Here is a 55,173-nt window from a genome sequence, read left to right as displayed (position 1 = left end):
GCCAGCGCCGCAACGCGCACGGGCGTGCCCTGGTAGTCGGCATAGAAAAACCGCGGTTCCCCCGAAACCAGCGGCTCGGCAGGCATCGGCAGGCCAGGACTGCCGATTTCGGCCAGTCCGTCCTCCGTGGCAACCCGGTAGAACACGCTGCCATTGGCCGTCAGCTCGAAAAATTCCAGCATCAGGTATGGCTGCTCCATGGCTAATCCACCGCTGGCTGTGGATATGTTGTGGTCGATCGCGCGCAGCGCTCCAGAGAGCGAACGGTCGTAGGCAATGTCGACCTGGTTGCGCAGCTGGTGGTTCGACAGCCACAAGGCGCCCATCATCACGAAGACCAGGGTGGGGATCAGCCACCAGAGGAGCTGGCTTTTCAGGGTGCGATTACGTTTTTTTGCAGCGAAAAACCCCTTTTTTTCCGCGCTTCTAGTTGTCAACAAGGTTCTCCAGGCAGTAGCCCATGCCTCGCATCGTCACGATCTGCACACCGGTATCCGCCAATTTTTTGCGCAAACGGTGCACCAGGACCTCGATGGCTTCCAGGTTGATGTCTGCATCGTCCGTCAGGATGCGATCCAGGATCTGCTGCTTGTTGATGGGTTCGCCGCTTTTTTGAATCAGTACCCGCAGAACCGAATGTTCACGTGGGGATAACTGCAAGGGCTGCCCGTTGACCGTGAATTTTTGAGCGGAAGTTTCGAAGGCCAGGTTTCCCAGCGTGAGCCGCGGGTGCTCTCTCCCGCGGCTGCGACGGATGAGCGCGATCAGCCGCGCTTCCAACTCTTCCACAACAAACGGTTTCGGCAGGAAATCGTCCGCTCCCTGGTGGAGCGTCCCGATTTTTTCGGCCAGCGAATCGCGCGCGGTCAAGACCAGCACCGGCGTACGGTCGTCCCGCGCGCGAATCTTCGCGAGCAAAGCATGGCCATCCATGCCCGGCAGTCCCAGATCGAGGATGACGGCATCGAATTCTTCCATCGCCAGCCTTCTTTCGGCTACCAGCCCGTCATCAGCCCATTCAACGACGAAACCAGCGTGCCTGGCCAGGCTTCTTGAAAGCCAGCGTGCAAGTTCGGCTTCGTCTTCTATCAGAAGGATGCGCATGGACGGAGTCCGGGGGGGGATGGCTGGGCGGAATGGGAGAGCATGTTTGGCTTTTCCTTTATTTCTCTTTATATAAAGACTAATGATTAATAAGGCCTGTGGATAACTACCTTAACCTTGAAAATCTCTTTTTTTTCATCAGCTTGCGACCGTTTTTGGCTGTGCAAGAACTCTGTGTGGGAAAAAAGCTGAAGTTGGACAAGATTTTGGACCCTGTCCGAAACCCCTGCTTGTTCAACTTGCCTCCACAAAATGTGCACAAGGCGTCTACTTAGGAGTTATCCACAGGGCGTTTCTGCCGGACGGGTTCCAAAAACGGCCCTTTTACCCCGAAAAACGTCCGGTTGCCACCCTGCTTTTTTGCCCTCCCAGGGGCGTTTAGAGGCCCTCCATGGCGTTCGCGGAAAGGGGCATTCGAGGGGAGGCGCGCAGCCATTCTTGACTGGGAACTGAACAAAAAGTGAGCAGGTTCCGCCGTAGAATTCCGCCATGGCGACAGAAATCAGAATCAAGAAATCAGGTTGGGCAATCTGGCTGAGAAGCCGTTTGTTGGCGGACAATTTGCCGGCCACGCTTTGCGCGGCGGCGCTGATGGGCCTCTTGGGGGCGCTGGCCACCGTGGTCTTTCGCGAAATGCTGGCCTGGACACAAATCCTGCTGGGCGGCGAGGACACTCCCCACGGCATGGTGTCTTTGGCGCGCGGGCTGAGTCCCTGGCAACGCTTCCTGATGCCGGCCATAGGCGGCGCCATCGCGGGCGCGGTCCTGCAAATGGCGGCCAGGTGGTTGCCCAAGCGCGGCGCGGCGGACTACATGGAGGCGATTTCCATCGGCCGCGGGGTTATCGGCTTTCGCCAGACCGTCGCGCGCAGCCTGTCGTCGATTTTCTCCATCGGCTCCGGCGCCTCGATTGGCCGGGAAGGTCCCATGGTGCAGTTGGCAGCGATGTTGTCATCCCTGACCGGCCGCTATCTGGTGCTGCCTCCCAGGCATCTGCGTCTGCTGGTCGCCTGTGGCGCCACGGCGGGGATTACTTCCGCCTACAACGCGCCCATCGCCGGAGCCCTGTTCATTTCCGAGATCGTTTATGGCGCGATAGCTTCAGCCACGCTGGTGCCGCTGGTCGTATCGTCGGTCGTGGCGAACATTGTGACGCGCCAGATACTGCATTACGACGCGGTTTTTCATATGCCGCCCTTCACTTTCGTGTCCGGGTGGGAAGTCATCAACTATCTGGGATTGGGAGTGATCGCCGGCCTGGCGGCGCCGCAGTTCCTGCGCTTCCTGGACACTGCACGCGCCGCGTTCGGCCGCGTACCCGCGCCGTTGTGGGTGCGCATGGCCTTGGGCGGCCTGATTGTCGGCGCCTTGTCAGTCGTGAATCCAGAGGTCTGGGGCAATGGCTACAGCGTGGTCAACAGCATGTTGCATACGCAGTGGGCCTGGCAGGCGGTGGCCGCCATTCTGCTGTTGAAAACGCTGGCCACCGCCGCCAGCGTGGGATCGGGCGCGGTAGGCGGCGTTTTCACGCCGACGTTATTCGTGGGGGCGGCGCTGGGCGCCTTGTACGGGACCGGCCTGCAAGCTCTGTTCCCCGCTGGGGATCTGTCGGCGGTATCGAGCTATGCGGTGGTGGGCATGGGGGCGTTGCTGGCCGCCACCACCTATGCGCCATTGATGTCCATCCTGATGATTTTCGAGATGACACTCAGCTACGAAGTCATGCTGCCGCTCATGCTGGCCTGCATCACAGGCTACGTGATTGCGCATCGGATAAGGCCGGATTCGGTCTATGCGAAATCGTTGGCCAGCAATCGGCGCGCGCAGCGCGTCGTTGTCAAGGAACGTGAGGAATGACGGTATTTCACTAATACGAGTTAATACTCGCATTAGTGAAATAGGGAAAATAACCCTTAAATAAGGGGCTTTTTCATGAAAACTCGCTTCAGACCGATTTCCTCGGCGCGATGGGTTTCCACATAACCGTATCGCGTGTAGATCGCGATGTTCTCGGTCATTTTCTCCTGCGTGTACAACCGGATGCTGGCATAGCCGGCCTGGCGCGCCGCGGTTTCCGCGAACTGCATCAGGTCGCGGCCATAGCCCTTTCCTTGCGCTTTCGGATCCACCGCGATGTTGTCCAGCAGCAGGCAATCGGCTTCCGGAATCAGGACCAGCACAGCTTGCACGGTATCGCGCACCCGCAGCACATGGACCACGCCCTGCGTGACGCGGGCACGGTAATCATCAAGCATCGGTCCGGGCGTCGCGCCGATGCGCGCAACATAGTGGCCATAGGCTTGCGCGACGATTCGTTCGATGTCAGGCAGATCGTCGAGGCTGGCGAGGCGTATGTCAGGGTGCATGCGAGGTCCGGATGAAGCGCTGCCCGGCGTGGGCGGATTTCCCGGAAATATAGGACGTCCGGACCGTCGCAGGATTATTTTTATAATTAGTTATAAAATTTATAACTAATAGTTCGCTTGTATACCCCGAAGATGATGTGCGATCACCGCAGAAAGTCGCAGAGTGATTCCGCAAAGGAGTGTCGATGGCACCTAATACGTCTTTCCCGGGGAACAGCGTGTCCGACAACCTGTGGAACGACTATGCAAAGTTCTTCGAGGCTTGTTCAGGCGTGCTGGACCGGGTCGAGCAGCACAGGGATAGCGGCATCGCCTTGTCGGAGAGTGAGTTGTCGGAGTTGAGAACCATGGCGCTCAACCTCAATACATTCGGCCGGGTGCTGCATGGAAAAAGAGCGCGGGAAATGCGCTTGCTGGCTGAGCGTGCCGAACGGGCATTGGGCAAGGCCGAAGCAGCCTCGGCGCTTGCGCCGATACAGGAAGACAGCGAGTCCGAAGATGACCCGGCCGCAGTGACGGGCTAAGCCCGAGGCAGGTTCCTTCAGGCAGTCAGGCAGCGCGCCGGCGCAGGACCGCGCGTCCCAAGGCGCTGATTACCTTGAGCGCATACAACACGAACAAGGATCCCGTAATGTCTCCGGTCAGCATCGCGATGAAGCCGTCGGCGAGCGCGGCTCTCTCTCCCTGGAGAAAGAACCAGAGATGGTGAATGGTCGTATTCACTACCGCATAGACTACGGCGCAGATCAGCAGACGCCAGGCCGTAAGGTTGGCCAGGTCGGGCTGCAATCGCAGTGCCGAACGGGCCCAGCGATAGGCCAGGTAGGGAGCGGCAGCGGCCATGATGCCCCCCGCCACGGAGCGGAGCATGTCGTCAGGAAAGTAGTAGCAGAAGCAGGCGATCCACGATCCGGCCAGCAGCCCGAGCGCCGCAGGCAGGCCAAACAGCAAGGTGCATATCAGGCGCACGCCCGCCGGCAGATAGATCCAATTGATGCCCCGCACAAACTCAAGATTGGTGAACACCCATTCATTGACCGCCAGACTGCCCAGGAACAGCGCCATCGTCACCAGAGCCCACTTACCCTGATCTAGAATGTTCCCCATACCTCGAATTCCGCCGCTTGTCAGTCGCCGCGTCCATTATCCATGAAAGAAAAAAAGAGACCCGCCGACATCTACATGCGTTTTCTGCGCCTGACCGATGCGCTGCGCGGCCTGCCCGCGCTGCCGTCGCTCGATCCCCTGGAAGAACGCATACTCACGCTGATCGCGCGCGCGTCGCAGGAACAACGCCGCTTATCGGTGCGCGATGTGATGGCGGTGGATAGCATAGGGTCACCCGCGACCTTGCACGCGCGCTTGAAATCGATGCGCGAGAAAGGCTGGGTGCTGCTCGTCGATACCGAGGACGCGCGCCGCAAGCAGGTCGAACTCAGCCAGGCGGCGTTGTCGCATTTCGACCGCTTGTCGGAATGCCTGGTGGAAGCGGCGCGCAAGCCCTGAGCTGCAGCGCTGCAACATGCCGCCGCGCAGGCTTATTTCCCGATACAAAAGCTCGAGAAGATCTCGCCCAGCAGATCGTCGCTGGTGAACTTGCCTGTGATGCTGGACAGGCTGTCATGTGCCAGCCGCAGTTCTTCCGCAAACAAGTCCAGTACGCGGTCGTCCTGTTCCGCATGCGCGCCGGCCAACTCCAGATGTTCCGCCGCATCTTGCAAGGCATGCAGGTGGCGCTCCCGCGCGAGCCACGGGGATTCGCCGCCGGGATTCCAGCCTGCGATGCGCAGCAACTCTGCACGCAGTTCGTCCAGGCCCGCACCGCGCTTGGCCGAGATTCCAAGTTCCTGAGGACCGGCGGCAAAAGGCGTGGACAACAGATCCACCTTGTTGAAGACCTTCAGCACAGGCGTGCGCGGCGGCAGGCGCGCGGTGATCTGGGCGTCCAGCTCGTCGCCGGGCTGGGTGGCATCCTGCAGATGCAGGATGACGTCGGCGCGCTCGATTTCCTGCCAGGTGCGCGCAATGCCTATGCTTTCCACCGTGTCCTCGGTTTCCCTGAGGCCGGCGGTGTCGACGATATGCAGCGGCACGCCGTCGATGTGGATCTCCTGCACTACCTTGTCGCGGGTGGTGCCCGCGATCGGGGTGACGATGGCGATGTCGTCGCCGGCCAGCGCATTGAGCAGGCTGGACTTGCCGACGTTGGGCTGGCCGGCCAGCACCACGTGCAGGCCTTCGCGCAGAATCACGCCCTGGCGCGCTTGCGCGATCAGTTTGGCGAGGTCCGCGGTCAGCGCTTCCAGGGTCGGGCGGGCTTGATACTTCTCGAGGAAGTCGATTTCCTCTTCGGGGAAATCCAGCGTCGCTTCGACCAGCATGCGCAAATGGATGATGCGGTCCGACAGGTCGTTCACGCGCGCGGAAAAATCGCCCGAGAGCGACGCCATGGCGCCGCGCGCGGCCGCTACCGACGAGGCCTCGATCAAATCGGCTACGGCTTCGGCCTGAGCCAGGTCCATGCGGTCGTTGAGGAAGGCGCGGCGCGTGAATTCGCCCGGCTCGGCCAGCCGGATGCCAAGATCGCGGCCGGCGGCCAGACAGCTTTCCAGCACGCGGCGCAGCACGGCGGGGCCGCCATGCCCTTGCAGTTCCAGCACGTCTTCGCCGGTATAGGAATGCGGCGCGCGGAAATAGATGGCGATGCCTTCGTCCAGCAATTCGCCCGTGCCGGATTTGAACGGCAGGTAGTGCGCATGTCGCGGCGTGAGTTCGCGCTGGAACAGGCGCCGCACGAGTTCGGACAGGTCCGTGCCGGAGATGCGGACGACGCCGATACCGCCTCTTCCGGGGGCGGTTGCGATGGCGGCGATGGGGGCGTAGGCGGACATATTTCGGGCAAGGCAAGGCGAGAACAATAAGGGAATATAACTGTTGCGCCGTCCCTTGTTTGCTGGTTAATGTGGCCCGGAGGTTCAAAACCCGAAACAATCCAGGGAGATCACAATGGCATCTCGGTTTTCGCGTGTCTTGGCCTGCGGCTCAGCCGCGGTGATATTGGCCTTCGGCACCTTCAGTTCGGCTATGGCCCGCGATCTGGTGATCGCCTTGAAGACCGAACCTTCGTCGATGGATCCGCAGTATCACGCGCTCACGCCCAATACGCAGATCTCCCAGACCATATTCGATACCCTGGTTGCCACCGACGCGCAGCTCAAGCCGCAGCCCGCGCTGGCCGAGTCCTGGACCGTGGACGGCAAGGTGTGGACTTTCAAGCTGCGCCCTAACGTGAAGTTCTCCGACGGCACGCCGTTCACCGCGGAAGACGTGGTCTTTACGTATGCGCGCGTCCCCAAGGTGCCCAACAGTCCCTCGCCGTTCACGCTGTATCTGGGTTCGGTCGAGAAGACCGAAGCGGTCGATCCCAGCACCGTGCGCATCACCACCAAGGACGTGGCGCCGAACCTGCTGGTCAACCTGGCGCAGTTGCCCATCATGTCCAAGAAAGCGGCGTCGGGCCCCGCGGCCGAGGGCAAGACGACGACGGAACTCAATAGCGGCGACGGCCTGATAGGCACCGGTCCCTACAAGTTCGTGTCCTGGAAGCGCGGCGCCGAATTCGTGCTGGCGCGCAACGACAAGTATTGGGGCAAGAAGCCCGAATGGGATCGCGTGGTCTACCGTCCCATCAGCAACGCGGCCGCGCGCGTGGCCGCGCTGCTTGCCGGCGACGTCGACATGATCGAGGATCCCCCAACCGATGACCTGCCCAAGCTCAAGGGCGACAAGAAACTCTATGTAGAGGAAACGCCGTCGGTGCGTGTCGTCTACGTGGCGCTGGACCAGTTCGCCGAGCCCTCGCCGGGCGTGCAAGGCACCGAAAAGAACCCCATGAAGGACAAGCGCGTGCGCGAAGCGCTGTCGCTCGCCATCAACCGCGATGCGCTGGTCGAGCGCGTGATGGGCGGGGTGGCGTTGCCCGCGGGAAATCTGTTGCCCTACCCCATGTTCGGTTCCAGCAAGGAGCATTCGAAGGCTCCCAAGGCCGACGTGGAAAAGGCCAAGGCCTTGTTGAAGGAAGCTGGTTATCCCAACGGCTTTTCCATCACGCTGGGCTCGCCGTCGGGCCGCTATGTCAACGATTCGAAGGTGGCGCAGGCGATCGCGTCGATGTGGACCCGCATCGGCGTGAAGACCAGCGTGGATGCGATGGCGCCCCCGGTGTTCTTCAAGAACCGCGACAGCTATGCGTTCTCGGCCTATTTGGCGGGCTGGTCCGTGACCAGCGGCGAAATGTCCAACGCGCTGACCTCGCTGCTGGTGACGCGCAATCCCGAAGCAGGTTTGGGCACCACCAACCGCAGCCGCTACTCCAATCCCAAGATGGACGCGCTGGTGAAGGAAGCCTCGTCGACCATGGACGATGCCAAGCGTGCGGACCTCTTGTCCAAGGCCAGCAACATCGCCATGGATGACTACGCCATGCTCCCTGTGCATTTCGAGTTGTCGGTATGGGCAATGAAGAGCGACATCCGCTATCAAGGCCGCCCAGACCAAGTCACGCTCGCACAGTTTGCAACGCTGAAGAAGTAAGGCGCTAGTGCTTGCAACGATCGTAAGAAGGCTGCTGCAGACCGTCGTCGTCATGCTCGTCATGTCGGCGCTGGTCTTTGCCGGCATCTACATGGTGGGCGACCCGGTCTCGATGCTGGCCAGCCCGGAAGCGACCGAAGCGCAACGCGCGGCGGTGCGCGCATCGCTGGGCCTGGATCTGCCGCTGTGGCGGCAGTACCTGATCTTCATGGGCCAGGCGGTGCGCGGTGATTTCGGCAACAGCTTCCTGACGGGCGAACCGGCCATGAGGCTGATCCTGGAGCGCATGCCGGCCACGGTGGAACTGGCCTGTGTGGCCATGCTGCTGTCGGTGCTGATCGGCGTGCCGTTGGGCATCCTGGCCGGCCTCAAGCCCAAGGCAGTGGGCTCGCGCGCGATCATGACGGGCTCGGTGCTCGGTTTCTCGCTGCCTAACTTCTGGGTTGGCCTGATGCTCATCATGGTGTTCGCCGTGATACTCGGCTGGGTGCCGGCGGGTGGGCGCGGCCAGACCGTCAGCATCGGATCGCTGCAGTTGAGCGTGCTGACTTTCGACGGCTGGCTGAGCCTGGCGCTGCCTGCGGCCACGATCGCCTTCGCCAAATGCGCAATGATCATCCGCGTGACGCGTGCCGCCACGCGCGAAGCCCTGCCCATGGACTACATCAAGTTCGCGCGCGCCAAGGGCCTGTCTGAAAAGCGCGTACTGGGCGTGCATCTGCTCAAGAACATCCTGATTCCCGTGGTGACGGTGGCGGGCCTGGAGTTCGGCCAGGTGATGGCCTTCGCCGTCGTGACGGAAACCGTGTTTTCCTGGCCGGGCATGGGCAAGCTGCTGATCGATTCCATCATCAACCTGGACCGTCCGGTGGTGGTGGCGTATCTGCTCTTGATCGTGTTCTTCCTGGTCATGCTGAATCTGGTGGTGGACATCATCTACACGGTGCTGGACCCCCGCGTACGCTTGGATAGCCGCCGATGAACACACCCGCCACCGCCGCCGCGCCCCCGGTTCAGGCCAAGGAGCAGACGCCCTGGCGCCGATTCCTGTCGGACTTCTTCGCCAGCAAGCTGGCCACGCTGGGTTTGATCATGCTGGTCGTGATCGTGGGCGCCGCGCTGCTTGCGCCCTGGATCGCGCCGCAGAATCCCTATGATCTGGCGACGCTGGACATCATGGATTCCAAGCTCAAGCCGGGCAGCGAAAGCGGCGACGGCAGCATGCGTTATTGGTTGGGCACAGACGGCCTGGCGCGCGACCTGTTCTCGGCCATCCTTTACGGCATGCGCACCAGCCTGTTGGTGGCCAGCGTTTCGGTACTGGCGGCCTTCGGCATCGGCGCCACGGTGGGCCTGATCGCAGCCTATTTCGGCGGCCGCATCGACGCCTTGCTGATGCGGGTTGTGGATATCCAGTTGTCGTTCCCCGCCATCCTGGTTGCGCTGATGTTGCTGGCGATTCTGGGCAAGGGTGTGGATAAGGTGATCATCGCGCTGATCGTGGTGCAGTGGGCGTATTTCGCGCGCGCCGCGCGCGGCGCGGCGCTGGTCGAGCGCGGCAAGGAATACGTGGAAGCGGCGCGCTGCATGTCGCTGTCGTGGGGGCGCGTGCTGTTTCGTCACGTGCTGCCCAACTGTATGCCGCCGCTGATCGTGATCGCCACCATCGACCTGGCGCATGCGATTGCGCTGGAGGCCACGCTGTCGTTTCTGGGCGTGGGCGTGCCGGTGACGGAGCCGTCGCTGGGCATGCTGATCTACAACGGCTTCGAATATCTGCTGTCCGGTCAGTACTGGATTTCGTTCTTCCCCGGCATTGCGCTGGCGCTGGCCATCATCGCCATCAATCTGGTGGGCGACCACCTGCGCGATGTGCTCAACCCGCGCCACGCGAATTGAGGGTGGGCGCCATGCAGACACCTGTGGAAAAGTCCCCGGCGACGCCCATACTCGAGGTGCATGGCCTGAAGACGCACTTCTACACGCGCAATGGCGTGGTGAAGGCGGTGGATGGTGTGGACCTGACGCTGGCCGAAGGCGAGATCCTGGGACTGGTGGGCGAATCGGGGTCGGGCAAGAGCATCACCGGCTTTTCGCTGATGGGACTGCTGGATGAGCCGGGCCGCATCGTCGACGGCACCTTGCGCTTGAACGGCGAGGACTTGCGCAACGCGACACCCGCGCGCTGGCGCGAGCTCAGGGGCCAGGAGATCGCCATGATCTTCCAGGATCCCATGATGACCCTGAACCCGGTACTGCGCGTCGATACGCAGATGATCGAGGCGGTGCAGGCGCACAGCAAGGTATCGCGCGAGCAAGCCCGCCAGCGCGCCTTGCAGACACTCGCCATGGTGGGCATCCCTTCGCCCGAGGAGCGCCTGCGCACCTATCCGCACCAATTATCAGGCGGCATGCGGCAGCGCGTGGCGATCGCGACTGCGCTCTTGAATTCGCCGCGCCTGATCATCGCCGACGAGCCCACCACGGCGCTGGATGTGACCATACAAGGACAGATCCTGTTCGAAGTGCAGAAGCTGTGCCGCGAAACCGGCACCGCGCTGATCTGGATCACGCACGACCTTGCCGTGGTCGCGGGCCTGGCGGACCGCGTGTCGGTCATGTATGCGGGGCGCGTAGTCGAAACCGGCACCACGCAGGCGGTCATCAGCCATCCCATGCATCCCTACACGCATGGCCTGATCGCTTCCATACCCACGCCCGAATCCCGTGGCAGGCCGCTGGTTCCGATTCCCGGCATGACGCCGTCGCTGCTCAACCTGCCGCAAGGCTGTGCGTTCCGTGGGCGCTGCCCGCGCGCCACCGACGCCTGTCTGGTCGAACCGCAGCCCGTGGAGGTGCGCCCGGCGCAATGGGTGCGTTGCTGGCATGCCGGAGGGCCAGATACCAAATGAACGCCGCAGAACGAGATCCCGCGGTCCCTATCCTGTCGTTGCGCGAGGTCGAGCTGCGCTTCGTGCAGCCCGTGGACCTGGCCGGCCGAATCGCCAACCTGCTGGGCGCCGGTTTGAAGACGCAGGTCGTGCATGCAGTGGCGGGTGTGGACCTGGATGTGCGGCCGGGCGAAGTGATAGGCATCGTGGGCGAATCCGGCTGTGGAAAATCCACGCTGGGCCGTATCGTGTCAGGCATCCTGCCGCCGACGGCGGGCGAAGTCAGCTACAAGGGCCGCGCCGTGAAGGCCATGGCGGGCCCGGAACGGCGTGCCTATGAGCTGGGCGTGCAGATGATCTTCCAGGATCCCTATGCCTCGCTGAACCCGCGTATGCGCGTGCGCGAGATCATCGGCGAGGCGCCCGTGGCGCACGGCCTGGTCCGCGCGCGCGACAAAGCCGAGTACGTCGCCGGGCTGATGCGCCAGGTGGGGCTGGATCCGGCTTTTGCACAGCGTTATCCCCATCAATTCTCTGGCGGCCAGAGGCAGCGCGTAGGAATTGCGCGGGCGCTCGCGCTCAAGCCTTCGGTCATAGTTTGCGACGAGGCGGTCGCCGCGCTGGACGTGTCGATCCAGGCCCAGGTGCTTAATCTGTTCGAACGGTTGCGTGCGGACTTGGACCTGACCTATCTTTTCATCAGCCACAACCTCAGCGTAGTCAGCCACATCTCGGACCGCGTGGCCATCATGTATCTGGGCCGCGTGGTGGAGCTGGCGCCTACCGACACGGTCTTTCAGCGGGCCAACCATCCGTACACGCAGGCCTTGCTGAAGGAACTGCCGACGCTGCAGCCGGGGCGGCGCACCTACCAGCCCATCAAGGGCGAACTGCCGTCGCCGCTGGACCCGCCGACGGGCTGCGCCTTCCACCCGCGTTGCCCGCATGCGATGCCGCGCTGCAAGGCAGAACGGCCGTTGCTGCGTGAAGTCGCCCCGGGTCAGTTCAGCGCCTGCCATCTGAACGATACGTGAATTCAACTCTTACGCCTTATCCACAGCCATGAAAACCATAGACGAAATCGAACGCGCCCACGGCGACCTCACCGCGCTGCGGCGGGATATCCACGCCCATCCGGAACTTGCTTTCCAGGAAACGCGCACGTCCGCGCTGGTCGCGGAGCGTTTGCGCGGCTGGGGCCTGGAAGTCCACACGGGGCTGGGGAAAACCGGCGTGGTGGGTATTTTGCGCGGCGGCAACGGCAAGAAAACCATAGGTTTGCGCGCCGACATGGACGCGCTGCCCATGCCCGAGCACAACCGCTTTGCGCACAAGTCCACCATCAGCGGACGCATGCACGGCTGCGGCCACGACGGACACACGACCATGCTGCTGGGGGCGGCGCAATACTTGTCCACACACCGCGATTTCGATGGCACGGTGGTGTTCATCTTCCAGCCGGCCGAGGAAGGCGGCAACGCCGGCGCGCGCGCCATGATGCAGGACGGCCTGTTCGACAAATTCCCTTGCGACGCGGTGTTCGGCATTCACAACATGCCCGGCATGCCGGTCAACCAGTTCGGTTTTCGGGCGGGCCCGACCATGGCCTCCAGCAACCGCTGGGACATCGTCATCAAGGGCGTGGGCGGCCACGCGGCGCAGCCGCATGCATCGGTGGACCCCATCATTGTCGCGGCCGACATGGTGCATGCCCTGCAGACGGTGATCTCGCGCAGCAAGAATCCGCTGGAGCAGGCCGTGCTTTCGATCACGCAGATCCACGCGGGCGACGCCTACAACGTGATTCCCGGCGAAGCCGTGCTGCGCGGCACCGTGCGTACCTATTCGGTGGAGACCCTGGACAAGATCGAGGCGGACATGCGCCGCATCGCGACCACCTTGCCGCAGGTCTACGGCGGGACGGGCGAACTGGATTTCGTGCGCGCATATCCCCCGCTGGTGAATTGGGAAAAGGAAACCGCCTTTGCCGCCCAAGTCGCCGAAGACGCGTTCGGCGCTGAAAACGTGCAGCGCGAGATGCCGCCCTTCATGGGGGCGGAGGACTTTTCCTTCTTCCTGGAAGCGGTGCCTGGGACCTACCTGTTCCTCGGCAACGGCGACGGCGACCATCGCATGGAGACCTATCACGGCATGGGTCCGTGCCAGTTGCACAACCCGAATTACGACTTCAACGACGCCTTGCTGCCGGTAGGCGCAACATATTGGGTAAAACTGGTTCAGGCTTTTCTGCCGAAGTCCTGATCCACGCAAGTCTTTGATTTAAAAGGCGCGGGCTCCGTACGGACCGCGCCTTTTTTCATGGCCGGGCAAGGTTGTACACAGGCTGTCCACCTGCTATTCACCGCCTATCCACCGGGATATCCCCCGACAATCCACCGCTTTTCCCTGGCTTGCCACCAGGCTTATCCCAAGACTTATCCACAGGCTTGGCAGCGCGATTGGTCAGTGAAATTCGCTCGTTCCCAGGGTAAATGCGTATGCCTGCGAGGCCGGCACGGCCTTGACTGACGCCGGCATGCCAGCCTAGCATTGATATAACTGTGAAATATCACTGTTATTTTTAACCGGCAATTCCAACCCAACTTCGAACAGGAAATCCCATGGTCCAGAAAGTCCGCATTACCAGCCCCCACGTCGCCGAAGCCGAGCCCGGCCTGTGGTCCAACTGCCTGCGCGTGAAAGACTCGGTCTACCTGTCGGGACTGACCGCCCGCGCCAACGACGGGAGCACCATCCAGGGCGCGAATGCCTACGAACAAGCCCAGGTCATCTTTGCGAAGATGAAGCATCTCCTGGAAGCGGCGGGCGGCCAGATCGACGACATGGTCACGCTGACGATCTTCCTGACCAACATGGCCGACAACCAGCAAGTGTGGAAGGCGCGTCGCGAATTCTTCAGCGGCGATTTCCCCGCCTGCGCGCTGGTGCAGGTATCCGCCCTGGCCAAGCCTGAGATCCTGGTGGAAATCCAGGGCCAGGCCCGTCTTGCGGACTGACACCATGAAAATCGTTCGCTATGCCAGCGAATCCGGCCCGGTATTGGGCCGGCTGGACGGCCAAGCTATCACGCCCTTTCAGGGCGTGGCCGACGTACAGACGCTGTTGAGCCAGGTCGCGCACGCCAGCGGCGCGGCTGTGGCACTGGATTCGGTACGCCTGCTCGCACCCATCGTCCCGCAACGCAATGTGTTCTGCGTCGGCTGGAATTACCTGAAACACTACGACGAAAGCAAAGGCAAGCGCGAAGGCCAAGAGGTCGAGCTGCCTGAACGCCCCACTTTCTTCAGCAAGCTGCCGACTACCGTCGCCGGACCGCAAGACAGCGTGCCGTTGCATGAAGCCTATACGTCCAAGCTGGATTGGGAGGTCGAGCTGGCCGTGGTGATCGGCAAGGAAGGACGCGATATCGCTGAGGAGGATGCCCTGGAACATGTGTTCGGCTACACGGTGGCCAATGACCTCAGTGCACGCGATCTGCAGCGTGCGCACGGCGCGCAATGGTTCAAGGGCAAGAGCCTGGACGCGACCTGCCCGATGGGGCCGGTCCTGGTCACCGCCGATGAGATCGACGATCCGCAGAATCTCGCCCTGAGCTGCGGGGTCAATGGTGTGCGCATGCAGGCTGGCCATACCCGCAATCAGATCTTCAGCGTGGCGCGCGTGATCGCGGAGCTGTCGCAGGGACTGACCTTGCTGCCCGGCGACGTCATCCTCACCGGCACGCCTGAAGGGATAGGAGCGGCCCGCCAGCCTCCCTTGTTCCTGCGTGATGGCGACGTCGTGGAGTGTTGGGTGGACGGCATAGGTTCACTGCGCAACGTCGTGCGCGCAGGCCTGCGCTACGCGGAATAAGCCGCCTGCCGTGCGGCACCAATGACAAATCAAGGGGTAAACATTATGAAGAAAACCGTATTGGCCGCCGCGCTGGCGCTGGCGAGCATGAGCGCCGCCGCCGACACGTTCCCGTCGCAGCCCATGACGCTGATCGTGCCGTATACCGCAGGCGGCTCCTCCGACGCGCTGGCGCGGGCGCTGACCAAGGCCATTGCGAAGAACACCGGAGCCAACATCATCGTCGAAAACCGTCCCGGCGGCAGTACCGTGATCGGCGCACAGACCTTGCTGGGCAAGCCGGCTGACGGCAACACGGTCCTGCTGATCGCAGCAAGCTTCGTCATCAATCCCTATCTGTTGAACCAGCTGCCCTATGACAGCGTGAAGGACTTCCAGCCGGTCACGCAGCTGGCGTCCAACCCGCATGTGTTGGTGGTCGGACCCAAGGTGCCGGCCGGCGATCTCAAGGCGTTCCTGGCCTGGGCCAAGGACCAGGGCGACAAGGCGACCTTCTCTTCGTTCGGCAATGGCTCATCAGGCCATCTGGGATTCGAGATGCTGAAAAAACAGGCCGGCGTGGGCATGATGCACGTGCCGTACAAGGGCGCGGCGCCAGCGACCATGGCGGTACTGAGCGGCGAAGTGGATGCGACGCTCGGGGACGTGGGCGTGGTTGCGCCGCATATCCAGGCGGGCAAGCTGCGCGCCCTGGCAGTGGCTGGAAGCGCGCGCACGCCAGCGCTGCCCGATGTGCCGACCTTTGCCGAGGCCGGCCTGCCGGGCTTCGAATCGCAAACCTGGATGGGGCTGCTCACGCGCACGGGCGTGCCCGCCGATCGCGTGCAGCGTCTGAACCAGATGTACTCCGAAGCGCTGCAGGATGCCGACGTGCGCCAGATCCTGGCGCAGCAGGGCATGGTGGCTGCAGCCTCCACGCCAGATGCGTTCGCGGCATACATGAAAGCCGAATCCGCCAAGTACGGACAGGCCATCAAGGACGGCAACGTGCGCATCGACTGAGGAAACGCTGGCCCGCCCGCACCGGTCGCTATAATCGCAGCGGTCTGCGCCGGTTGCGGCGCGTGGTCAGCAACCATCACCGCATGCCCAAAACCCCTACCCCCAAGCGACAGCAGGAAGACACCGCGCCGGCGGCTTCGCTCGGCGAACAGGCGTATCTCGCGATCAAGCGCATGATCCTCACGCAGGAGCTGCGCGCCGGGGACCAGATCAATGTCGCACAACTGAGCGAACAGCTGTCGCTGGGCCGCAGCCCCATCCATCTGGCCATACACCGGCTGGACCGCGAGGGGCTGGTGGACATCCTGCCGCGCAAGGGCATCCTCGTCAAAGCGGAAACCATAGACAGCTTCCTGGAGCTGATCGCCGCGCGCCTGCTGGTCGAACCGCATCTGACAGGCCTGGCGGTGGACAATGCCACCCCGGCGCTGCTGGAACGCCTGCAAGCGTTGGTGGCGGCTGGCTGGGAATGCCATGAACGCCAGGACCGGTTGGGCAGCATGGAGATCGACCGCAGGTTCCACCAGACGCTGTACGAAGCCGCCCGCAATGACATCCTTGCGGAGTTTGCCGGCAGCCTGCTGGACCGTTCCATGCGCCTGTGGTTCCGCCCGCCTGCGGGCAAGGCGGAAAAGCCCAACGTGGCCGAACTGGAAGACCTGTACAAGATGGTCGAGCGTGGCGATAAAAAGGCCGCAGTGCGCAAGATGGAGCAGCACATCGGCTCCGTGCGCGGCAAGTTCCTCTCGCGCGAATAAGCTTATAGCCACAACGCGATGGCGCGCCATATGACGCGCAGGCTTGAACAAAGGCCGAATAATTCGTTTGCGTAGGGGTTGCGCGTTTTCATAATGGACCGTTCCTGAGCCGGCCTGGCCGGCATTCGCGCAAGGAGCGATCCATGTCCCAGAGCAACGCGCTGCGCCGGTCCGAGGTGTATGCCGAACCCGCTGCGCAAGCCTTTTCGATCCGCCCGCTGGCAGCCGTGACCGGCGCCGAAATCATCGGCGTCGACCTGTCGCGCGAGCTGACCCCGGCCGATTTCGCGCAGGTGCATCGCGCCCATCTGGACCATCACCTGCTGGTGTTCCGCGATCAGCGCATCACGCCGCAGCAGCACATCGATTTCAGCCGCCGCTTTGGCCGTCTGATGATCCACGTGCTGCATCAGTTCCATCTGGCCGGGCATCCCGAGATCCTCATCGTTTCCAACATCGTTGAAGACGGCAAGCCGATAGGGCTGGGCGATGCCGGCAAGTATTGGCATTCGGATATCTCGTACAAGGAATTGCCCAGCCTGGGGTCGCTGCTGCACGCGCAGGAGCTGCCCACGCAAGGCGGCGACACGCTATTCGCCGACATGCACGTGGCGTACGACACTCTGCCCGCCGCATTGCGAGACGCCATCGAAGGCAAGCGCGCCGTGCATTCCTACCTGGCCAAATACGGCCAGTTACAGAAGGAAGGCTCGTGGCGTCCCAATCTCAGCGCGCAACAGGTGGCGCAGGTGCAGGAAGTGGTGCATCCGGTCGTGCGCACGCATCCGGAGACGGGCCGCCGCGCGCTGTTCGTGAGCGAAGGCTTCACCACCCGCATCGAGGGCCTGCCCGAAGACGAGAGCCGCCAGATCCTGGACGAACTGTTTGCCCACAGCATCCGGCCCGAACACATCTACCGCCACCAATGGCAGCCGCATGATCTGGTGTTCTGGGACAACCGCTCGTTGATCCATCTGGCCGGCGGTACGCCGGATCACCTGCGCCGCAAGCTGTACCGCACGACGATCGAAGGCGACGTGCCGTTCTGACGTCGCGCGCCCCTTAATTTCGCGCAAAACCATTTATCCACAGGGTCCGCCATGGGTTTTTCCTCCGCTGTACGTGATCGTTTGGTCCAGGCCGCCACCGGCGCGGGCCTGGCGTTGATACTTGCCGTGCTGGCGCTGGCTTCGCCGACGCCGGCCATGGCGGAGGGCCGCATCCGCATCGCCGAGCAGTACGGCATCGTGTATCTGCTGTTGAACGTGGCGCGCGATCAGCAACTGATCGAAAAGCACGGCAAGGCCGATGGTGTGGATATCTCGGTCGAGTGGGCCAAGCTGTCGGGCGGTTCGGCCGTGAACGATGCGCTGTTGTCCGGGGCTGTGGATATCGCGGGGGCAGGCGTGGGGCCGCTGTTGACGATCTGGGACCGCACGCGCGGCAAGCAGAACGTGAAGGGCGTGGCCTCGCTGGGCAATTTTCCCTATTACCTGGTCAGCAACAATCCCAACGTGAAGACGATTGCGGACTTCACCGACAAGGACCGCATCGCGGTGCCGGCGGTGGGCGTGTCGGTGCAGTCTCGCGTGTTGCAGCTGGCGTCGGCCAAACTGTGGGGCGACGCGCAGTTCAACAAGCTGGACAAGATTTCCGTCGCCCTGCCGCATCCGGACGCGGCCGCCGCCATCATCGCGGGCGGCACGGAAATCACGGGGCATTTCGGCAACCCGCCCTTCCAGGAGCAGGAGCTGGCCGAGAATCCCAAGGCGCGCATCGTGCTCAATTCCTATGACGTGCTGGGCGGGCCCAGTTCGTCCACGGTGTTGTTTGCGACCGAGAAATTCCGCAAGGAAAATCCCAAGACCTACAAGGCATTCCAGGCCGCGCTGAAGGAAGCGGCGCAGTTCGCCAGCGCCAACCCGGAAAAGGCCGCGGATACTTATCTGCGCGTTACCGGCGCAAAGCTGGACCGCGATTTCCTGATCAAAGTGATCAAGAACCCCGACGTGCAGTTCAAGCTGGAACCGCAGAATACCTATGCGCTGGCCGAGTTCATGCACAAGGTGGGCGCGATCAAGAATGCGCCGGCCAGTTGGCGAGATTATTTCTTTGACGACCCCGTCACAGCCCAAGGCAGTTGAGATGGGATTGAGCGCTGCCTCCCCTGTGGATAACACCGAAAAGGCCACGCCTTTGCTGGCTGTGGATAAGGTGTCGATCGAATACAAGACGCGCGAAAGGCGCGTGCGCGCCACGCATCAGGTCAGTTTCGACGTGCACGAAGCAGAGCGTTTCATCCTGCTGGGCGCGTCCGGTTGCGGCAAATCCACGCTGCTTAAGGCAATTGCGGGCTTCATAGAACCGACCGAAGGGCGCATTGCCATCGATGGCAATGCCGTGCGCGGCCCGGGGCCAGACCGCATCGTGGTGTTCCAGGAATTCGACCAGCTGCCGCCATGGAAGACGTTGCGGCAGAACGTGGCGTTTCCGCTGGTGGCTTCACGCAAACTCAACCGTCGCGAGGCCGACGAGCGCGCCATGCACTACCTGGACAAGGTGGGGTTGTCCGCGTTCGCCGATGCCTATCCGCATACGTTGTCCGGCGGCATGAAGCAGCGCGTGGCCATTGCGCGCGCCCTGGCGATGCAGCCGCGTGTGCTTTTGATGGACGAGCCCTTCGCGGCGCTGGACGCGTTGACGCGGCGGCGCATGCAGGAAGAATTGCTGGCGCTGTGGGAAGACGTGCGTTTCACGCTGCTGTTCGTCACCCATTCCATCGAAGAGGCATTGGTGCTGGGCAGCCGAGTGCTGTTGCTGTCACCGCATCCGGGGCGCGTGCGCGCGGAACTGAACGCCCATGCCTATGGGCTGCATAGCCAGGGTTCGGCTGCGTTCCAGTCTGCGGCCAGGCGCGTCCATGATCTGCTGTTCGATGTGGCGCCTGCGGAACAGTCCGCTGAACTTGCCGCTGAACGGGCCGCGGCCTGAAGGACTTCCGCATGAACAACGCATACGCAGGCGCCGTGCCCATCCGTCCCGAAGTGGAGTACGAGCTGCCGCCCTTGCCCGCGCAAGCGGGCGAAGCGCCCCTGCCCTGGCATGAACGCCTGTGGCAGCACGCCAGCCTGCGCAAGCTGGCGATCCTGGCGCTATTGGCCGGCATCTGGGAGCTGGCGGCGCGCTACACCGACAATGATCTGCTGCTGCCCAGCGCATCGCAGACGGCGGTCGCCTTCGTGCAGGGCATCGCAGGCGGCGAACTGCTGGCACGCGCCGGGCAATCGTTGCGCGTGCTGGCGCAGGGATATGCGGCGGGCGTGCTGCTGGCCTTTGTGCTGACCACGCTGGCGGTGTCGACGCGTTTCGGTCGCGATCTGCTGTCCACCTTGACGGCCATGTTCAATCCCCTGCCGGCGATTGCGCTGCTGCCGCTGGCGCTGCTGTGGTTCGGCCTGGGCGAAGGCAGCCTGGTGTTCGTTCTGATCCATTCGGTGTTGTGGGCGCTGGCGCTGAACATGTACGCGGGTTTTCTGGGGGTATCGGATACCTTGCGCATGGCGGGCCGCAACTATGGATTGAGCGGTCTGCGCTACGTGTTGCAGATTCTGGTGCCTGCCGCCCTGCCCGCCATCCTGGCCGGGCTGAGGATAGGCTGGGCCTTTGCGTGGCGCACATTGATCGCCGCGGAACTGGTGTTCGGCGCGTCCAGCGGCAAGGGCGGCCTGGGCTGGTACATCTTTCAGAACCGCAACGAGTTATACACAGACCGCGTGTTCGCGGGGTTGGCGGCGGTGGTGATCATCGGCCTGCTTGTGGAAAACCTGGTGTTCGACACCGTGGAGCGTTTCACGGTCAGGCGCTGGGGCATGCAGCGCTGATTGTCTCGGCGCAGAGCCGCGCAGCAGCCAAAAAAAGGCGGCCCCTCGGGGCCGCCTTGCGCATGGGCGCGTCGCGGATTACAGCTTCAGTCCCAGCGCCTTGGCCACGCCGGCGGCGTAGGCGGGATCGGCCTTGCGGAAGTGTTCCAGCTGGCGGCGCTGGATTTCTTCCGGGACGCCGGCCATGTGGCGGCCGATGTTGCCGAACAGCAGCTCCTGCTGCGCTGGCGTCATCAGGCGGAACAAGGCGCCCGGTTGCGAGTAGTAGTCATCGTCCACGCGGTGATTCCAGCGCGCTGCCGCCTGGCCGTCCAGCGCCAGCGGCGGCTCGCCTGCCGACGGGGTTTCCTTCCACTCGCCCGCGCTGTTGGGCTCGTAGTTCAGCGTCGCCCCGACGTTGCCGTCGACACGGCCGGCGCCGTCGCGGTGAAAGCTGTGAAACGGGCAGCGCGGCGCGTTCACCGGGATCTGGTGGTGGTTGATGCCCAGGCGATAGCGGTGCGTGTCGCCGTAGGAGAACAGCCGGCCTTGCAGCATCTTGTCCGGCGAAAATCCGATACCGGGGACCACGTTGGCCGGGGTGAAGGCGGCCTGCTCGACCTCGGCAAAGTAGTTCTCGGGGTTCTTGTTCAGCTCCAGCACGCCGACTTCGATCAGCGGATAGTCGCCGTGCGGCCAGACCTTGGTCAGGTCGAAGGGGTTGATATGGTAAGTCGCGGCTTCGGCCTCGGGCATGATCTGCACCTTCAGCGTCCACTTCGGGAAGTTGCCCTTTTCGATGTTCTCGAACAGGTCGCGCTGCGAGCTTTCGCGGTCATGGGCGACCACTTGCGCCGCTTCCTCGTCGCTCAGACAGGCGATGCCTTGCTGCGACTTGAAGTGGAATTTCACATAGAAGCGCTCGCCGTCCTTGTTGATGAAACTGAACGTGTGCGAACCGAAGCCGTGCTGCTGGCGCAGGTTGGCGGGAATGCCGCGATCGCTCATCAGGGTGGTGACCTGATGCAGCGATTCGGGATTGAGCGACCAGAAGTCCCAGGCGGCGGTGGCGCTGCGCAGGTTGGTCTTGGGGTCGCGCTTCTGGGTGTGGATGAAGTCCGGAAATTTCAGCGGATCACGGATGAAGAAGACCGGCGTGTTGTTGCCGACCAGGTCCCAGTTGCCTTCCTCGGTGTAGAACTTGATGGCGAAACCGCGCACGTCGCGTTCGGCGTCAGCCGCGCCGCGCTCGCCGGCCACGGTCGAGAAACGCAGGAACAGCGGGGTCTGCTTGCCGACCTGGGAAAAGAGGTTGGCGCGGGTGTAGCGCGAGATGTCGTGGGTGACAGTGAGGGTGCCATAGGCGCCCGAACCCTTGGCGTGCACCACGCGTTCGGGGATGCGTTCGCGGTCGAAGTGGGCGAGCTTTTCAATCAGCCAGAAGTCTTCCAACAGCGCCGGGCCGCGCGGGCCGGCAGTCAGCGTGTTGTTGTTGTCGGCCACCGGCGCGCCAGCGGCGGTGGTCAGATGCGTCTTCTTGTCGGTCATAGCACACTCCCTATGAAATGCCTGGAATGCGGGGGCCGCAGAGGGGCCCGCGCCGTGTCTGGGATAGCCCGGCATTGCCGGCCTGGGGCTATCTCCGACACATCATAGGGGTCTTGCCTTACCGTGTGAAGTTGATTGATCTATAAAACTTGATAAAAAATAACTATCAAGAAAATCAGGAATCGGCATCGGTGGCGGCCGCTAGGCGAAAAAAAAACCGGTCCGCATGGGACCGGTTTCTTGCGCGGGAGCAGATATCAGCGGTTGGCTGCGGCTTCCGTCTTGCGCTGCATGGCGCGGGTGATGGACCACTGCTGGGCGATCGACAGGGTGTTGTTGACGCACCAGTAGAGCACCAGGCCAGCCGGGAAGAAGAACATCATCCCGCCGAACACCAGCGGCATGATCATCATGACCTTGGCCTGGACGGGGTCCGGGGGCGTCGGGTTCAGTTTGATCTGCAGGAACATGGTGGCCATCATGATGGCGGGCAGGATGAAGTACGGGTCGCGGATCGACAGGTCGTGCACCCACAGGATCCACGGCGCGCCGCGCATTTCCACGCTGGCCAGCAGCACCCAGTACAGCGAGATGAACACCGGGATCTGCACCAGCATGGGCAGGCAGCCGCCCAGCGGGTTGATCTTCTCGGTGCGGTACATCTCCATCATGGCCGCATTGAGTTTCTGCTTGTCGTCGCCGTACTTTTCCTTCAGGGCCTGCAGGCGCGGAGCCACCTGCTTCATGCGGGCCATGGAGCGGTAGCTGGCGGCGGCCAGGGGGTAGAACACGGCCTTGATCAGCACGGTCAGCGCCACGATCGTCCAGCCCCAGTTGCCCAGGATGGAATGCAGCCAGGTCATCAGCTTGAACAGCGGCTTGGCGATGATGGTCAGCCAGCCATAGTCGACCACCAGTTCCAGGCCGGGGGCCAGGGCGGCCATGGCCTTCTGGTCTTGCGGACCGACCCACAGGTGCGAATCGACGCGCGTGGCGGCGCCAGGGGCGATCTCGCCCACTGCCTCGATGCTGCGGGCGGCGTACAGGTTCTTCTGCACTTCCAGCAGTTCGTTGGTGCGCGGCTTGCCCTGCGGGGGCACCCAGGCGGTGGCGAAGTAGTGCTGGACCACGGCGATCCAGCCGTTGTCCGATTGCTTGATGTAGCTGGCCTTCTTCTTTTCGATGTCGCTGAAGGTGATCTTCTGGAACTTGTCCTGTTCCGAGTAGACGGCGAAACCGGTGAAGGTGTGATAGAAGCTGGACGTGTCGGCGGGGTCGTTGCCGTCGCGTTCGAGCTGCAGGTACAGGGCGGGCGACACGGGGCCGGCGCTGACGTTGGCCAGGTCGTGGCGCACGTCGATGTCATAGCGGCCGCGGTGCAGGGTGAACGTCTTGGTGACCTTCACGCCGCCGGATTCGCCCTCGAAGGCGACCACCAGGTTGTCGCCGGTCAGCTGGCGTTCCGAGGACACGACGCGGAAAGGCGTCTGGTGCGTGGGGAAGCTTTGGCCGTTGGGGGCGCCGACCACGCCGGTCTGCACCACGTAGTTCAGGCCAGCGGCGCGGTCCAGCAGCACCGTGGGCTTGTCGGGCTGGCCGGTGGCCGGGTACTTCAGCAGTTCGGCGCGCACCAGCTGGGCGCCCATGGTGTCGAACGTCAGGCGCAGCACGTCGGTCGTGATGACGACTTCTTCCGAGCGCGCGGCAGCAGGCGCGGCGGCGCCGGGCACGGCGGACGCAGCGGCAGCCGCGGGGGCGGGCGTGCTGGGCACCGAAGGCGTTGCGTTGTTCGTGGCGGCCTGCGGCTCGCTCGTGGTGGCGGCAGGCGTGGGGCCGAACAGCGACGGCTTGCCGTTATGGATCTGCCAGTTGTTCCATAGGAGCAACAGCGAGAAGGAAAAAATCATCCAGAGGACGGTTCGTCGGATATCCATGGTGCCTACTGAGGTGAATACGGGCCAGCAAAGCCCGCCAGTTTAGCGTCAATCATGCTCGGTGCGGTGGCTGTGGGAACAGCACGAGGGGCCATTGGTTCCCTTGGAGGGCGGAACCGGGTCCAATCCGCCCGGCGACCAAGGGTGGCAGCGGCCGATGCGCCGGACTGCCAGCCAGAAGCCGCGCCAGGCGCCGTGGCGCTCGATCGCTTCGATCGCATACGCCGAGCAGGTCGGGGTAAAGCGGCACTGCCTGCCGATCCAGGGGCTCAGGAAAAACCTGTAGAACCGGATCGGGGCAATGAGTAAAGCCTTGATCATCGCGCTATCCGCTCAAAGTGAGCGTCCACTTCGGCTCTTGCCGCGCGTTTCAGCGCGGTAAGCGTGGCGGGCGCAACCTTGCTATGCAGGCGCACGACGTAATCTTTGGCCGGCAGTCCCAGGCGCCGATGGCGGAACGCCTCGCGGATGACCCGCTTGATGGCGTTGCGCGTACTGGCGTGGGCGGCGAACCGCTTGGCGATCACCAGGCCCAGACGCGCACAGGCGTCCTGGCCGGGAGGCAGATCATTGGGAGCCGCGCTCACAATGAAGAACGCCCCTCGGGCAAGACGCCGGCCTTTGAGGGCGGCGGCGAACTCGGAGGGGCGATGCAGCCGCGCCTCCGGCGGAAGCGTGGAGCGCGGCATGGACTGCAAAATCAGGCGTCAGGATTTTCCGGACAAGCCGGAAAAACAGGACTTAGACGGCCAGACGCTTGCGGCCCTTGGCGCGGCGGGCATTCAGGATGGCGCGGCCAGCGCGGGTTTTCATGCGCACGCGGAAACCATGGGTGCGCTTGCGACGGGTAACGGAAGGTTGGTAGGTACGTTTCATGGACGATCCACAAAAAGAACAAAAGTCAGAAGGGACCTGCCCGGAAGGGTTCCTGGTCGCGCATTCAGGAAGCGGGTATCTAATGAGCATTTTTGCAACAGGTGCAAAAAAACAGCTCGTAGACGGGGCTCTGACCGGGAAACCCCGGGCGACCTATTAGAAGCAAAACCAGGCAGTTGCGTGGGCGGTAGGCATCGTTAGACACCATTGCCAACAAAGCGCGGCTAAGCTCTCTGTGGAACCTTCTGACAGACAGAATTCGGAAAAGCCCACCATTTCAGCAAGTTTTCCCTGTCTTGTCAAACAGTTAAGACTGCGCCGCACGGACGCTTATGCCCTACCCTGTGGATAACCCCAGCCCAGGCAAGGTAGAATCGAGGTTTGAATAAGAGCGACATGAAAGAATTCTGGCAGACCTGCGTCAGTCGTCTTGAGCAGGAACTCCCCCCCCAACAAATCAGCGCGTGGATACGACCGCTGGTCCCGCTTGCGTACGACGAAACGCAGGCGGTGCTGCGCGTTGCCGCTCCCAACCGGTTCAAACTGGATTGGGTACGGAAGAACTTTTCCCACCAGATCGAAGCGTTGGCCGCGGAGTGGTTCGAGCGTCCGGTGCAGGTGCTGTTCGAGTTGCCGACGCAAGGCGCCACGCCGCGCATGCCGGTCGCGCCCGTACGCGCCGCACCCGCGGCGCCCGCGTATCCGTCCGCTGCTTCCCCTTCAGGCGGCGCGCCGCCACCGATGGCCCCGGTAACGCCTGCACCCGCAGCCCCGGCGACCACGGCGGCCGCGCAAGCCGCGCAAGCGGTGAACGCGGACGCGGCAAGCATCGTGTACGAGCGCTCGCGCCTGAACACCGATCTGACGTTCGAGAACTTCGTGACGGGTAAGGCGAACCAGCTCGCGCGCGCCGCTGCGTTGCAGGTCGCCGAGAACCCTGGCACGTCCTACAACCCGCTGTTCCTGTACGGCGGCGTGGGCCTGGGCAAGACCCACCTGATCCACGCCATCGGCAATGCGATGGTGGCGGCGGGCACCGGTGTGCGCGTGCGCTATGTGCATGCCGACCAATACGTGTCCGACGTGGTGAAGGCCTACCAGCGCAAGGCGTTCGACGACTTCAAGCGTTATTACCATTCGCTCGACCTGCTGCTGATCGACGATATCCAGTTCTTCTCCGGCAAGAACCGCACGCAGGAAGAATTCTTCTACGCGTTCGAAGCGATGGTGGCTCAGCGCAAGCAGATCATCATCACCAGCGATACCTATCCTAAGGAACTGTCGGGCATCGACAGCCGCCTGATCTCGCGCTTCGACTCCGGCCTGACGGTGGCCATCGAGCCGCCGGAACTGGAAATGCGCGTGGCGATCCTGTTGCGCAAGGCGGAGTCCGAAGGCGTGCCCATGCCCGAGGAAGTGGCGTTCTTCATCGCCAAGCATCTGCGCAGCAACGTGCGCGAACTGGAAGGCGCGCTGCGCAAGGTGCTGGCCTATGCGCGCTTCCACGGCCGCGACGTGCTGACGGTGGATGTCTGCAAGGAAGCCCTGAAGGACCTGCTGTCCGTGTCCAACGGCCAGATCACCGTGGAGAACATCCAGAAGACGGTGGCGGATTTCTACAAGATCAAAGTGGCCGACATGTACTCGAAACGCCGGCCCGCCAATATCGCTTTGCCGCGCCAGGTCGCGATGTACCTGGCGAAGGAGCTGACCCAGAAAAGCCTGCCGGAAATCGGCGATCTGTTCGGTGGCCGTGATCACACCACCGTGCTGCATGCCGTACGCAAGATTTCCGACGCCCGCGCCAAGCAAGCGGAGCTCAACCATACCCTGCACGTGTTGGAACAAACTCTAAAAGGATGAACATGCAACTCGTACAAACCACACGCGATGCATTGCTGAAACCGCTGTCGACTGTGGCGGGCATCGTCGAAAGACGCCATACCCTGCCCATCCTGGCGAACATCCTGATGCGCAAGGAAGGCAACAAGGTTGCCTTCATTGCGACCGACCTGGAAGTACAGATCACCACCCATGCCGACTTCGGCGTGGGTCAAGACAACGAATCCACCACGGTCGCGGCGCGCAAGCTGCTGGATATCCTGAAGGCCCTGCCGGACACCGGCGACGTGCGCCTGGCGCTGGCCAGCAACAAGCTGTCGGTGCAGTCGGCCAAGAGCCGCTTCGCCCTGCAGACGCTGGCCGCCAGCGAATTCCCCACCGTGGCTCAGCCCGAGCAGTGGGACGTGTCGCTGACCATGCCGCAGCGCACGCTGCGCCACCTGTTCAACATGGTGCACTTCGCCATGGCGCAACAGGACATCCGCTACTACCTGAACGGCATGCTGCTGGTGTTTGAACCGGGCCGCGTGCGTGCGGTCGCCACCGATGGCCACCGCCTGGCGCACTGCTCGACGGAAGCCGACGGCATCAGCGAACGCCACGAAGTGATCGTGCCGCGCAAGACCGTGCTGGAAATGCAGCGCCTGCTGGAAGACTCCGACGAGCCGGTTTCGATCGACGTGGCGCCGGGCCAGATCCGCTTCCGCTTCGGCGACGTGGAGCTCGTCTCCAAGCTGGTGGAAGGCAAGTTCCCGGACTTCACGCGCGTGATCCCGACGAACTACACGCGCCATTTCCTGGTCGGCCGCGAAGCCCTCCAGGGCAGCCTGCAGCGCGCCGCCATCCTGACCACCGACAAGTTCAAGGGCGTGCGCCTGCAACTGGCGCAGAACCAGATGAAGATCTCGTCCTCCAACGCCGAGCAGGAAGAGGCGCAGGAAGAAATCGACATCGACTACGGCCATGAAGCCCTCGATGTGGGCTTCAACGTCGGCTACCTGCTCGACGTGCTGTCCAACGTCAAGGTGGACAACATCCAGTGGTCGGTCATGCCCGATGCCAACGCGTCGGCGCTCATCACCCTGCCCGAAGACGACCAGTTCAAGTACGTCGTCATGCCCATGCGGATTTGATCCGCACCCATCGTGGGTTTGTGCCGCTTGCGGGCCCGAGGGCCCGTGGGCGGTCCGGCCGCCAGGCCGTTCTTTAAAGCGTTATCGATACAGACATGTCAGATCAGCAGAACACCACTCCCGAGAACAGCGGCTACGGCGCTGACTCGATCAAGATGCTCAAGGGGCTGGAGGCCGTGCGCAAGCGCCCCGGCATGTACATCGGCGACACATCCGACGGCACCGGCTTGCACCACATGGTGTTCGAAGTCGTCGACAACGCCATCGACGAAGCCCTGGCCGGCTACTGCGACGACATCGTCGTCACGATCCACACCGACAACTCGATCTCGGTCACCGACAACGGCCGCGGCATCCCCACCGACATCCACAAGGATGACGAATTCCACCGCAGCGCGGCCGAAATCGTCATGACCGAACTGCACGCTGGCGGCAAGTTCGACCAGAACTCCTACAAGGTGTCCGGCGGCCTGCACGGCGTGGGCGTGTCTTGCGTGAACGCGCTGTCCGAATGGCTGCGGCTGACCATCCGCCGCAACGGCGAAGTGCACCAGATGGAGTTCCGCCAGGGCGAGCGCGTCGCGCCCCTGGCCGTGACCGGCACGACCGACAAGCGCGGCACCGAAGTGCGCTTTTTGGCCGACCCGATCATCTTCAACAACATCGAGTACCACTACGAGATCCTCTCGAAGCGCCTGCGCGAACTGTCGTTCCTGAACAATGGCGTGAAGATCCGCCTGATCGACCAGCGCCAGGGCAAGGAAGAGAACTTCGCCTTCTCCGGCGGCGTGAAGGGCTTCGTCGAATACATCAATCGCAGCAAGACCGTGCTGCACCCGAACGTGTTCTCGGTCACCACCGAGTCCTCGGCGGGCGGCGTGCCGGTCGGCGTCGAAGTGGCGATGCAGTGGAACGACAGCTACAGCGAAAGCGTGCTGTGCTTCACCAACAACATTCCGCAGCGCGACGGCGGCTCGCACCTGACCGGCCTGCGCGCGGCGATGACCCGCATCATCAACAAGTACATCACCGACAACGAACTGGCCAAGAAGGCCAAGGTCGAGACGTCCGGCGACGACATGCGCGAAGGCCTGGCCTGCGTGCTGTCGGTGAAGGTGCCCGAGCCCAAGTTCAGCAGCCAGACCAAGGACAAGCTGGTCTCCAGCGAAGTGCGGCCGGCGGTTGAGGAAGCCGTGGCGCGCACGCTGGAAACCTGGCTGCTGGAACACCCGAACGACGCCAAGGCGCTGTGCGCCAAGATCGTCGAAGCCGCCCGTGCCCGCGAAGCCGCGCGCAAGGCGCGCGAAATGACGCGCCGCAAGAGCGTGCTGGAAGGCGCAGGCCTGCCCGGCAAGCTGGCCGACTGCCAGGAAAAGGACCCCGCGCTGTGCGAGCTGTACATCGTCGAGGGTGACTCCGCAGGCGGCTCGGCCAAGCAAGGCCGCGACCGCAAGTTCCAGGCCATCCTGCCGCTGCGCGGCAAGGTGCTGAACGTCGAGAAGGCGCGTTTCGACCGCCTGATCGCCAGCGAGCAGATCGCCACGCTGATCACCGCGCTGGGCACCAGCATCGGTCCTGACTTCAACGTCGACAAGCTGCGCTACCACCGCCTCATCATCATGACCGACGCGGACGTGGACGGCGCGCACATCCGCACCCTGCTGCTGACGCTGCTGTACCGCCAGATGCCTGAACTGGTGCAGCGCGGCTACGTGTATATCGCCCAGCCGCCGCTGTACAAGGTCAAGGTCGGCCGCGAAGAACGCTATCTGAAAGACGACCAGGAAGAAGCGCAGTTCATGCTGCAACTGGCGCTGAAGGATGCCGAGATCATCTCGGGCGGCAACATCATCCGCGGCGACGAACTCAACGACCTGGCCCGCCAGTACGTCGCGGCCGACGCCGTGATCGCGCGCCTGTCGCGCGTATTCGACGTAGGCGCGCTGTCGGCCATGGCCGAAGGCGTGGAGATCAACCTGGAATCGGCCGAGTCCACCGCCGATTCCGCGCGCCGCCTGGCCGACGCCATGCGCGACCCGGTCAGCGGCAACGGCGTGGAAGTCGTGCCGGAGTTCGACGAATCCACCGAGCGCCATCGTCTGTCGGTGCAGCGCATGCACCACGGCAACGTGCGCGTGAGCATCATCGATGCGGACTTCGTCAACGGTTCGGACTACGCGGTCCTGTCCAAGGCCGCCAAGAGCTTCTCCGGCAAGGTCGGCGCGCGTTCGCTGGCCGCCCGCGGCGAAGGCGACAAGCGCAAGGAACAGACCGTGTCCGATTTCCGCGAGGCCATGCAGTGGCTGCGCAGCGAAGCCGACCGCAGCATCTCCAAGCAGCGCTACAAGGGTCTGGGCGAAATGAACCCGGAACAGCTGTGGGAAACCACCATGGACCCGAAGGTGCGCCGTTTGTTGCGCGTGCAGATCGAGGACGCCATCGCGGCCGACGAGGTCTTCACCACGCTGATGGGCGACGACGTCGAACCGCGCCGCAACTTCATCGAGACGCATGCGTTGTCGGCGGGGAATATCGACGCCTGATCGCGCTGGATCTCGAAAGAGATCCAGGACGCCATAGAAAAGGGGCTGCCTTGCGCAGCCCCTTTTTCATGCGCCAGTCCGGCGCGGCCCGGAAAACGCAATCCTTCTACACCTGCACATCATTGGCCCAAGGCTCGGCCGTCAGGCGCTCCGCCAGATACTCAATGAACGCCTGCACCCGTGCCGGCCGGCGGCGACCCGGCGGGGTGACGATGTGCAGGGCGATGGGATCGACCTGCCAATCGTCCATCACGGTTTCCAGTGCGCCGGATTGCAAATCCTTCCACGCCAGAAACTCGGGCTGCAGGGCCAGACCCATGCCCGCCTGCAGCGCCGGCGTCAGGGCTTCGGCGTTGTTCACGTTCAGGTGCACCGGCAGCGACTGCGAAAACTCGCCGTGCTTTTCATGGCGGAAGCGCCAGCTCGCGCCGTTGCGCGCATACATGTATTGCAGCGCCGTGTGCTGCGCCAGGTCCTTTGGATGCTTGGGGCGTCCCGCGCGCTTGAAGTAGCTGGGCGCGCCCACCAGCAGGATGCGCACCGAGCAGAGCCGCCGCGCCAGCAGCGTCGAGTCCACCAGGTTGGAGATGCGCAGCGCCAGGTCGAAGCGTTCCGAGACCAGGTCGGCCTGCTTGTCGCTGAATTCGATTTCCAGGGCCACGTCGGGATTGGCCTGCATGAATGGCGGCAGCATCGGCGCCAGATGCGTGACCCCAAAGGACATGGGCGCGGACAGCCTGATCTTGCCGCGCAGGCTGCTCGACTTTTCCGTCACCTCGGATTCGACGGCCTCGCCTTCCTCCAATATGCGCGCTGCGCGTTCCAGCGCCGCGTAGCCGGATTCGGTCAAGGTCATGCTGCGGGAGGTGCGATGAAACAGCGTGGTCTTCATGCGCGCTTCCAGACGGCTGATGGTCTTGGAAACCGTGGCCTGCGCCAAGCCGAACTCGGCCGCCGCCTTGGCGAACGACCCTGTATCGGCGACCTTGGCGAAGATCGCCCAACCCTCTAAATCCGGCAGCTTGCTCATCTTGTGTTCTCGGGAAATGCCCGCGCCGATGATAGCCCCTGCCTATGGCATGGACAAGAATGGTGTTGAACGCAGTGCAGCAGAGACTGTCACGCCATGGTCATCATGCAAAAAATGGAAAGGATGGAATTCCATGCTGCGGGTTCTCAGGAAAGCGGCCTCTCCCTACTATGCATACACCGACAGACGAGATGCACGGGACCTTCCAGCGGCACCCCGCCATCGTCGCAACGGGGCAGACCGGGATGGTTTGCCAGCTACACCGAATTCTTTGCTGCCGCCCTATTTGATAGTTTTCCTTAAAGAGAGATCCGCCATGTCCGCCAACAAATACCTCGAAGTCCTGACCCCGCAGAACAGCCAGATCATCTTCATCGACCAGCAGCCGCAGATGGCCTTCGGCGTGCAATCCATCGACCGCCAGACCCTGAAGAACAACGTGGTGGGCCTGGCCAAGGCCGCACGCGCCTTCAATATCCCCACCACCATCACCACCGTCGAAACCGACAGCTTCTCCGGCAATACCTACCCCGAACTGCTGGCCGTGTTCCCGGAGCACAAGATCCTGGAGCGCACCTCCATGAATTCCTGGGACGACCAGAACGTGCGTGACGCGCTGGCCGCCAATGGCCGCAAGAAGGTCATCGTTGCCGGCCTGTGGACCGAAGTCTGCAACACCACCTTCGCGCTGTGCGCCATGCTGGAAGGCGAGTACGAAATCTACATGGTGGCTGATGCTTCGGGCGGCACCTCGGTGGACGCGCACAAGTACGCCATGGACCGCATGGTGCAGGCCGGCGCCGTGCCGATGACCTGGTTGCAGGTGATGCTGGAATGGCAGCGCGACTGGGCCCGCAAGGAAACCTATGACGCCGTCACCGGCATCGTCAAGGAACACTCCGGCGCCTACGGCATGGGCATCGACTACGCCGTCACCCACGTGCACAAGCTGGCAGAGCGCGTGCAGCACGGCGAACGCATCGGCCCCAACCCCGCCAAGTAAACCGCAAGCCGGATCGTCCAGACAGCGTCTGGCCGGTCCGGCGCCTTGTCTTTGAACACGGCGTTTTGAACACGGCGGGCGGCGGGACTTGCGGGTCCGAATGCCGCCTGGCGCGATCCAGGAGAGTCCCATGCCAGACCAGAAGAATCCCGCCGCGCGCGGCACTTTCGCGCCCTTGCGCCAGTCCGTATTCGCCGTGCTGTGGGCCGCGACCGTGCTGGGCAACGTGGGCAGCTTCATGCGGGACGTGGCCAGTTCCTGGCTGGTGACCGATCTGTCGGCCAGCCCGGCCGCGGTGGCGCTGATCCAGACCGCTGCGACCCTGCCCATCTTCCTGCTGGCGATTCCCGCCGGCGTGCTGTCCGACATCCTGGACCGGCGCCGCTTCCTGATCTTCGTGCAGCTGCTGCTGGCCTCTGTCAGCGGCACGCTGCTGCTCCTGTCGCATTTCGGCGCGCTGACGGTCGATTACCTGATTGCCCTGACCTTCGTCGGCGGCATCGGCGCGGCCTTGATGGGGCCGACCTGGCAATCCATCGTCCCGGAACTCGTGCCGCGCGAAGAGCTCAAGGGCGCGGTGGCGCTGAACTCGCTGGGCATCAATATCGCGCGCGCCATCGGTCCGGCGGCGGGCGGCCTGATCCTCGCCAGCTTCGGCGCGGCGGTTACCTACGGGCTGGACGTGCTGAGCTACGTGTTCGTCATTGCCGCACTGCTGTGGTGGAAGCGTCCCGCGGCCGTCGATAGCGCGCTGTCGGAGAACTTCTTCGGCGCGTTCCGCGCCGGCCTGCGCTACACGCGGGCCAGCAAGGAGCTGCACCGCGTGCTGCTGCGCGCCGCCGTCTTCTTCCTGTTCGCCAGCGCGGTGTGGGCCTTGCTGCCGCTGGTGGCGCGGCAGATGCTGGGCGGCTCCTCGGGCTTTTACGGCGTGTTGCTGGGCGCGGTGGGCGCAGGAGCCATCATCGGCGCCCTGTTGCTGCCCAGGCTGGGCGCCCGCCTGAATGCCGACGGGCTGGTGCTGCTGGCGTCCGTGGCCAGCGCGGCGGTCATGGCCGTGCTGGTGTTCGCGCCGCCGCAATGGCTGGCCGTGCTGATGCTGGTAGTGCTGGGCATGGGCTGGATCACCGCGCTCACCACGTTCAATGGCGTGGCCCAGGCCGTGCTGCCCAACTGGGTGCGCGGCCGCGGGCTGGCGGTGTACCTGATGGTCTTCAACGGCGCGATGGCCGCCGGCAGCCTGGGCTGGGGCCTGGTGGCGCGCGAGATCGGCGTGCCCTATGCACTGGCAGTCAGCGCTGCCGGGCTGGTCGCGGTTGCGCTGTTGTTTCACCGCGCCAGCCTGCCGGTCGGCGAGGCGGATCTGCAGGCGTCGAATCACTGGCCGGAGCCGCTGCTTGCTGAACCTGTGGCCCACGATCGCGGTCCGGTGCTGGTGCAGGTGGAGTACCGCATCCGCCAGGAAGACCGCCCTGCCTTTCTGGATGCGATGCAACGCCTGTCGCAAGAGCGACTGCGCGACGGCGCCTATGCCTGGGGCGTGGTCGAGCACACCAATGACCCGCAGCGGGTGGTCGAATGGTTCTTCGTCGAATCCTGGGCCGAACATCTGCGCCAGCATCACCGGGTGTCGCATGCCGATGCCGACCTGCAAGCGGAAGCGCTGCGCTTTCACATGGGGCCGGACAAGCCCGAAGTGCATCACTTCCTGGCCTTGAAGCGCTGACGGGCAGCATCGGGAACACGTCCATGAACCACATGAAGCATGCCGCCATGATCGGCGATAACCCGGCGACGGAGGCGCACCATGATTGAGCGCCGTCCGCTTGCGAGCCTGGGCCACGAACGCCGCGGCTGGCTCGATGCCAAGCACCACTTTTCCTTCGCGGCCTACCAGGACCCCGCACGCATGAACTGGGGCGCGCTGCGCGCTTGGAACGACGAAACCATCGCACCGGGCGCAGGGTTTCCGCCCTTGTTGCACTCGGACGTTGAAATCATCACCTGCGTGCGGGAAGGCGCGCTCACCCATGAAGACGATCTGGGCAATCGCGGCCGCACCAGCGCTGGCGAGGTGCAGGTCGTGAGCGCAGGCAGTGGCGTGACGCATGCCGAATTCAATATGGAAGGCGGTCCTGCGCATGTGTTCCAGATCTGGATCGAACCCGACCGCCGCGGCGCGCCGCCCAGCTGGGGCCGGAAGTCCTTTACCCGCGAAGCCTGCAAGGGCCAGTTCATCACGCTTGCCAGCGGTATCGACGGCGATGAAGACGCGCTGCCCATCCGCAGCGACGCGCGCGTGCTTGCGGTGGCGCTCAAAGCAGGCGAAGCCGCCACCTACCGCTTCGCGCGCGGCCGCCGCCGCGGCTATCTGGTCGCCTCCAAGGGCAGATTGCAAGTCAACGGGGTGGAGATCGGCTCAGGCGACGGCGCTGCCATCCGGGACGAAACCGATGTGCGCCTTATGGCCCTGGACGACGCCGAAGTGCTCCTGGCCGATACGCACGCATGAGCGGCGTGCTCATAACCCCTACACAACGCGAGGACGCACATGAAGATCTATCTGCTTTCCCTGGGCGCCGGACTGCTGGTCGGCGTGGTCTACAGCCTTTTGCAGGTCCGCTCGCCCGCCCCGCCGCTGGTGGCGCTGATCGGCCTGCTGGGCATATTGGTCGGTGAACAGGTCATTCCGGTGGGCAGGCAACTGCTGAACGGTACCGCCTTTGTCGCCGCCTGCGACAAGGAAAAAGCCGTCAGCCACGTGCTCGGGCAATTGCCCGGCCGCCATCAGGCCCAAGACAAGGAACACGGCTGAGCCGGTTCCCGCATCCAGGAGATATTGCATGCCTACCCGCCGCGACCTTATCGGTGTAGCTTCCGCCCTGGCGCTCAACGGTATGTTGGGACGCCCCGCCATCGCCAGTTCCAAAGGAGACCCCAACATGTCCAACGCCACGCCGGACGTCATTTTCCACAATGGCCGCATCACCACGCTGGACCGCAGCAAGCCACAGGCCAGCGCCGTCGCGATCAAGAACGGCCGCTTCGTGGCTGTTGGTTCCGATGCCGAAGTCATGGCGCTGGCCGGCGCCGGCACGCGGGTCGTCGACCTGAAGCGCCGCGCGGCCTTGCCTGGCCTGTTCGACAATCACACCCACGTGGTGCGTGGCGGCCTGAACTACAACATGGAGCTGCGCTGGGACGGCGTGCGCTCGCTGGCCGACGCCATGGCCATGTTGAAGCGCCAGGTCGCGATCACGCCCGCGCCGCAATGGGTGCGCGTGGTGGGCGGCTTCACCGAGCATCAGTTCGCCGAGAAGCGCCTGCCCACGATCGAAGAGATCAACGCCATCGCGCCCGACACTCCGGTGTTCATCCTGCACCTGTATGACCGCGCGCTGCTCAACGGCGCTGCGCTGCGCGCGGTGGGCTATACCAAGACCACGCCCAATCCGCCGGGTGGCGAGATCATGCGCGATGGCCAGGGCAATCCCACGGGGCTGCTGCTGGCCAAACCCAACGCGACCATCCTGTACGCCACGCTGGCCAAGGGTCCCAAGCTGCCCTTCGACTACCAGGTCAACTCCACGCGCCACTTCATGCGCGAGCTGAACCGGCTGGGCGTGACCGGCGTGATCGATGCGGGCGGCGGCTTCCAGAACTATCCGGACGACTACGCCGTGATCCAGAAGCTGGCGGACGAGAACCAGATGACGGTGCGTTTGGCCTATAACCTCTTCACGCAAAAGCCCAAGCAGGAAAAGGAGGACTTTCTTAACTGGACGTCGAGCGTGAAGTACAAGCAGGGCAGCGACTACTTCCGCCACAACGGCGCGGGTGAAATGCTGGTGTTCTCGGCAGCCGACTTCGAGGACTTCCGCGTCGAGCGTCCGGACATGCCGCCCGAGATGGAAGGCGAACTGGAAGAGGTTGTGCGCGTGCTGGTGCAGAACAAGTGGCCATGGCGCTTGCACGCCACCTACGACGAGACCATCTCGCGCGCGCTGGACGTGTTCGAGAAAGTGCATCGCGATACGCCGCTGACCGGGCTGAACTGGTTCTTCGACCACGCCGAGACCATCTCCGACAAATCGATCGACCGCATCGCGGCGCTGGGTGGCGGCATTGCCGTGCAGCACCGCATGGCCTACCAGGGCGAGTACTTCATCGAACGCTACGGCGCAAAGGCCGCCGAAGCCACGCCGCCTGTCGCCAAGATCCTGCAGCGCGGCGTGAAGGTCTCGGCCGGCACCGATGCGACCCGCGTCGCGTCCTACAACCCCTGGGTGTCCTTGTCCTGGATGGTCACCGGCAAGACCGTGGGCGGCACCCGCCTCTATCCTGCGCGCAACTGCCTGGACCGCGAGACCGCGCTGCGCATGTGGACCGAGAACGTGGCCTGGTTCTCCAACGAGGAAGGCAAGCGCGGCCGCATCGAACCCGGCCAGCTGGCCGACTTCATCGTGCCGGACAAGGACTACTTCAGCTGCACCGAGGACGAGATCTCCTTCCTGACCTCGGACCTGACCGTGGTGGGCGGGCGCGTGGTCTACGGCGCGGGAGAGTTCGCGCCGCTGGACGACAACCCGCTGCCGCCCGCCATGCCCGACTGGTCGCCTACCCGGCTGTTCGGCGGCTATGGCGCCTGGGGCGATCCTGACGGCGCCGGCCGTAATTCGCTGGGCTACCGCAACATGGCGGCCTGCGCGTGCGCCAGCTCTTGCGGCCTGCATGGACACGACCATGCCCGCGCATGGGCATCCAATGCGCCCAGCTCCGATCTGCAGGGCTTCTTCGGTGCGCTGGGCTGCTCCTGCTGGGCTGTCTGAGGAGGTTGGCCATGAGCGCTGCTTTCCAATGGGAACGTCGGCTGGCCGGCTTGGCCCGCCCGCTGTTCGGCGCCTCGGCGCTGCGGTTCCTGGCCTATCTGGGGCTATGCGCCGCCTACCTGCAGGGCGGGCTGGTGAAGCTCTTCGATTTTCCGGGGGCGCTGCGCGAAATGGCGCATTTCGGGCTGTCGCCCGAGCCCTTGTTCGCGGTGCTGGTGATTGCGCTGGAACTGGTCGCTTCGCTCATGATCCTGACGGGCCGGTTGCGATGGCTGGGTGCGCTGGCACTGGCCGCCTTCACGCTGGTGGCGACCGGGATCGCGCTGAGATTCTGGGAGATGCCGGTGGGGCAGGAACGCTTCATGGCGGCCAACTCGTTCTTTGAACACCTGGGGTTGGCCGGCGGGTTGTTGCTGGTGGCGTGGCTGGATTTGCGGGAATCGAAGCCCGCCAGCGCCCGGAGCCTGAGCGGCTGCTAGGCGGCGGCCGCCGCATCCGGCGGCGTGCCGCAAACTTGCTTGATCGTCTGCCTTAGCCAGCGGTGGGCGGGGTCGCTGTCCAGCCGCGGCGGCCAGGCCTGCACCACGGTGACCGGGCGCATGGGCACCGGCACCTCGAAGGCGCTCAGCTTCAGGCCCAGGCGTTCGACGCCGGGCATCAGGTTCTGGGGCATGGACGGCAGCACCAGATCGGAATCGGCCAGCGCGAAGATCGCGGCGTGGAAGGTGGGCGTGATCAGCGTGACGTGGCGCGCCAGTCCCAGTTCTTCCAGGGTGTCGTCTATTGGTCCGTGCGCACGTCCCCGGCGCGAGACGCTGACGTGGTCGTAGGCGCAGAAGCGCCGCGGGGTGATGGGCGCCTTGAAGATCGGGTGTTCCTTGCGTGCCAGTCCGCAGAAGGCGGTGGTGAACAGGGTCTGCACCTTGATGTCGGCGCCGAACTTCTGGGAAGAACCGATATAGAGGTCGGCATCGCCGCTGAGCGCGTCGGCGTCGTGATTGCCTTCGGAGACGAAGCGCAGCACGGCGCGGGGCGCGTAGCGGCGCAGGTGTTCGCGCAGCCGGCCGCCGTAGCCGCCCACGAACACATCGTTGGCGCGCAAGGTAAAGACGCGCGTCAGGGTCGCCAGATTGACGTCCTCGCCGAAGGCCGTGAAGACGGCCTGCGCCTGTTCGATCACATGGCGCACCTGCGCGTGCAGGGCCAGCGCCCGAGGCGTGGGCGCGAGGCCGCGGCCGGAGCGTACCAGCACGGGGTCGCCGACGGCTTCGCGGATGCGCGCCAGGCTGCGGCTCATGGCGGGAGTGCTCAGGTTCAGCCGGCGCGCCGCGCCGACGACGCTGCCTTCCTGGATCAGAACGTCCAGGGTCAATAGCAGATTCAGGTCTAGCGGTTTCATGTGACCAAGCATAGCGCGGCGGGCAAACCGGGCGGGCGTTTCAGGGTTGCGTCTGCTGCACTTCTGGATTGCGCCAGACGGCATTCCCCGGCATCCCGTCCGGGACCAACATTCGAGCCGTGGCCGCGCGTGGGCGCAGGCCGTATGAGAAACGAGGAGAGACAAATGGCGCTGGAAGTTCTGGAACTGCATCATCACGCCGTGCGCATGTCGCTGGACAAGGTCGCGGCCATGGGCGCGTTCTACGGAGACGTGCTGGGACTGGACACAGACCGTGGCCGCTGGGAGATTCCGGGCATCGCCGGGTACTTCCTGGACATGGGCAACGACTGCCAGATCCACCTGCTGGGCAGCGACGGCCCCTCGCCCTATTCCCAGGGCCCGGGCTGTGATCCTGTGGAAAACCACGTGGCGCTGGCCGTGCGCGATATCGCGGCGGCCGAGACGGAACTGCAGCGCCTTGCGGTGGACTATTGGAAGCTGGACAACGTGGCCGCGCCCGAGCTCATGCAGCTGTTCCTGCGCGACCCGGTGGGCAACCTGATCGAGCTGCATCAGATCGGCCGCTGCCGTTGCAAGCGCAGCGACCGCGCCTTTGCCGACGCGAAGGCCGCGCAAGGCGCTGCGCCGTCGCAGGGCCGGGACTGAGGGGCTGGGGATAAGCCATGTTCATCGATCTGAATGACCTGGCGGGCCCGGCGCGCTACAAGCTGCTGACCGCGGCGATCGTGCCGCGGCCCATCGCCTGGATCGTGTCGCGCGACGCCGCAGGGACGACGAACGTGGCGCCGTTCTCGTTTTTTAACCTGATGTCGGGCGATCCGCCGCTGATCTGCGTCGGCATCGGCGTGCGCGGCGACACGCCCAAGGACACCGCGCGCAACATCGCCGAACGCGGCGAGTTCACCGTGAGTCTGGTATCCGCCCCGCAGGCTGGCCGGATGAACGTGACGGCGGTGGATTTTCCGGCGGACGTGGACGAGTCCCGGGAGGCTGGCCTGGAGCTGTCGCCGTCGCGGCGCATCGAAGTGCCCTGGGTGGCGCAGTCGCCCGTGGCGTTCGAGTGCCGCGTGCATGAACTGATGCGCATCGACCGCCGCAGCCTGATCGTGGCGCAAGTCGCGGCCATGCACGTGCGCGATGACGTGGTGGCGGACCGGGAGCATCTGTATCTGGATGGCCCCGCGATGGACCTGCTGGCGCGGCTGCACAACCCCGGCTGGTATTGCCGGCCGCAGGCGGCTTTCCAGATGCCGCAGTTGACGCTGGCGCAGTGGGAGGCGCTGAAGCAGTCGGGCGAGGCCCAACGCTATCTGGAGCAAGGGGCCGCAGAGCGCTGATGGCACCAGCGCGCGGCGTCACCGCCCCGGCCGCGCCTTCAGATCCCCCATCTCTTCCTGCATGAGCTGGTGCGCATAACGTGAAAACACGCTGACCAGCCGTGTGCGCGTATGGTAAGGCGGGTACAGCAGCGCCACCGTCACCGGCACGGCGGGACTGAAGGGGCGGATTTCGACGTTGTGGGCGGCGTATTCCTCGCGCGCGGCCAGCGGGTTGATGAGCGCCACGCCCAATCCTGCGCCGACCAGGGCGCAGATCGACGAACCCAGGCCGGCCTCGGCGACGGTCTGGCGTTCGACCTTGGCTGTCCTGAACACGGCGTCGATTTTCTCGCGCAGCGGCGTGCCGCTGGTGAAGGCCACGAAAGGCTCGCCGGCGAAGTCCGCGGGCTTGAGCTTTTTCAGCTTGGTCAGGCGATGGCCCTTGGGTACCACCGCGACGCAGCTCATGGTCAATACCGGTTCGACCTGGATGCCGGGAGAATCTCCCGACAGCATGGCCAGGCCCGTGTCGCAGAACCCCGAACTGATCCAGTTGTGCACCGTGCTGGCGTTGCCGGAATGGATGGACACCATCACGTCCGGGTATTCCGTCTTGAAGGCCGCGACGATGCGCGCCAGCAGCCCGCCTGCCAGCCGCGGCATGGCGGCCACGCTCAGGCGGCTGGCGCTGAACGAGCGGATGCTGGCCGCCGCCGATTCCAGGCCGGCCAGGCCGATGAAGGTCTTTTCCACTTCCTGGAAGAAGCGCGACCCGTCCTGCGTCGGGGTCAGGCGGCTGCCATTGCGGTCGAACAAGGCGAACTGGGTAATGGCTTCCAATTGCGCAATTAAGCGGCTAACGTGCGGCTGCGAGGTGTGCACGCGCCGTGCGGCGGCGGTCATGGAGCCGGTCATCATCACGGCGCGGAACGCCTCGATGTGTCTCAAGCCCATCCGTGGAATGGCCATGTCAAATCCGTATAGAGGAATACTCGATTGGAACTGGATAAAACCATACCGCTAGTTGATACTTTTCGCCAGCCGCGGGGCTCATCGCGGGACGAGGCGGCTGTCAGCCTGGCTGGCGCCGTCGATCGTGAACATAAACATGCGCCGCTCGAACGGCGCCAAGGGAATCAGATGAAAGCACTTGCTGCGATCTCCGTCGCCGCGGCCTTCCTGGGCAGCGCCGCAACCGCCCACGCCGAAGGCCCCAGCCGCCTGGACAAGATCAAGGAAACCGGCGTGATCACGCTGGGCCATCCGGAGACCTCGGTCCCATTCGCCTATCTGGACGGCAACCAAAAGCCGATCGGTTACACAGTGGAGATCTGCCAGGAAGTCGCCCAGTACGTGAAGGCCGCCCTGAAGCTGCCCAAGCTGGAAGTGCGCTACAACCCGACGACTTCCGCCACGCGCATTCCGTTGCTGGCCAACGGCACCATCGACCTGGAATGCGGCAACACCACCAATAACCTCGAACGCCATAAGCTGGTGTCGTTCGCGCCTACGACCTTCGTGGCGCAGGTGGTGCTGGTGGCGCGCAAGGACGGCGGCGTGGATCCCAACAACCTGGAATCCTTCCGCGGCAAATCCATTGCTGCGCAGGCCGGCGGCCAGACCTTCCGGCTGATCTCGCAGCTGAACGCCAAGGGCAACCTGGGTATCACCATGGCGCCGACCAAGGACACCGCCGAAACCATCCTGATGGTGGAATCCGGCCGCGCCGCGGGCTCGGCCAACGACGACGGCATCGCTTATGGCGCGGTGGCGTCGTCGAAGAATCCCGACGCCTTCGTGATCGGCACCAAGGGCCTGGAAATGGCGCCCTACGGCATCATGGAACCCAAGGATGACCCGGCCTTCAAGAAGGTGGTGGACGATGCCGTGCGCGACCTGATCAAGACGGGCAAGGTGGCCGCGATCTACGACAAGTATTTCAATGCGCCGATCCCGCCCAAGCAGATCAACCTGAAGTACCCGATGAGCGATGCGCTCAAGCGCGCGCTGGCCAATCCGACCGATTCCGGCGATCCCAAGGCGTACGAGTAAGCAGGCTGTGCGCGGGACGCCTGGCGTCCCGCAGCTTGCTAGCAAGGACGCCGGCCGCCAGGCGCGGCGGGCATCGCCATCAAGGGACGGGGCATGAATTACAACTGGAGCTGGAGCGTCTTCCTGGATATGTCGCCGGACGGCGTGCATACCTTTCTGGAGACGATCTTCATCGGCGTGGGCTGGACCTTGGCGCTGGCCCTGACGGCGTGGGTGTTCTCGCTATTGCTGGGATCAGTGCTGGGCGTGATGCGCACCGCCAGCTCCCGCCTGATGAATGCGCTGGGCGCGACCTATGTGGAGGTGTTCCGCAACATCCCGCTGCTGGTGCAGATGTTCCTGTGGTACTTCGTGTTGCCCGAATTGCTGCCGCATGCCTGGGGCCTGGCCATGAAGCAGATGCCGCAACCCTGGGGCCAGTTCGTTCCCGCGGTGCTGTGCCTGGGGTTCTATGGATCGGCGCGCGTGGCCGAGCAACTGCGCGCGGGCATACAGTCGCTGCCGCGCGGCCAGTTCCAGGCGGGCACGGCGCTGGGCCTGACCGAGGCGCAGGTGTACCGCTACATCATCCTGCCGGAAGCCTTCCGCATCGTGCTGCCACCCCTGACCTCCGAGTTCATGGGCACCATCAAGTATTCGTCGGTGGCGCTGACGATAGGGCTCTTGGAGCTGACCGGCCAGGCGCGCTCGATGGCGGAATTCAGCTTCCACATCTTCGAGGCGTTTTCCGCCGCCACGGTGATCTACCTGATCATCAACGGCGTGGTGGTGCTGGGCATGCGCCTGCTCGAACGCCATGTTGCGGTGCCCGGACTGATCGGTTCGGCGAAAAGGCCCTAGGACGACACCATGGGCAAATTCGATTTCGACGTGATCTGGGCGGCGCTGCCCTATCTGTTCAAGACGGGCATGACCTTCACGCTGACGCTGACCGCGCTGGCGGGCGTGATGGGCCTGGCGCTGGGCACGCTGCTGGCCATGATGCGGCTGTCGCGCTTCAAGATCCTGTCGGTGCCGGCGGGCATCTACGTGAACGTGATGCGCTCGATCCCGCTTCTGCTGGTGATCTTCTGGTTCTACTTCCTGATGCCCTACATCGCCGCCTGGGTGGTGGGGTCGCCCACGCCGTTGCGCGTGGGGGCGTTCAATTCGGCGGTGATCACCTTCACCTTGTTCGAGGCCGCGTACTTCTGCGAAATCATGCGCGCGGGCATCCAGTCCATCGCGCGCGGCCAGGTGTCGGCCAGCATGGCGCTGGGGCTGAACCACTGGCAGGGCATGCGCTACGTGGTTTTGCCGCAGGCGTTCCGCAACATGCTGCCCGCGCTTTTGACCCGCATCATCATCCTGTTCCAGGACACCTCGCTGGTGTATGTGCTGTCTCTCACCGACTTCCTCGGCGCGGCGGCCAAGATCGGTCAGCGCGACGGCCGTCTGGTGGAGCTCTATCTATTCGTGGCGGTGGTGTATTTCGTGATCTGCTTCACGGCGTCCCGCCTGGTCAAGTTGCTGGAAAAGCGCACGCGGGTGCTGCGCTAGCGCAGCGCTTCCAGTTATCCACAGGTTTCAACAATGCAACTCTCTTCCAAGCCCCCGATGATTGCGATCAAGCAGGTCAGCAAGTGGTATGGCGACTTCCAGGTGCTGGACGATTGCTCGACCACCGTGGGCCGCGGCGAAGTCGTGGTGGTGTGCGGGCCGTCGGGTTCGGGTAAGTCCACGCTGATCAAGACCGTGAACGCGCTGGAGCCCTTCCAGAAGGGCGAGATCCAGGTCAACGGCATTTCGGTGGGCGATCCGCGTACCAACCTGCCCAAGCTGCGCGCGGTGGCCGGCATGGTGTTCCAGCATTTCGAGCTGTTCCCGCACCTGTCGGTGACGGAGAACCTGTGCCTGGGCCAGCTCAAGGTGCTCAAGCGCGGCAAGGACGAAGCCCGCCAGCGCGCGCTGGCCCTGCTGGAGCGCGTGGGCCTGTCGGCGCACAAGGACAAGCACCCCGGCGAGCTGTCGGGCGGCCAGCAGCAGCGCGTGGCGATCGCGCGCGCGCTGTCGATGGACCCGGTGGTGATGCTGTTCGACGAGCCGACTTCGGCGCTGGATCCGGAGATGGTCAACGAAGTGCTGGACGTGATGACCGACCTGGCCGCCGAAGGCATGACGATGATGGTGGTGACCCACGAAATGGGATTCGCCCGCCGCGTCGCCGACCGTGTGATCTTCATGGACGGCGGCAAGATCGTGGAAGACTGCGACAAGGAGCAGTTCTTCGGCGATGTAGAGGAGCGTGCGCCGCGCACGCGCCAGTTTCTTTCCAAAATCCTGCAGCACTGACCGCCATGACCCAGACCTCCTCCGCCGCCGCCCGCGCACCCGTCGACCTGCGCAGCGACACGGTCACCCATCCCACCGCGGCCATGTATGAACGCATGCGCACCGCACCCATCGGCGACGACGGCCTGGATGGCGACCCTACCGTGCGCGAGCTCGAGGCGTATGTGGCCGCGCAGTTGGGCAAAGAAGGCGGGCTGTTCGTGCCCAGCTGCACCATGGCCAACCTGCTGGCGGTGCTGGCGCAGACGCAGCGTAATGAGCAGGTGGTGCTGGAGTCGGCCGCCCACATGTACACGTCCGAACGCGGCGCGGCCACGTTCACCGGCTCGTTCTACCTGGGTCTGCCCGGTTCTGATGGCGCCATGGACCTGAACCGCCTGGAGGACGCTTTGCTGGCTGGCGGCCACCGGTTGAAGACGGCGCTGGTGACGATGGAGACCTCGCACAACAATGCGGCCGGCGCGGTGCTGCCGCTTGATCACATGCAGGCGGTCCATGGCCTGGCGCGTGCCGCAGGCGTGCCGGTGCACCTGGATGGCGCGCGGCTTTACAACGCGGCCGTGGCCCTGGGCGTGGCGGCGGGCGAGATCGCCTGCCATGCCGATACCGTGTCCCTGTGCCTGTCCAAGGGCCTGAGCGCGCCGGTGGGCGCTGTGTTGGCCGGCAGCCAGTCGGTCATGGCCCGCGCGCGCGTGCTGCGCCGCATGCTGGGCGGCACGCAGCGCCAGTCGGGCATCATGGCCGCGGCTGGCCTGGAAGGCGTTCAGACCATGACCGGGCGGCTGGCGGAGGACCACGTCCGCGCCCGCCGCCTGAGCGCGGGCGTGAACCGCCTGGGACCGGCTCTTTCGGCCACCGAACCGCAGACCAACATCGTGCAGGTGGAAACCGCCGACACGGGCAGGAGCAACACGGAGTGGGTGGCTGCCCTGCAGGCGGCGGGCTTGCTGGTGCGTCCCTGGGGCCGCACGCGGCTGCGCTGCGTGACTCACCGCCACATCGGCGACGCCGACATCGACGCGGCTGTGCAGGCCTTCGAAACGGTGCTGAACGCAGGCTGATCTGCTCCGTTCAGCAGCGGTGTCGCGATGCGATAATGCCGCATGACCACGACCCATCTTTCCCGAAAAGACTATTTCTGCGCACTGGCGGTCGTGGTCATCTGGGGCACCAACTTCGTCGCCATGAAAGTCGGCATGCGGGGCCTCTCCCCCATGCTGCTGGGCGCCCTGAGATTCGCGCTGGCGGCCTTTCCCCTGATTCTCTTTGTGCGTGCGCCCAGGCTGCCGTGGCGCTGGGTCGCGGCGTATGGATTGGTCCAGGGCCTGGGCCAGTTCGGACTGCTGTTCACCGCCTTGAAGTTCGGCATGCCGGCCGGCATGGCTTCGCTGGTGATCCAGACGCAGGCCTTCTTCACGCTGCTGCTGGCCGCGCCCATCCTGCATGAGCGCGCGCAGCGCCACCACTGGATCGGGCTGGGCGTGGCGGCGCTGGGGCTGGCGGTCATCGCCGGCGGCCGCGGCGAAGGGCCGGGCCAGATGACCATGGTGGGCTTCGTGCTGACGCTGGGCGGCGCGTTCATGTGGGCCGTGTCGAACATCATCGTGCGCCTGGCCAGCCGCAAGTCGCCCGGCTACGACCCGTTTGCCTTCATCGCCTGGAGCAGCGCCGCGCCGGTGCTGCCTTTCCTGCTGCTGGCGGTGCTGATCGACGGCTGGCAGCCGGTGGTCGGCATGATCGTGAACATAGGCTGGGGAGAGATCCTGTCGGTGTTGTACCTGGCGGTGCTGGCCACTTTGGTGGCCTACACGTTGTGGACGCAGTTGCTCACGCGCCACGCCGCCGCCAAGATCGCACCGTTCTCGTTGCTGGTGCCCGTGGTGGGGCTATGGGCCGCTTCCGTGGCCTTCGGCGAACGCCTGGAGACGCTGCAATGGGTAGGCGTGGCCTGCGTGCTGGCCGGCCTGCTCTTCAACCAGCTGGGCGGGCGCTGGCTGCGCACGCGCTGAGCCTTCCGGCAGGCGCTTTTTTCCCTTTCGCGTCCGTATCGGCCGACCAGACTAGCCCATAACGGCGAGCAGAGGCGACGGCCTCACAGCTGCTCGAAACGGATGTAACGCTTATCGGTGTACTCCCGGCGGGTGGTGATTTCCTGCACGCTGGCGCCCGGGGGGCCGCGCCGCAGCCATTCCAGCATGTGGTCGACCTGGTCGGCGGTGCCTTGCACCATGGCTTCGACCGTGCCGTTCGGCAGGTTCTGCACCCAGCCCTTGGCGCCCAGCATGTGGGCGCGCCGGACCGTGGCGTGGCGGTAGCCCACGCCCTGCACGGTGCCGGTGATCGTGACGTGCACGGTCTCGATATGGGTATCGGCTTTAGGGTCTTGCATCGATTCTCTCTTGGATGAGGCGCCGCGCTCGGCGATGTACGTAGACGTTAGTGACTACGGCGGATGATCTATAGGCCGGGGGGACGCCTGGCGATACGTTAGAGCTCATGTCAAAACGTGCCAGCGGGAACACCCGTTACCAGAGCTTGGAGAAGCCATTATGGAAGAGACCAGTTTGTTGTCGGAAGCTGAGACAGCGCGCTACAGGGAACAGGGTTACCTGGCCCTGAAGGACATGTGCCCGCAGGACGAGGTGGGTTACATCCGCAGGACGCTGCTCGACCTGTTCGCGAACAAGACCGGCTACAACGAGGGTGCGCAGTATGACTTTGTGAGCCGTGACGACCCGTCCAAACCCGCCAAGTTTCCCAGCCTGCACGATCCACGCCATTATGCCCCGGGCCTCTTGAAGACCGAGTACCACGAGCGCACCCTGGAGCTGGCGCGCCAGCTGCTGGGCCCCGAGGCCGCCCTGTATGGCGAGCACGCCCTGCTCAAGCCTGGGCCGCACGGACCGGAAACGCCGTGGCACCAGGACGAGGCTTTCCGCTCGCCGGACTTCATCTACAACGAACTCAGCATCTGGCTGGCGCTGCAGCCGGCCACCACGGAAAACGGCTGCATGCAGTTCATTCCGGGTTCCAACAAATGGGATGTGCTGGAGCACCGTTCGCCGGGCGGCGACAAGACCCTGCATCCGCTGGAATGCTGCGGCGATTTTCCGCGCGACCAGGCGGTGCCGGAGCCCCTGGACCCGGGCGGCATCACGGTGCACGACGCCCGCACGCTGCACTTCACCGGGCCGAATACCTCGCAGGCGCCGCGGCTGGCTTACATCCTGATCTACAACACGCCGCCGGTCTACAAGCCGGGCCGCCGCGAATTCCCGTGGCTGGAGGGCCGCTGGACCGACAGCCAGACCCGCAAGAAGCAGTGGCACAAGCGCGGCGGGCTGGCCGTGGACGTGATGCGCCGTCTGCCCGGCGCGCGGCTGACCAGCCCACGCTGGGTGGCCTGGGCCACGATCCGGGCCGTGTCCAAAGTCTGGCCGCGATAACGGGGGCGCAGGGGCCGCAAGAGTCCCTGCGATAAGGGGGGCGAACGAGGCCGGCAAGCAACGCTTGCCGGCCTCGGCGCGTATACTGGGCGGCGTTGCGAGGCCTGGGAGGCCCGCGCAATCGCTGGAGCTGCCCGCAGCTGGCGGCCCGGCGTCCAAGAATAACTAGCCGCAGCTGGCGCCCCAACACTCCATAGACCACTCCATGACCGCTAACCTTTCTACGATCACCTGCATCGAAGATCTGCGCGCCATTGCGCAGAAGCGCGTGCCGCGCATGTTCTACGACTACGCGGATTCCGGCGCCTGGACCGAAGGCACCTACCGTGCCAACGAAAGCGATTTCCAGAAGATCAAGCTGCGCCAGCGCGTGGCGGTGAACATGGAAGGCCGGTCGCTGCGCACCACCATGGTGGGCCACGACGTGACCATGCCGCTTGCGATCTCGCCCACGGGCCTGACCGGCATGCAGCATGCGGACGGCGAAATCCTGGCGGCCAAGGCGGCGGCGGACTTCGGCGTGCCCTTCACGCTGTCCACCATGAGCATCTGTTCGCTGGAAGACGTGGCCGCGGCCACCAAGAAACCCTTCTGGTTCCAGCTCTACGTGATGCGCGACCGCGAGTTCGTCGCCAACCTGATCGACCGCGCCAAGGCCGCCGGCTGCTCGGCGCTGGTGCTGACGCTGGACCTGCAGATCCTGGGCCAGCGCCACAAGGACATCAAGAACGGCCTGTCCACTCCGCCCAAGCCCACCCTGCGCAATCTCATCAACCTGGCCACCAAGCCGCGCTGGTGCATGGGCATGCTGGGCACCAAGCGCCGCACCTTCGGCAACATCGTCGGCCACGCCAAGGGCGTGAGCGACCTGTCCTCCCTGTCGGCATGGACCGCCGAACAATTCGACCCGCGCCTGAGCTGGGACGACGTCGAATGGATCAAGCAGCGTTGGGGCGGCAAGCTCATCATCAAGGGCATCCTGGATGTCGAGGACGCGCAGCTGGCCGCCAATAGCGGCGCCGACGCGCTCATCGTCAGCAACCACGGCGGGCGCCAGCTTGACGGCGCCATGTCGTCCATCGCCGCCCTGCCTTCGATCGCCGACGCCGTGGGTTCGAAGATCGAAGTGTGGATGGACGGCGGCGTGCGTTCCGGCCAGGACATCCTGAAGGCCGTGGCGCTGGGCGCGCGCGGCGCCATGATCGGCCGCGCCTTCCTTTACGGCCTGGGGGCCTATGGCCAGGCCGGCGTGACCCGCGTGCTGGAGATCCTGTACAAGGAAATGGATACGACGATGGCGCTGTGCGGCCGTCGCTCGATCGAGCCCGGCGACCGCAGCATCCTGCTGCCCGGAACCTACCCGAACTGAACGGTTCGGCGGCCCATGAGAAAAAGCCTGGATACGGTAGCGTGCCAGGCTTTTTTCGTTGGCGCGCCGGTTGGCGAGGTCGCATGAGCCCATGCAGGAGACTCTATGACGCGTAACAAACAAGATGGGCAGCGCCGCCTGGGCGCAGGCAGGCGGCTGCTGGGCGCGGCTCTGGCGGTGCTGTTGTCGGCCGGGGCGGCGGCGCAGCAGACCACGCTGTACGTGGGCATGAACGGCGGCGACATGGCGCGCGCGTTCTCGCAGTACGTATTTCCGGATTTCGAGCGCGCCCACAACGTCAGGATCGTGGTGGTGCCGGGCATGTCGACCGAGGTGCTGGCGCGCGCCCAGGCCGACAAGGGCAAGCCGCGGCTGCATCTCATGTTCCTGGACGACGGCGTCATGGCGCGCGCGATTTCCATGGGATTGTGCACGCAGCTCAACGAAGATCCGGTGCTGAAGGAGCTGTACCCCACCGCCCTGAAGAAGGACCGCATGGCCGCGGGCATCGACATCGGCATGACTGGCCTGGGCTACAACACCAAGGTGTTCGCCGAGCGGGGCTGGGCGCCGCCGACGTCGTGGATGGACCTCGCCGATCCGAAGTACCGGGGCCAGGTCGTGGTCCAGTCGGCTTCGAGCAGCACCTTCGGTCTGCACGCGTTCCTGATGATCAACCGCATCCTGGGCGGCGACGATCAGAACTATGGACCGGGCTTCGCGCACTGGCCGGCTGTGGTCGGCCCGAACGTGCGTGCATACCTGCCGGATTCGGCGCGCCTGGCCGACATGGTGCAGGCCGACGAGGCGGTGCTGTTTCCCTGGACGCCCACGGCCATCACCCGCCTGAAGAAGCGCGGCGTGCATGTGGAATATGCGCAGCCCAGGGAGGGCTCGATGATCCTGATGGTGGGCGAGTGCGTGGTCGCCGGCAATAGCGAACCGGAGCTGTCGCAGAAGCTGGCGCTGTACCTGCTGTCCGAGCAGGCGCAAGCGAAGGCACTGGAGATGGGCGGGCATTTCCCGTCCAACCGCAATGTGCTGGCGCCAGCGGGCCACGCGGACGCGCTGCAGCGATTCCAGGGTTATATGTCGAACGCCAAGATACCGAACTGGGATCAGATCAACGAGACCCGGCCCGCGTTCAACGCGCGCTGGAACCGGGAGATCGGACGCTGACGGCCTCCTGCCCCGGGGGCGGGCAAAAAGCGCAAAATCTGCAAAGGCCGGCCCGCTACATTGCTCTCCAAGGAGACCGCATGAAGCCTGCAACCCTGAACCACTATGGCCAGCGCCTGGAACCCGTCCTGCGCTGGCTGGCGAGCCACCCCGACGCCGATCCGGACCTGTACCGGCTGGCCGAGCTGGCCTGCCTGTCGCCGTACCACTTCCATCGCGTCTACCGCGCCATGATGGGAGAGACGGTGAACGCCACCGTGCAGCGCATCCGCATGCACCGCGCGGCGGTGGCGTTGGGGAATTCCGAGGCTTCCTTGCGCGAGGTGGCGCAGCGCGCCGGCTATGAGTCGGACGCAGCGTTCAACCGGGCATTCGGCGCGACCTTCGGCATATCGCCGGGGCGCTACCGGGCTGTCCGCTCCCGTCCCTTCGACCCACAGGAGCTAGGCATGTATCCCATCAAGATCGAAACCTTTCCGGGCGCGACGCTGGCGGTCCTGTCGCATCGCGGCAGCTATCAGGAAATCGGCCCGCTGTTCGCGCGCGCCTTCATGCTGGCCGTCAGCCGCGGCATCGCGCAGCCGGAGTCCATCGGCTACGGCGTGTATTTCGACGACCCCGAGCAGGTACCTGCGAGTCAGCTTCGGTCCATGGCCGGCATGTCGGTGGCGCCGGACGCCGACCTGGGCGGCGAGCTGGAGCGCTTCGAGATTCCGGAAGGCCGTTGCGCCATCCTGACGTACACCGGGCCCTATAACGAGATGGACAAGGCCTACAACTGGATGTTCTCGCAATGGCTGCCGGCCAGCGGCGAGGTGCCGGCGGACTTTCCCATGTTCGAGCAGTACCTGAACGACCCGCGCACCACGCCGCCGGCGCAATTGCAGACGCGTATCTGCATGCCGCTGAAGTAAGGCGCGGCGGTGTGAGCGCCGCGCCCGACGCGCTCAGCGGGCCGGCGTCTGGAAGCTGACCTGGCTCGGACGGCCTGGCAGGTTCAGGGTGGCGGTGGCGGGCGGCGTGGTCGCCACTACCTGCCCCGCGCGCAGCACCATCAGGCGGGTGGCGCGCAGGCGCAGCGCCTCGACGGCGTCGCGCGCCTGCAGCAGCACCAGATCGGCGCGCTTGCCGACGGCCAGGCCGGTCTCGTCCAGGCCCAGGATCCTGGCCGGCGTGGTGGTGACGGCTTCGAAACAGGCGCGCATGGCGTCCTGGCCCGTCATCTGGGCCACGTGCAGGCCCATGTGCGCCACTTCCAGCATGTCGCCCGAACCCAGGCTGTACCAGGGGTCCATCACGCAGTCATGGCCGAAAGCCACGGGCACGCCAGCGGCCAGCAGCTCGGGCACGCGCGTCATGCCGCGGCGCTTCGGATAGGTGTCGTGGCGGCCTTGCAGCGTGATGTTGATCAGCGGGTTGGCGATGGCGGACACGCCGGCTTCGCGCATCAGCGGAATCAGCTTGGAGACGTAGTAGTTGTCCATGGAGTGCATGGACGTCAGGTGCGAACCCGTCACGCGGCCTTGCAGGCCCAGGCGCTGCGTGTGGTACGCCAGCGTCTCGATGTGGCGCGAGAGCGGGTCGTCGCTTTCATCGCAGTGCATGTCCACGCGCAGGCCGCGTTCGGCCGCCAGTTCGCACAGGATGCGCACCGATTCCGCGCCGTCCTGCATGGTGCGTTCGAAGTGCGGAATGCCGCCCACCACGTCCACGCCCATGTCCAGCGCGCGCTTGAGGTTGTCCAGGGCGCCGGGGGCGCGCAACACGCCGTCCTGCGGGAAGGCGACCAGTTGCAGGTCCAGGTAGGGTTTGACCTTCTCGCGCACGTGCAGCAACGCTTCCGTGGCCAGGAGGCGCGGATCGCACACGTCCACATGCGAGCGGATGGCCAGCAGGCCGCGCGCCACGGCCCAGTCGCAATAGGCCAGCGCGCGCTCGACCAGCGCTTCCTGCGTCAACAGCGGCTTGAGCTCGCCCCACAGCGCGATGCCTTCCAGCAGCGTGCCGGACTGATTCACGCGCGGCAGTCCGAAGGACAGCGTGGAGTCCATATGGAAGTGCGCGTCGACGAAAGGCGGCGCCACCAGCTGGCCCGCCGCGTCCACGGTCTGCGCGGCCTCGGCCTTCAGCGCCGGCTCCAGCGCCACGATACGGCCATTGGCGATGCCAATGTCGATGTTCTGGCGGCCATCGGGCAGCGTGCAGTGTCTAAGAATCAGATCGAGCATGGAATTCCTTGCGGAAGGTTTCTGTTGTTCATGGTACTGCGCGCAACCTTCAGCGCTCACCTTTACGGTAGGGCTTCATCAGGGCTTGCGGGTAGGCGGCGCGGCGCGCCATTACCACCAGGGCGAGAATGGACAGGACGTAGGGCAGCATCAGATAGACCTGGTACGGCAGCTCCGGCAGGCCGGGCAGCGCTGCGCCGCCTTGCTGCATGCGCAATTGCAGCGCGTCGAAGAAGGCGAAGATCAGCGCGCCCAGCAGTGCCTTGCCGGGCCGCCACGACGCGAACACCACCAGCGCCACGCAAACCCAGCCGCGGCCGTTGACCATGTTGAAGAAGAAGGCGTTGAACGCCGCCAGCGTCAGGAAGCTGCCGGCCACGCCCATCAGTGCGGAGCCTGCCACGATGGCGCCCATGCGCAGGCGCGTCACCGACAGGCCCTGCCCTTCGGCCGCGGCCGGGTTTTCGCCCACCATGCGGATCGCCAGGCCGACGGGCGTGCGGTTCAGCACCCAGGCCAGTATCGGCACTGCGGCCAGGGCCAGCAAGGTCATGGGCGTCTGCCCCGCCAGCACCGGCCCGATGAGCGGAATGCCGTCCAGGAACTTCATTTCCGCAAACGGCGTGATCGTGGGCGGCGTGTTCACGCTGGGAAACGTGACGCGGTAGGCGAAGTAGCTCAGGCTGGTGGCCAGTAGCGTCACGCCCAGGCCGGACACGTGCTGCGACAGGCCCAGCGGCACGGTCAGCACGGCGTGCAGCAGGCCGAACACGGCGCCCGCAAACGCGGCTGCAAGTACGCCCACGTAGAGCGGCGCGCCCAGGTACACCACCAGCCAGCCGGTGAAGGCGCCGGCGGCCATGATGCCTTCGATGCCCAGGTTCAGCACGCCCGCGCGCTCGCACAGCAGCACGCCCAGCGTGCCCAGTATCAGCGGCGTCGCCAGGCGCAGCACCGCCACCCAGAACGCCGACGAGCTCATCAGATCCATCCATTCCATGGCGCGCTCCTCAGGCCCGGTTGCGGCGCAGGCGGTACTGCGCAAATAGCGTCGCGACCAGCATGGCGAGCAACGAAGTGGCGACGATGACGTCGGCGATGTAGTTCGGCACCGCAATGGCGCGGCTCATGCTGTCCGCGCCCACCAGCATGCCGGCCACGAACAGGCTGGCCAGGATCACGCCCAGCGGATGCAGGCCGGCCAGCATGGCGACCACCACGCCGGTGTAGCCATAGCCCGGCGACATATCGAGCGTGACGTAGCCGGTGCGGCCCGCCACTTCGATCGCGCCGGCCAGGCCGGCCAGCGCGCCCGACAGCATGGCGGTGCCCAGCATCACACGGTTCACCGGCAAGCCCAGGAAGCGCGAGGCGTGCGCGTTGGCGCCGACCGCGCGCATCTGGAAGCCGAACACGGTATAGCGATTCAGCAGCCACAGCCCCAGCGCCAGGCCGGCCGCCCACAAGAGGCCGGTATGGGCGCGGGTGCGCTCGATCAGCTTGCCGAGCTCCAGGTCGCCGTTGAGCGCCACGGACTGCGGCCAGCCCATGGCCATGGGGTCCTTCATGGGGCCGTCCAGCATCATCGACACGAACAGCAGCACGATGAAGTTGCCCAGCAGCGTGGTCACCACTTCATCCACGCCCAGCCGGGTCTTGAGAATGGCGGGGATCAGCAGCAGCAAGGCGCCGGCCAGGGCTGCCGCCAGCATCATGCCGGCAAACAGCGCGGGCACGGGCAGGTCGAAGCCGGTGCCGTCATGCAGGCCGCCCACCGCCACCGCGGCCAGTGCGCCCAGATATAGCTGGCCCTCGGCGCCGATGTTGTAGAAGCGCGCGCGGAATGCCACTGCACAGGCCAGGCCGGTCAGCATCAGCGGAGTGGCGCGGGTCAGCGTTTCGGACAGCGCAAAGCGCGAGCCGAACGCGCCTTCGAACAGCAAGGCATAGGTGCGGCCCACGGGGGCGCCAGCCCAGGCCACCAGCAGGGTGCAGACCGCCAGCGTGAAGGCGATGGCCGCGAAGGGCGCCAGGGCCAGCGCCAGGCGGCTGGGCTCCGGGCGGCGTTCCAGGATCAGTTTCATGCGAGTAATGCTCGGTAGGGGGTGGAGACGCGCGGGACGTGGCGGGTTTTCATCCCTGCGTGCCCGTCATGGCCAGGCCCACCGTGGCGGGCGTCCATTCGGACACCGGCTTCACGGCGATCAGCTTGCCGCCGCACAGCACGGCGATACGGTCGGCCAGCGCGAAGATCTCTTCCAGGTCCTCGGATACCAGCAGGACGCCTGCGCCACGGGTGCGCGCCGCCAATAACTGCTCACGCACATAGGCGACCGCGCCGATGTCCAGGCCCCAGGTGGGCTGGTCGGCCACGATGAAGCGCGGTTCGCGCGCCAGCGTGCGGCCCAGGATCAGCTTCTGCATATTGCCGCCGGACAGGCTGCGGGTACGCACGTCCAGCGACGCGGCGCGCACGTCGAACTGCTTGGCCAGGGCCTGGGCATAGGCTTTGCCCGCGCCCGCCCGGATCAGGCCCCAGCGCGCGAAGCGCGGGTCCTTCAGGTCTTCGACGATGGCGTTTTCCCACAAGGGGCTGTCGCCGATCACGCCTTCGCCGTGGCGGTCTTCGGGAATGCGGCCGACGTGGGCCGCGGTCCAGCCGGCC

Annotated in this window: 56 protein-coding genes (2 of these 56 only partly in view); 38 read left to right on the top strand and 18 right to left on the bottom strand. The window is 64.6% G+C overall.

From position 1 onward, the window contains the following. Together IB259_RS28255 and IB259_RS28250 are read right to left on the bottom strand one after the other, a co-directional pair. A protein-coding gene (locus tag IB259_RS28255; RefSeq protein ID WP_119449770.1) for a sensor histidine kinase crosses the window boundary here: on the bottom strand, positions 1–437 show its beginning. The gene continues 1,048 nt to the left of window position 1, outside the view; the window shows 437 of its 1,485 coding nt (coding positions 1–437); its start codon is at positions 435–437; the stop codon falls past the left edge of the window. After that, positions 427–1,104 (bottom strand): response regulator, encoded by a 678-nt coding sequence (locus IB259_RS28250; RefSeq protein ID WP_054455828.1) that lies wholly within the window; start codon positions 1,102–1,104, stop codon positions 427–429. The genes IB259_RS28255 and IB259_RS28250 overlap by 11 nt, the downstream gene beginning before the upstream one ends. 489 nt (positions 1,105–1,593) lie before the next feature. On the opposite strand from IB259_RS28250, the gene IB259_RS28245 reads away from it, so the two are divergent. Continuing rightward, complete coding sequence (locus tag IB259_RS28245) at positions 1,594–2,961, top strand: ClcB-like voltage-gated chloride channel protein (RefSeq protein ID WP_125470749.1); 1,368 nt, start codon at positions 1,594–1,596, stop codon at positions 2,959–2,961. Positions 2,962–3,017: 56 nt separating this feature from the next. On the opposite strand, the gene IB259_RS28240 is transcribed toward IB259_RS28245, so the two are convergent. Next, entirely contained in the window at positions 3,018–3,470 is a 453-nt protein-coding gene (locus IB259_RS28240; RefSeq protein ID WP_192330714.1) for a GNAT family N-acetyltransferase, read from the bottom strand. A 218-nt stretch (positions 3,471–3,688) separates the two neighbouring features. On the opposite strand from IB259_RS28240, the gene IB259_RS28235 reads away from it, so the two are divergent. Continuing rightward, positions 3,689–3,994: a hypothetical protein gene (locus IB259_RS28235; RefSeq protein WP_125470748.1), complete on the top strand. Its 306-nt coding sequence runs from the start codon at positions 3,689–3,691 to the stop codon at positions 3,992–3,994. A gap of 25 nt (positions 3,995–4,019) precedes the next feature. Here the strand turns inward: IB259_RS28235 and IB259_RS28230 are convergent, their stop codons facing one another. Further along, the gene (locus tag IB259_RS28230) at positions 4,020–4,577 is read right to left on the bottom strand and encodes a hypothetical protein (protein ID WP_192330712.1); all 558 of its coding nucleotides are present in this window, start codon (positions 4,575–4,577) and stop codon (positions 4,020–4,022) included. 42 nt (positions 4,578–4,619) lie between these two features. On the opposite strand from IB259_RS28230, the gene IB259_RS28225 reads away from it, so the two are divergent. Then, positions 4,620–4,976 (top strand): transcriptional regulator, encoded by a 357-nt coding sequence (locus IB259_RS28225; RefSeq protein ID WP_054455821.1) that lies wholly within the window; start codon positions 4,620–4,622, stop codon positions 4,974–4,976. Positions 4,977–5,008: 32 nt separating this feature from the next. Here the strand turns inward: IB259_RS28225 and mnmE are convergent, their stop codons facing one another. Continuing rightward, entirely contained in the window at positions 5,009–6,361 is a 1,353-nt protein-coding gene (mnmE, locus tag IB259_RS28220; protein ID WP_175181606.1) for a tRNA uridine-5-carboxymethylaminomethyl(34) synthesis GTPase MnmE, read from the bottom strand. A gap of 115 nt (positions 6,362–6,476) precedes the next feature. Between mnmE and IB259_RS28215 the strand changes: the two genes are divergently transcribed. The 14 genes from IB259_RS28215 (at position 6,477) to IB259_RS28150 (ending at position 20,468) form a co-directional block, all read left to right on the top strand. After that, complete coding sequence (locus IB259_RS28215) at positions 6,477–8,063, top strand: ABC transporter substrate-binding protein (RefSeq protein WP_192330711.1); 1,587 nt, start codon at positions 6,477–6,479, stop codon at positions 8,061–8,063. A gap of 7 nt (positions 8,064–8,070) precedes the next feature. Beyond that, the gene (locus tag IB259_RS28210) at positions 8,071–9,045 is read left to right on the top strand and encodes an ABC transporter permease (RefSeq protein WP_088143535.1); all 975 of its coding nucleotides are present in this window, start codon (positions 8,071–8,073) and stop codon (positions 9,043–9,045) included. Further along, complete coding sequence (locus IB259_RS28205; RefSeq protein WP_054455815.1) at positions 9,042–9,962, top strand: ABC transporter permease; 921 nt, start codon at positions 9,042–9,044, stop codon at positions 9,960–9,962. The genes IB259_RS28210 and IB259_RS28205 overlap by 4 nt, the downstream gene beginning before the upstream one ends. A gap of 11 nt (positions 9,963–9,973) precedes the next feature. Continuing rightward, positions 9,974–10,975, top strand: a complete 1,002-nt coding sequence (locus IB259_RS28200; protein WP_192330710.1) for an ABC transporter ATP-binding protein — start codon at positions 9,974–9,976, stop codon at positions 10,973–10,975. Continuing rightward, positions 10,972–11,988, top strand: coding sequence for an ABC transporter ATP-binding protein (locus IB259_RS28195; RefSeq protein WP_175181607.1), 1,017 nt, complete (start codon positions 10,972–10,974; stop codon positions 11,986–11,988). Before IB259_RS28200 ends, IB259_RS28195 begins: the two co-directional genes overlap by 4 nt. A gap of 28 nt (positions 11,989–12,016) precedes the next feature. Further along, a complete protein-coding gene (locus tag IB259_RS28190; RefSeq protein ID WP_054455809.1) occupies positions 12,017–13,216 on the top strand; it encodes a M20 aminoacylase family protein in 1,200 nt (399 codons plus the stop codon). Positions 13,217–13,575: 359 nt separating this feature from the next. Further along, positions 13,576–13,971, top strand: coding sequence for a RidA family protein (locus tag IB259_RS28185; RefSeq protein WP_054455807.1), 396 nt, complete (start codon positions 13,576–13,578; stop codon positions 13,969–13,971). 4 nt (positions 13,972–13,975) lie between these two features. Then, positions 13,976–14,827: a fumarylacetoacetate hydrolase family protein gene (locus IB259_RS28180; protein ID WP_192330709.1), complete on the top strand. Its 852-nt coding sequence runs from the start codon at positions 13,976–13,978 to the stop codon at positions 14,825–14,827. Between the two features lie 45 nt (positions 14,828–14,872). Then, the gene (locus tag IB259_RS28175; RefSeq protein WP_054455803.1) at positions 14,873–15,829 is read left to right on the top strand and encodes a tripartite tricarboxylate transporter substrate binding protein; all 957 of its coding nucleotides are present in this window, start codon (positions 14,873–14,875) and stop codon (positions 15,827–15,829) included. A gap of 83 nt (positions 15,830–15,912) precedes the next feature. Next, positions 15,913–16,587, top strand: coding sequence for a GntR family transcriptional regulator (locus IB259_RS28170; protein WP_054455801.1), 675 nt, complete (start codon positions 15,913–15,915; stop codon positions 16,585–16,587). Positions 16,588–16,730: 143 nt separating this feature from the next. Then, positions 16,731–17,636, top strand: coding sequence for a TauD/TfdA family dioxygenase (locus IB259_RS28165; RefSeq protein WP_192330708.1), 906 nt, complete (start codon positions 16,731–16,733; stop codon positions 17,634–17,636). A gap of 51 nt (positions 17,637–17,687) precedes the next feature. After that, positions 17,688–18,731 carry an ABC transporter substrate-binding protein gene (locus IB259_RS28160; protein WP_054455796.1) on the top strand — a complete coding sequence of 348 codons (1,044 nt, stop codon included), beginning with the start codon at positions 17,688–17,690 and terminating at the stop codon, positions 18,729–18,731. Between the two features lies 1 nt (position 18,732). Next, on the top strand, positions 18,733–19,578 hold the full coding sequence (locus IB259_RS28155; RefSeq protein WP_175212933.1) for an ABC transporter ATP-binding protein: 846 nt from the start codon (positions 18,733–18,735) through the stop codon (positions 19,576–19,578). Positions 19,579–19,589: 11 nt separating this feature from the next. Next, positions 19,590–20,468, top strand: a complete 879-nt coding sequence (locus tag IB259_RS28150) for an ABC transporter permease (RefSeq protein WP_054455794.1) — start codon at positions 19,590–19,592, stop codon at positions 20,466–20,468. Positions 20,469–20,546: 78 nt separating this feature from the next. On the opposite strand, the gene IB259_RS28145 is transcribed toward IB259_RS28150, so the two are convergent. From IB259_RS28145 to rpmH, 5 genes are all read right to left on the bottom strand, one after another. Next, entirely contained in the window at positions 20,547–21,995 is a 1,449-nt protein-coding gene (locus IB259_RS28145; protein ID WP_054455792.1) for a catalase, read from the bottom strand. A 257-nt stretch (positions 21,996–22,252) separates the two neighbouring features. Continuing rightward, positions 22,253–23,929 carry a membrane protein insertase YidC gene (gene yidC / locus IB259_RS28140; RefSeq protein WP_175181610.1) on the bottom strand — a complete coding sequence of 559 codons (1,677 nt, stop codon included), beginning with the start codon at positions 23,927–23,929 and terminating at the stop codon, positions 22,253–22,255. 48 nt (positions 23,930–23,977) lie between these two features. Then, entirely contained in the window at positions 23,978–24,250 is a 273-nt protein-coding gene (gene yidD / locus IB259_RS28135; RefSeq protein WP_059376344.1) for a membrane protein insertion efficiency factor YidD, read from the bottom strand. Further along, positions 24,247–24,618, bottom strand: coding sequence for a ribonuclease P protein component (locus IB259_RS28130; RefSeq protein WP_013397083.1), 372 nt, complete (start codon positions 24,616–24,618; stop codon positions 24,247–24,249). The genes yidD and IB259_RS28130 overlap by 4 nt, the downstream gene beginning before the upstream one ends. A 52-nt stretch (positions 24,619–24,670) precedes the next feature. Then, on the bottom strand, positions 24,671–24,805 hold the full coding sequence (gene rpmH, locus IB259_RS28125) for a 50S ribosomal protein L34 (protein ID WP_003816025.1): 135 nt from the start codon (positions 24,803–24,805) through the stop codon (positions 24,671–24,673). 396 nt (positions 24,806–25,201) lie between these two features. Between rpmH and dnaA the strand changes: the two genes are divergently transcribed. From dnaA to gyrB, 3 genes are all read left to right on the top strand, one after another. Next, positions 25,202–26,668, top strand: a complete 1,467-nt coding sequence (dnaA, locus tag IB259_RS28120; protein ID WP_054455790.1) for a chromosomal replication initiator protein DnaA — start codon at positions 25,202–25,204, stop codon at positions 26,666–26,668. A gap of 2 nt (positions 26,669–26,670) precedes the next feature. Beyond that, entirely contained in the window at positions 26,671–27,780 is a 1,110-nt protein-coding gene (dnaN, locus tag IB259_RS28115) for a DNA polymerase III subunit beta (RefSeq protein WP_054455945.1), read from the top strand. Between the two features lie 95 nt (positions 27,781–27,875). Next, a complete protein-coding gene (gene gyrB, locus IB259_RS28110) occupies positions 27,876–30,323 on the top strand; it encodes a DNA topoisomerase (ATP-hydrolyzing) subunit B (protein ID WP_054455788.1) in 2,448 nt (815 codons plus the stop codon). Between the two features lie 106 nt (positions 30,324–30,429). Here the strand turns inward: gyrB and IB259_RS28105 are convergent, their stop codons facing one another. Continuing rightward, positions 30,430–31,353 (bottom strand): LysR family transcriptional regulator, encoded by a 924-nt coding sequence (locus tag IB259_RS28105; RefSeq protein WP_119449782.1) that lies wholly within the window; start codon positions 31,351–31,353, stop codon positions 30,430–30,432. Positions 31,354–31,669: 316 nt separating this feature from the next. Between IB259_RS28105 and IB259_RS28100 the strand changes: the two genes are divergently transcribed. From IB259_RS28100 to IB259_RS28075, 6 genes are all read left to right on the top strand, one after another. Continuing rightward, complete coding sequence (locus tag IB259_RS28100; protein ID WP_088143563.1) at positions 31,670–32,356, top strand: hydrolase; 687 nt, start codon at positions 31,670–31,672, stop codon at positions 32,354–32,356. Between the two features lie 130 nt (positions 32,357–32,486). Further along, on the top strand, positions 32,487–34,079 hold the full coding sequence (locus IB259_RS28095; RefSeq protein ID WP_054455782.1) for an MFS transporter: 1,593 nt from the start codon (positions 32,487–32,489) through the stop codon (positions 34,077–34,079). Positions 34,080–34,160: 81 nt separating this feature from the next. Beyond that, on the top strand, positions 34,161–34,865 hold the full coding sequence (locus tag IB259_RS28090) for a pirin family protein (protein ID WP_119449783.1): 705 nt from the start codon (positions 34,161–34,163) through the stop codon (positions 34,863–34,865). Positions 34,866–34,904: 39 nt separating this feature from the next. Next, complete coding sequence (locus IB259_RS28085; RefSeq protein WP_054455778.1) at positions 34,905–35,168, top strand: XapX domain-containing protein; 264 nt, start codon at positions 34,905–34,907, stop codon at positions 35,166–35,168. Between the two features lie 127 nt (positions 35,169–35,295). Then, positions 35,296–37,182, top strand: a complete 1,887-nt coding sequence (locus IB259_RS28080; RefSeq protein ID WP_054455776.1) for an amidohydrolase — start codon at positions 35,296–35,298, stop codon at positions 37,180–37,182. Positions 37,183–37,193: 11 nt separating this feature from the next. Then, a complete protein-coding gene (locus tag IB259_RS28075) occupies positions 37,194–37,661 on the top strand; it encodes a DoxX family protein (protein ID WP_192330707.1) in 468 nt (155 codons plus the stop codon). On the opposite strand, the gene IB259_RS28070 is transcribed toward IB259_RS28075, so the two are convergent. After that, complete coding sequence (locus tag IB259_RS28070; RefSeq protein ID WP_175181611.1) at positions 37,658–38,581, bottom strand: LysR family transcriptional regulator; 924 nt, start codon at positions 38,579–38,581, stop codon at positions 37,658–37,660. The two genes, IB259_RS28075 and IB259_RS28070, sit on opposite strands and share 4 nt — an antisense overlap. 165 nt (positions 38,582–38,746) lie before the next feature. Between IB259_RS28070 and IB259_RS28065 the strand changes: the two genes are divergently transcribed. Further along, entirely contained in the window at positions 38,747–39,229 is a 483-nt protein-coding gene (locus IB259_RS28065; protein ID WP_054455770.1) for a VOC family protein, read from the top strand. 17 nt (positions 39,230–39,246) lie between these two features. Then, positions 39,247–39,921 (top strand): flavin reductase family protein, encoded by a 675-nt coding sequence (locus IB259_RS28060; protein ID WP_192330706.1) that lies wholly within the window; start codon positions 39,247–39,249, stop codon positions 39,919–39,921. Positions 39,922–39,939: 18 nt separating this feature from the next. On the opposite strand, the gene IB259_RS28055 is transcribed toward IB259_RS28060, so the two are convergent. After that, positions 39,940–40,872, bottom strand: coding sequence for a LysR substrate-binding domain-containing protein (locus tag IB259_RS28055; protein ID WP_082401101.1), 933 nt, complete (start codon positions 40,870–40,872; stop codon positions 39,940–39,942). A 171-nt stretch (positions 40,873–41,043) separates the two neighbouring features. On the opposite strand from IB259_RS28055, the gene IB259_RS28050 reads away from it, so the two are divergent. The 6 genes from IB259_RS28050 to IB259_RS28025 all read left to right on the top strand — a co-directional run bounded on the left by IB259_RS28050 (position 41,044) and on the right by IB259_RS28025 (position 46,295). Then, positions 41,044–41,955: an amino acid ABC transporter substrate-binding protein gene (locus tag IB259_RS28050; RefSeq protein ID WP_054455764.1), complete on the top strand. Its 912-nt coding sequence runs from the start codon at positions 41,044–41,046 to the stop codon at positions 41,953–41,955. 93 nt (positions 41,956–42,048) lie between these two features. Then, positions 42,049–42,795, top strand: a complete 747-nt coding sequence (locus IB259_RS28045; protein WP_054455762.1) for an amino acid ABC transporter permease — start codon at positions 42,049–42,051, stop codon at positions 42,793–42,795. 9 nt (positions 42,796–42,804) lie between these two features. Beyond that, positions 42,805–43,494, top strand: coding sequence for an amino acid ABC transporter permease (locus tag IB259_RS28040; RefSeq protein WP_054455759.1), 690 nt, complete (start codon positions 42,805–42,807; stop codon positions 43,492–43,494). 57 nt (positions 43,495–43,551) lie between these two features. Then, on the top strand, positions 43,552–44,286 hold the full coding sequence (locus IB259_RS28035) for an amino acid ABC transporter ATP-binding protein (protein ID WP_041652034.1): 735 nt from the start codon (positions 43,552–43,554) through the stop codon (positions 44,284–44,286). Positions 44,287–44,291: 5 nt separating this feature from the next. Continuing rightward, positions 44,292–45,347 carry a low specificity L-threonine aldolase gene (locus IB259_RS28030; protein WP_054455757.1) on the top strand — a complete coding sequence of 352 codons (1,056 nt, stop codon included), beginning with the start codon at positions 44,292–44,294 and terminating at the stop codon, positions 45,345–45,347. Between the two features lie 42 nt (positions 45,348–45,389). Then, positions 45,390–46,295, top strand: coding sequence for an EamA family transporter (locus IB259_RS28025; RefSeq protein WP_192330704.1), 906 nt, complete (start codon positions 45,390–45,392; stop codon positions 46,293–46,295). Between the two features lie 83 nt (positions 46,296–46,378). On the opposite strand, the gene IB259_RS28020 is transcribed toward IB259_RS28025, so the two are convergent. Continuing rightward, positions 46,379–46,675, bottom strand: coding sequence for an acylphosphatase (locus tag IB259_RS28020; RefSeq protein ID WP_054455753.1), 297 nt, complete (start codon positions 46,673–46,675; stop codon positions 46,379–46,381). 160 nt (positions 46,676–46,835) lie between these two features. On the opposite strand from IB259_RS28020, the gene IB259_RS28015 reads away from it, so the two are divergent. From IB259_RS28015 to IB259_RS28000, 4 genes are all read left to right on the top strand, one after another. After that, a complete protein-coding gene (locus tag IB259_RS28015; protein ID WP_054455751.1) occupies positions 46,836–47,732 on the top strand; it encodes a phytanoyl-CoA dioxygenase family protein in 897 nt (298 codons plus the stop codon). Between the two features lie 205 nt (positions 47,733–47,937). Then, positions 47,938–49,101: an alpha-hydroxy acid oxidase gene (locus IB259_RS28010; RefSeq protein WP_054455749.1), complete on the top strand. Its 1,164-nt coding sequence runs from the start codon at positions 47,938–47,940 to the stop codon at positions 49,099–49,101. A gap of 105 nt (positions 49,102–49,206) precedes the next feature. Next, a complete protein-coding gene (locus tag IB259_RS28005; protein WP_119449787.1) occupies positions 49,207–50,280 on the top strand; it encodes an extracellular solute-binding protein in 1,074 nt (357 codons plus the stop codon). Between the two features lie 80 nt (positions 50,281–50,360). Beyond that, complete coding sequence (locus IB259_RS28000; RefSeq protein WP_054455745.1) at positions 50,361–51,194, top strand: GyrI-like domain-containing protein; 834 nt, start codon at positions 50,361–50,363, stop codon at positions 51,192–51,194. A 33-nt stretch (positions 51,195–51,227) separates the two neighbouring features. Here IB259_RS28000 and IB259_RS27995 read toward each other — a convergent pair whose 3' ends face one another. The 4 genes in view from IB259_RS27995 to IB259_RS27980 are tightly spaced (at most 49 nt apart) and all read right to left on the bottom strand, a layout consistent with a single transcriptional unit that may run on beyond the window. Then, positions 51,228–52,508 carry an amidohydrolase family protein gene (locus IB259_RS27995; RefSeq protein WP_054455742.1) on the bottom strand — a complete coding sequence of 427 codons (1,281 nt, stop codon included), beginning with the start codon at positions 52,506–52,508 and terminating at the stop codon, positions 51,228–51,230. Between the two features lie 49 nt (positions 52,509–52,557). Beyond that, a complete protein-coding gene (locus tag IB259_RS27990; RefSeq protein WP_054455740.1) occupies positions 52,558–53,508 on the bottom strand; it encodes an ABC transporter permease in 951 nt (316 codons plus the stop codon). A gap of 10 nt (positions 53,509–53,518) precedes the next feature. Continuing rightward, positions 53,519–54,592, bottom strand: coding sequence for an ABC transporter permease (locus tag IB259_RS27985; protein ID WP_054455738.1), 1,074 nt, complete (start codon positions 54,590–54,592; stop codon positions 53,519–53,521). Between the two features lie 49 nt (positions 54,593–54,641). Then, positions 54,642–55,173: the 3' end of an ABC transporter ATP-binding protein gene (locus IB259_RS27980; protein ID WP_175181616.1), read on the bottom strand. 998 nt of this gene lie beyond the right edge of the window; only the last 532 of its 1,530 coding nucleotides appear in the window; the start codon falls outside the window, past its right edge; it ends in the stop codon at positions 54,642–54,644.

This window comes from Achromobacter sp. ACM04, from assembly GCF_014851465.1.
Lineage (GTDB): Bacteria > Pseudomonadota > Gammaproteobacteria > Burkholderiales > Burkholderiaceae_B > Achromobacter > Achromobacter aegrifaciens.
This window is presented reverse-complemented; position numbering and strand designations above follow the sequence as displayed.

Excerpts from the sequence above, each read along its gene's own strand:
- IB259_RS28185 (WP_054455807.1), top strand. The coding sequence starts at position 13,576 with ATGGTCCAGAAAGTCCGCATTACCAGCCCCCACGTCGCCGAAGCCGAG.
- IB259_RS28055 (WP_082401101.1), bottom strand. The coding sequence starts at position 40,872 with ATGGCCATTCCACGGATGGGCTTGAGACACATCGAGGCGTTCCGCGCC.
- dnaN (WP_054455945.1), top strand. The coding sequence starts at position 26,671 with ATGCAACTCGTACAAACCACACGCGATGCATTGCTGAAACCGCTGTCG.
- IB259_RS28190 (WP_054455809.1), top strand. The coding sequence starts at position 12,017 with ATGAAAACCATAGACGAAATCGAACGCGCCCACGGCGACCTCACCGCG.
- IB259_RS28245 (WP_125470749.1), top strand. The coding sequence starts at position 1,594 with ATGGCGACAGAAATCAGAATCAAGAAATCAGGTTGGGCAATCTGGCTG.
- IB259_RS28005 (WP_119449787.1), top strand. The coding sequence starts at position 49,207 with ATGACGCGTAACAAACAAGATGGGCAGCGCCGCCTGGGCGCAGGCAGG.
- IB259_RS28080 (WP_054455776.1), top strand. The coding sequence starts at position 35,296 with ATGTCCAACGCCACGCCGGACGTCATTTTCCACAATGGCCGCATCACC.
- IB259_RS28200 (WP_192330710.1), top strand. The coding sequence starts at position 9,974 with ATGCAGACACCTGTGGAAAAGTCCCCGGCGACGCCCATACTCGAGGTG.
- IB259_RS27995 (WP_054455742.1), bottom strand. The coding sequence starts at position 52,508 with ATGCTCGATCTGATTCTTAGACACTGCACGCTGCCCGATGGCCGCCAG.
- IB259_RS28195 (WP_175181607.1), top strand. The coding sequence starts at position 10,972 with ATGAACGCCGCAGAACGAGATCCCGCGGTCCCTATCCTGTCGTTGCGC.
- IB259_RS28060 (WP_192330706.1), top strand. The coding sequence starts at position 39,247 with ATGTTCATCGATCTGAATGACCTGGCGGGCCCGGCGCGCTACAAGCTG.
- IB259_RS28085 (WP_054455778.1), top strand. The coding sequence starts at position 34,905 with ATGAAGATCTATCTGCTTTCCCTGGGCGCCGGACTGCTGGTCGGCGTG.
- IB259_RS28095 (WP_054455782.1), top strand. The coding sequence starts at position 32,487 with ATGCCAGACCAGAAGAATCCCGCCGCGCGCGGCACTTTCGCGCCCTTG.
- IB259_RS28130 (WP_013397083.1), bottom strand. The coding sequence starts at position 24,618 with ATGCCGCGCTCCACGCTTCCGCCGGAGGCGCGGCTGCATCGCCCCTCC.
- IB259_RS28010 (WP_054455749.1), top strand. The coding sequence starts at position 47,938 with ATGACCGCTAACCTTTCTACGATCACCTGCATCGAAGATCTGCGCGCC.
- IB259_RS27990 (WP_054455740.1), bottom strand. The coding sequence starts at position 53,508 with ATGGAATGGATGGATCTGATGAGCTCGTCGGCGTTCTGGGTGGCGGTG.
- IB259_RS28050 (WP_054455764.1), top strand. The coding sequence starts at position 41,044 with ATGAAAGCACTTGCTGCGATCTCCGTCGCCGCGGCCTTCCTGGGCAGC.
- IB259_RS28070 (WP_175181611.1), bottom strand. The coding sequence starts at position 38,581 with ATGAAACCGCTAGACCTGAATCTGCTATTGACCCTGGACGTTCTGATC.
- IB259_RS28000 (WP_054455745.1), top strand. The coding sequence starts at position 50,361 with ATGAAGCCTGCAACCCTGAACCACTATGGCCAGCGCCTGGAACCCGTC.
- IB259_RS28170 (WP_054455801.1), top strand. The coding sequence starts at position 15,913 with ATGCCCAAAACCCCTACCCCCAAGCGACAGCAGGAAGACACCGCGCCG.
- IB259_RS28150 (WP_054455794.1), top strand. The coding sequence starts at position 19,590 with ATGAACAACGCATACGCAGGCGCCGTGCCCATCCGTCCCGAAGTGGAG.
- IB259_RS28100 (WP_088143563.1), top strand. The coding sequence starts at position 31,670 with ATGTCCGCCAACAAATACCTCGAAGTCCTGACCCCGCAGAACAGCCAG.
- IB259_RS28075 (WP_192330707.1), top strand. The coding sequence starts at position 37,194 with ATGAGCGCTGCTTTCCAATGGGAACGTCGGCTGGCCGGCTTGGCCCGC.
- IB259_RS28045 (WP_054455762.1), top strand. The coding sequence starts at position 42,049 with ATGAATTACAACTGGAGCTGGAGCGTCTTCCTGGATATGTCGCCGGAC.
- IB259_RS28025 (WP_192330704.1), top strand. The coding sequence starts at position 45,390 with ATGACCACGACCCATCTTTCCCGAAAAGACTATTTCTGCGCACTGGCG.
- IB259_RS28165 (WP_192330708.1), top strand. The coding sequence starts at position 16,731 with ATGTCCCAGAGCAACGCGCTGCGCCGGTCCGAGGTGTATGCCGAACCC.
- IB259_RS28145 (WP_054455792.1), bottom strand. The coding sequence starts at position 21,995 with ATGACCGACAAGAAGACGCATCTGACCACCGCCGCTGGCGCGCCGGTG.
- yidD (WP_059376344.1), bottom strand. The coding sequence starts at position 24,250 with ATGATCAAGGCTTTACTCATTGCCCCGATCCGGTTCTACAGGTTTTTC.
- IB259_RS28230 (WP_192330712.1), bottom strand. The coding sequence starts at position 4,577 with ATGGGGAACATTCTAGATCAGGGTAAGTGGGCTCTGGTGACGATGGCG.
- IB259_RS28035 (WP_041652034.1), top strand. The coding sequence starts at position 43,552 with ATGATTGCGATCAAGCAGGTCAGCAAGTGGTATGGCGACTTCCAGGTG.
- IB259_RS28030 (WP_054455757.1), top strand. The coding sequence starts at position 44,292 with ATGACCCAGACCTCCTCCGCCGCCGCCCGCGCACCCGTCGACCTGCGC.
- yidC (WP_175181610.1), bottom strand. The coding sequence starts at position 23,929 with ATGGATATCCGACGAACCGTCCTCTGGATGATTTTTTCCTTCTCGCTG.
- IB259_RS28015 (WP_054455751.1), top strand. The coding sequence starts at position 46,836 with ATGGAAGAGACCAGTTTGTTGTCGGAAGCTGAGACAGCGCGCTACAGG.
- IB259_RS28155 (WP_175212933.1), top strand. The coding sequence starts at position 18,733 with ATGGGATTGAGCGCTGCCTCCCCTGTGGATAACACCGAAAAGGCCACG.
- IB259_RS28180 (WP_192330709.1), top strand. The coding sequence starts at position 13,976 with ATGAAAATCGTTCGCTATGCCAGCGAATCCGGCCCGGTATTGGGCCGG.
- IB259_RS28105 (WP_119449782.1), bottom strand. The coding sequence starts at position 31,353 with ATGAGCAAGCTGCCGGATTTAGAGGGTTGGGCGATCTTCGCCAAGGTC.
- IB259_RS28175 (WP_054455803.1), top strand. The coding sequence starts at position 14,873 with ATGAAGAAAACCGTATTGGCCGCCGCGCTGGCGCTGGCGAGCATGAGC.
- mnmE (WP_175181606.1), bottom strand. The coding sequence starts at position 6,361 with ATGTCCGCCTACGCCCCCATCGCCGCCATCGCAACCGCCCCCGGAAGA.
- IB259_RS28020 (WP_054455753.1), bottom strand. The coding sequence starts at position 46,675 with ATGCAAGACCCTAAAGCCGATACCCATATCGAGACCGTGCACGTCACG.
- IB259_RS27985 (WP_054455738.1), bottom strand. The coding sequence starts at position 54,592 with ATGAAACTGATCCTGGAACGCCGCCCGGAGCCCAGCCGCCTGGCGCTG.
- IB259_RS28215 (WP_192330711.1), top strand. The coding sequence starts at position 6,477 with ATGGCATCTCGGTTTTCGCGTGTCTTGGCCTGCGGCTCAGCCGCGGTG.
- IB259_RS28205 (WP_054455815.1), top strand. The coding sequence starts at position 9,042 with ATGAACACACCCGCCACCGCCGCCGCGCCCCCGGTTCAGGCCAAGGAG.
- IB259_RS28040 (WP_054455759.1), top strand. The coding sequence starts at position 42,805 with ATGGGCAAATTCGATTTCGACGTGATCTGGGCGGCGCTGCCCTATCTG.
- rpmH (WP_003816025.1), bottom strand. The coding sequence starts at position 24,805 with ATGAAACGTACCTACCAACCTTCCGTTACCCGTCGCAAGCGCACCCAT.
- IB259_RS28160 (WP_054455796.1), top strand. The coding sequence starts at position 17,688 with ATGGGTTTTTCCTCCGCTGTACGTGATCGTTTGGTCCAGGCCGCCACC.
- IB259_RS28240 (WP_192330714.1), bottom strand. The coding sequence starts at position 3,470 with ATGCACCCTGACATACGCCTCGCCAGCCTCGACGATCTGCCTGACATC.
- IB259_RS28065 (WP_054455770.1), top strand. The coding sequence starts at position 38,747 with ATGGCGCTGGAAGTTCTGGAACTGCATCATCACGCCGTGCGCATGTCG.
- gyrB (WP_054455788.1), top strand. The coding sequence starts at position 27,876 with ATGTCAGATCAGCAGAACACCACTCCCGAGAACAGCGGCTACGGCGCT.
- IB259_RS28090 (WP_119449783.1), top strand. The coding sequence starts at position 34,161 with ATGATTGAGCGCCGTCCGCTTGCGAGCCTGGGCCACGAACGCCGCGGC.
- dnaA (WP_054455790.1), top strand. The coding sequence starts at position 25,202 with ATGAAAGAATTCTGGCAGACCTGCGTCAGTCGTCTTGAGCAGGAACTC.
- IB259_RS28250 (WP_054455828.1), bottom strand. The coding sequence starts at position 1,104 with ATGCGCATCCTTCTGATAGAAGACGAAGCCGAACTTGCACGCTGGCTT.
- IB259_RS28225 (WP_054455821.1), top strand. The coding sequence starts at position 4,620 with ATGAAAGAAAAAAAGAGACCCGCCGACATCTACATGCGTTTTCTGCGC.